Raw genomic sequence first — 57,671 nt, 5'->3', positions numbered from 1 at the left:
TTAACTTTTCAGATTACTTTGCTGATGCCAAAGCAAACAAGGTTTTCAAGCAGCCAGAACTTGCCGCCACATTAAAGCGTATTCGTGACCAAGGTAAAGCAGGCTTTTACGAAGGTGAGACTGCGAACATCATTGCGACGTTTATGAAGCAACATGGTGGCATTATTACTGAGCAAGACTTAAAAGCTTATGAAGCTAAATCGCGTACACCAATTAAGGGTAACTGGCGTGGTTACGAAGTGCTCACATCACCACCGCCAAGTTCAGGTGGTATTGCTATTTTACAGTGGCTAAAAATGTACGACCTTGCAAAGCCAAAAGGAACACTTGAGCACAATTCAACAACCTATGTTCATATTTTGGCTGAAGTAGGTAAACGCGTATTCGCCGACAGAGCTGAATATTTAGGCGACCCAGATTTTTATGAAGTGCCAAAAACTGCATTGCTTGCAGATGATTATCTCGCCAAGCGAGCAAGTACAATTCGTCCAGATGCCATTTCAACTACCGAGAACATCAAACCTGGTTTACACGAAAGTGAACAAACAACGCACTTTTCTATTCTAGATAAGTGGGGCAATGCGGTAGCGAATACCACGACGATAAACTTGAGCTTTGGGAGTGGCGTTGTTGTTTCTGGTGCAGGATTTATTTTAAATGATGAAATGGATGACTTTAGTGCCAAGCCAGGTGTGATGAATGTATTTGGTGCAATTGGTGGTAAAGCTAACGAAATTCAACCACATAAACGCATGCTAAGCTCAATGACACCGACCATTCTACTTCAAGATAACAAAGTTAAAATGGTAACTGGTTCGCCGGGTGGCACCACGATTATTAGCTCTGTGTATGAGTCTATTTTAAATGCCATTGAATTTGATATGACTGCAGAGCAAGTGGTAGACAGCCCACGTTTTCATCACCAGTTATGGCCTAAAAATGTGATTCGATACCACACAGGTCTTGAACCAAAAGTTGTTAAAGCCCTTGAGAAAATGGGTTATACACTTGATGAGCGCCATTTTGGTGATTTACATGTGATCATTAATAAAGACGGTAAATTAGATGCGGCCTCTGAAGCATCTGGCCGCGGTAAGGCGATGGTGTTTTAATTTCACCTTAACCCAGACACAAAAAAAGCACCCTCGGGTGCTTTTTTGATTTGATTAGTTGTTTAACCAATCGCTGGAATAAGCCCCGCCATTTGTAAACCTTGAGCACTAATAATAAGCACACCAAACAGGGCGGCCAGTGCTAAACCAATATTACCGCCTTTAACTTGGTAACCCGCATCAGGTTTGCTGCTTCGTTGCTTATAGACCATAGCAACCGGTAAAAACACCGCTAAAATAACCAGCGCAATGGCGGCGTAGCCAAGTGCCATAATAAACCCTTGCGGGTAGAATAGCGCAAAGCCTAGCGGTGGAATAAAGGTGATCAAGGCTGTTTTGATACGATCTTTACTGCCATCACCTTTTTTAAATGCATCAGCAAAAAAGTCGAATAAGCCTAAACTCACCCCTAAGAAAGACGTGGCTAATGCTAAATCAGCAAAAATGTTCACAGCAGTGGCAACATGTGGGCTGTGAGCAATGCTAGCGACACTGCTTACAAATCCCGGTAACCCTTGGCTTTGTAGTAAATCGCTTTGACTCATCATGCCTTGGCTAAGTAACTGCCAAAAAATGTAAATCACTAAAGGCAGGGCTGCACCTGCCACCATCACTTTACGAAGTGTTTTGATATCTAAACCCACGTATTTCACAATCGACGGAATAGAGCCATGAAAACCAAATGAAGTAAATACCACTGGGATTGCAGATAAAATCAGACCTTGTTCAATCGGCATTTCAAGTAAGTGCTGACCGTGAACATATGGTGTCAGCATATAAAATAAGCTCGCTAGTACGCATACCTTTATAGTGAAAAGTACGCGGTTAAGTTTATCAACTTTACTAGTGCCGAGCGTAACCACCGTACCTATTACCACAGCCAGAATGACTGAACCAACTTGCGGCGCTAAAGACAGAGATAAACCAGAATTAAGCTTTTCTTGTAATTGTGCACCGCCACCTGCGATATACGCCGCGCATAATGCGTAAAACAAAAACATCACTGAAAAGTTAGCCACCCATTGTCCACGTTTACCTAACCATGACTTAGCTAAGGTATTGAGGGTCGCATCTCTGTCGGCATATTGATGTAGCTCTAGCATCAATAATGCTGTGTAGGTCATTAAAATCCATGTTAGTAAGATAAGTGATAACGCTGTTGTGAAACCAAGCCCTGCTGAGGCGATAGGCAATGCCAGCATCCCTGCACCTATGGTGGTGCCAGCAACAATTAACATGCTACCTATTGTTTTATTTTTAAGCACTTTTTGCCCCTTAAACTTCGTGAGAGGCAAGCAAGATATAACTTGTTTAACAAAACTTAAATAGTTTTGTTATAAATCAAAGAAATTAAATGTAACTTATGATTTACATGTGCAAACAGGCCGTTGAAAACGCCTAGATACTTTATGGAAAATTGTCTGAGTTTTAGTGTTGACAAAATCACCATTTGGGTGGATTCTTAAGCTTCTTCAACTTACTTTTTAAATACCATGATGCAGCTAAACCAACGACCAACAAACAATTGTATGCGCCTGACCTCATCAGTCGTATGGTCTGTTATGTGCTGCGGTTAATTAAGTAAGTTTTACTAACCGCGTCCTAAGCGGTTGGTTATTTCTCTTTTAAATTCTCTTCCGCTTTTTTCGCCTTTTTAAAGGAATAAGCTTGTGCCTGTTAAAGCCTCATATTTTTTAATGGTGGTGATTTGGTCAACAACACCACTGGGTATTGTTTGGAGTAGTGAAACGGTAGCGCCGACCCTAGCCGTGTTTTTACGCATGCTGGTGGGACTGGTGTTGGCTGCCTTTGTCGTTGCTGTGGCTAATATCCGAGTGCCTTGGCATCGCCGCGCTTTGTTCCTCTATGGCTATTCGAGCATTGGTATTTTTGGTGGCATGTTATTAAGCTACATGGCCGCTAAAACGGTGCCTTCAGGGTTAATCTCATTGATGTTTGGTTTAGCGCCAATTTTGTCTGGCTTACTTGCGCAAAAGATCTTGAACGAACCTAAGTTCAGTGCGGTTAAGCTTGCGGCTCTTGGTTGCGCCTTAATTGGCTTATTTTTAGTGAGTCAGCGCCATATTCAAGGTGGGGTAGAGCAGCTTAGTGGTCTGCTATATGTATTTATGGCAGTGTGCTTTTTTAGTTTAAGTGGCGTGATGATCAAACGGGTAAGAATTGCTATTCACCCAATGGCCACCACATTTGGTGCTTTGGTATTTGTAACGCCACTGTTTTTTATTACTTGGTTACTGGTAGATGGCCAACTTAATAGCCAGATGTGGAGCGCAAAATCACTGTACTCAATTGTTTACTTAGGCGTGTTTGGTTCATTAATTGGTGCACTGGCTTATTTTCATGTATTGCAAAAATTGAACGCGAGTACAGTAGCATTAACAACCTTGATCACACCGAGCTTTGCAATTGCTATAGGCGGCTTATTAAACGATGAACCAATTGATCAAGAGCTGGTAATTGGTGCAACGGTTATTATGATAAGCCTAGCGTTCTTCCAGTTTGGCGATAAATGGATAAAACGTTTTAAAGGTATCAAGCCATTAGAAATGGGTTAAAGCGAGTAGCCGCAATAGCGGCTACTACATTTTAGCAATTTGAATCACTAAACGGCGGTTTGTGTTCCGGCCAAGAATGTTGTCGTTACTGGCAACATGGCGTTTTTCACCGTATCCTTCAGTATCAATTTTATTTTCATCAATACCTAAGCTAACTATATAGTCTTTAATCGCTTTTGCGCGCTTTTTAGATAATTCGAGGTTATTCCAGCGACCGCCGTAACTATCGGTGTAAGACGAGATTGATATAGAGGCAATACTCGTATCGTACTTTAAGTATTCGGCTATTTTCTCCAAACGCTTTTGTGATGTCTTAGTTAAGTTGCTGCTGTTTGGTTCGTAATTCATTACAGTGAACGAAATATCTTCGAAACTGTAGGGCAACATGGCATCGCGACATTGTAAAAATGCCCAGTAGGCTTGCTTGAAGTTAACACTTGATAAGCCAACGGCAATTTTGTCGGCACTGTTTTGCCAGTCTTGGTAATAAAATGTCGGTTGGTAACCTTTTTCAAGTTCTGTGAGCATCTCCCACGCAGTTTTATTACCCAGTTCGCCGTCAAACTTTCGTAACAGCTTCATATTAGCTAAATCACGGGCTGGGATGCCTGCACGCCAGTGTGGTGGCACTGCTTTTAAGCCAGCAATGCTGTAGTTATCTGGCCTAACAACCATATCAAGATTAAAGTTAACGTCTTTATTTTTACTGGCCGTGGTGCTAAAAATAGCCTCACCATAGTAAGGAACTTCATGATTTAATTGGCATTCTAAGCGAGATGTTTTAACCATATTCCAGTTAGAAGTATCTGCTGTTGCAGTGTACTCACGCATAGCTGCGCTTGTATGTGTGGCAGCAAGTAGCGACATAAGGCTTAAACTTAAAGGGAGTAATGAAAACTTCATCACGGTAAATCTCCAACAAATCATCAATGCCAATTAATTGGCAAGTTTGTGTGCTAAATAGTTAAAACTGCATAGCACAGCGCTAGCTGATTAGTTTAAAGCAAATAATGTGCCTAAAAACTTGTTAAGAATATACGATTTCAGTGTATTACCCCTAGCAGAGCAGCCGTGGTTTTTGACATAATAGCCAGCTTACACTGGCAAACCAAGAAGACTATGGAAAATACTGAACAAACTCTTTTCGCAAAACGCTTTCGTGGCTTTTTTCCTGTTGTGATTGATGTTGAAACTGCAGGCTTTAATAAAGACACCGATGCGCTATTAGAAATTGCCGCATCTGTATTAAAAATGGATGAACACGGTGTGTTAAGTATTGATCACACAGTTCATTTTCATGTTGAGCCATTTGAAGGCGCGAATATCGAGCAAGCGGCTATTGAGTTTAATGGTATTGATCCGTTTTCAGCTTTACGTGGTGCTGTACCAGAAGAAGAAGCGATTAAAGAGATCTGTAAAGTTGTGCGCAAGGCACAAAAAGCAGCAGGTTGTCAGCGTTCAGTGGTTGTAGCACATAACGCAGCGTTTGATCATGGCTTTCTAAATGCAGCGATTGAGCGTTGTAAAATTAAGCGGACACCATTTCATCCATTTGTTAGCTTTGATACCACTTCACTTGCAGGGCTTGCGTTAGGGCAAACCGTTTTAGCCAAAGCATGTAGAGCTGCTGGCATTGAGTTTGATAACAAACAAGCTCACTCAGCGCTTTATGATACCGAACGCACCGCCGAGCTATTTTGTTTGATCGTTAATCGCTGGCAGCAACTTGGTGGTTGGCCACTACCAGAAACCGAAGTAACTGAAGAAGAACAAGACTCAGCCGCTAAAACGACTGAGTAATTTTTCCTTCAACATAGCGCAGCATATTAGGAGGGTAGATACGTGAAAACTGTTTACTCTCTTGCGCAATCTTAAGCTCCACCCCTGGGTGCATCAACTCATTTACTTTAAGCCTACTTGTTGCTAGTAATCGTGAAATTTTTAGTTTGACCAAATGCTTTTTCTTTTTCGTACTGGCCGTTTTTAACTTAATTTGCTGCTCACTTGCAGTAATCTTATTAATGTAATGCGCACGCTGGGCTGGGTCTGGTATTTTACTGGCCTTTTTTCGTGCTTGCTGTAGAGCTGCGGCTTTTGTCGCTAATAATTTTTCAAAGTCATTAATTTGCTGCTGCTTTTGGCGTAAATCATGCCAGTACTGCGCTATAAAAACACGAGTTTTGGTGCCTGATGGCGCACCAAGCTCGCCTGTTTCAATTCGCATAGCATCTAAAATATTGCCACCAATAATTTTACCGCGAGGATTGTTCGCTTTGCCCACACGAATAAGTCGTCTAGCACTTAAATCACAGTGCAATGCTTGGCGCTCTATAAACAGATCTTGCTGTGTTTTAATGTGGCAATATTGAGCATAACCAACAGAAATAGTGCGCTCGGCGGTAATATTGCAAGTAAAGGAATCTGCATTATCACGTTTACGACCAATCGCACCTAGCATAATTGTCACTTCGCTCTTGCTTTCAATTGTCGCTGATTCGACAAAACCTAAGACTGTAATATCGCCCGTTGCTTTAACGAACATACCATCTTTAACATCACCACTGATAATAACACTGCCATCAAACTCAACATGACCTGTACTTACATCAACATGATGAAAACACAATACATCATCAACACGCATACCACGGGGTAGGGCAACAGGCACCCCTTTAGCATCCGCGATCAGCATATTGCTATTAGCTGGGTCAATTCGTGTGCCTTCGAATGGTTCAAGAGGGAGATCTTTTCCGGGTTTAGCGGGTAGAACATCACCAAATACAGTAAAGCCATCTTCTCCACCGGTTGCAGGAACTCGTTGCATTAAAGGCGTCCCAGGCTTAACTGTGATAATGGCACCTAAGTTGCGCATATCCACTTTACCGCCAGTGGTTTCTTGTGGGCTTAATACACGGTCTTGTGCAGTTGAGCATAAACGCACGAATTTAGCATCAGTGCCTTCTTTGGGCATTCTGCCATGTGCAATAATAGCGGAGTAATGGGCGCCGGGGGGCTGTTTAAATTGTTGCCCTAAAAATGTATCAAGCGCTCGGATACTAATACCTTTTACAACACCGGCTTCAGCCAGCATTGCTTTAGCACAGTCCATGCTGATAATTTTTCCACCGCGGGCAGTTGTTATACTTGCTTCAACCACCATGTTTTTTTCATCAATGCTAATTTTTAACTGTGCATCTACAGCTTTAGCAACAATCAAAGACTGAGTTTGGTAATGGCTACTTGGCGTGAATAGCTTGCCGATATTGGCATCTACTAACTCAAAATTAGCATAAGGCGATTGTTCAATCGCTTCTATCAATTGTGCACTATTGATAGGAAAACCCGCATCTCGTGGGTGTTCTTGCAAAGAGACATCACCACTTTGCTTATCGAAGGTAAACATCGACATTTAGTAAGTCCTGTAAAATACGGCTTGTTATTATAGTTATGTGTTGCTACAGGATTTTTATAGTAGAGGTAACAACAACCCCCATTTCAGCACAACTTTTGTACTATGTTAAGATAATGTATGCATTAAATGTAAAAATATGTATAAAAACTGATATTTCCTGTTTGAAATTTCAGCATTCAAAGGGACTTAGCAAAAATAACCTCATTAATGCCTTGAGTAAAAACGACTTACTCAGTTATACTGCTTGCACACTCTGAATGAGATACCAAATTCAGGGGCTGATTAGGATTCGACGGAATTCAAGACGCCCGAGGTGCATGTCGAGGTGCGGTTGGCCTCGTAAAAAAGCCGCAATTTAAAGTAATCGCAAACGACGATAACTACGCTCTAGCGGCATAATAGCCCGCTAGCACTTCTCCGGTGTATGTCTGTGGACCCGGTTCTGAAGTGTCACCCTACACAGACTCGCTGCGGAAACCCTGGCCGGGGTTGAAGGGCTAAAACTAAGCGGCCTCGCCTTTGCAGATCGTGTTCGTCCGAGCTGTAAAGGTTAACTAAAAGACGATACTAAGCATGTAGTACCAAAGGTCGAGGCTTTTCGGACGGGGGTTCAAATCCCCCCAGCTCCACCAAATATGAAAAAGGCTGCTCTCAGAGCAGCCTTTTTTATTGCGTATTTTTTGTTTTGAAACCAGCTAATACGTAGAAGAGTAATGACAATTTCAAAGACTCATACTCTTATTACTACTCGTTCCCCAGATTCATTAGATAATGTAATTAATGTTAAAAACAGTGGTGTTTCTAGTTCAATGGCATCTTCTAAAAGTAGAAATAACAACAGTAATCGGGTATTGATCCCTGCGGTGCCCCAGCCTAACTTTGACCAAAAGTCATCAAATGCATTTTTTAATATCCCATTTACATCAATCCAATAATCTAAGTCTTTTTCCAGTGTGTTAGAGAGAAATAATAACCTATTATTCAAATCTTTTATTGCGTTTTCTTGGACTGAATTAGCTTCAAATAAATTTATTGATTCCCTTATTTTTGAAAGTGTGGCAGGAAACCTTTTTAACGCCATAGCAGCTGCGCCTATCTTTTCAAGTTGGCGTTGAATGCCAAGCCATGATTCAAATTTATGTGCCCCATAACCTACATCTCTTATATCCGCTAAATAAAATTTATAATCATTCAATTTACTTAGTTCGGTTTTTATTTGTTTTATATTGATAGATGTTCCATCCTCACCTTCAAATATATGATTAAATAGGTTATTAAAGTCACCAAAACGCTCATCAACTTGAGGGTAAAGCATCAATATATTTAATATACCGTTGTATACAATCTTATTCGTTTTTATTAAGTAAGCTAGGTAAATTACAGCCTTTTGAAACAGCTTTCGTTCGCTTAACGTCTCAAATTGACGAAATACTTCTTTTCCGGATTGCATCGACATCGAGATTTTGCTTTGCGTGTACGGCCCATTCAACTTTAAAGTATATTTTTCCACCGCCGATGAAATTGCACTTTTCGATACAATAGTTGGAATATTAATAGGTAGGTCTCTAGCCCTTGGGTTATTAGACAAATCTAATGAAGCAAAGAAATCTCTTAGTTCCGATACATCATGAAGTTTGTTATCTACATTCGCATACTCAAGCCCAATAGCACCGCTAAAATTAGGGTCTTGGGTAGCTTGTGCGACTCCCAACAAAATACTTAGATTAGCCTCTCTACACTCGCTTAAACCGCTGGCGGTAGCTTTAACCCTATATTCATGTTTTACATACAAATTACCGTTAGCGTCTACATCAATTACCAGGTCAGAGTTTACATCTTTAATTTTATTTAGATCATAGCCTATGATGCTTAGACCTAATCGTGTATTACTATTCAAAATAGTTTCTAATCTAGTTGTTAGTGCTATGACCTCGATAACTTTCTCTTTTGAGAGTGTTTCTATTAAAACAGAAGCCTTTTTCGAATCACCTACAGCCATACAGCAATACATTTCTTCGACCTGAGGAGTTAGTGTGTTTATAATTATTTTCAATTTATGAAGCTCAGAAGAAAACTGAGCTTTATTTGATTCAAGACTTAATCCAAGCTTGATATTTGCAGCTTTTTCAAGCTTAGAAAGGATATTATTTTTAAACTGCTGATATTTGGTAATGACACGGTCAAAATTGTTTTGTGCATTCTGGTCAAATGAATTTAAAGAGTTAGCTACTTCTTCTCCAAATACTGCTAGCGGGCTAAGCTTTTCTCTGGTGGCAGTTTCTACCATTTTTTCGAATTTCTCTGCGTTTTGCGATAATTTTTTTTGTACTTCTTTAATTTTTATAGAAAGGTAATCCTCAGCTTTTTCTGCGAGTTCTTTGCCCTTACCTGTTGTAGTAATTGTTTCATCTAAATCGAATATTCCTAAAAGTTGCAAAATGATTTTTTGAGCTAATTCATTTGCATCAACTTGAGTAGAGATTATTTTTTTATCGACTTCAGCTTTTAATTGAGTATCAATAAGGCTTTTAGTAACGGTATCTATGTCTTCTTGTCCAAATAGGAGTTTTGCAATTGGCTTATACCACTTATCTTCACTGACTTGTCCTGTGATTATATCAAGTAGGCTTTGTCCTAAGTTGCTATTCTCTTCCAAATACTTTACTAATTCATTGCCTTTGCCGAGTAAAATATCTACATATTGTCTCGCCAATGCATCCATCCCTTTTATTTCAGCATCAATTGCAGCTTTAAAGGAGTTTTGATGTTGGTTTTCTTCAAGTATTGTTAATAGGATTTCTAATTTTTGTTGGGTATTGCGATAAACAATAAATTCTAAGTCACCTCTGAGTTCTTGACTTCGAGTCATAGTAACCCCAGTAGTTGCCTGTATATTAATGAGCTTTCCATCTATATCTGTCGAAGTAGCAAGGGACTTTCCAATACCTAACTCACCTGACAATACCAATCCAGAAGTTGCTTTAATTGAGAAAGCTTTGTAGCCTTCAGTTGCCCCAGATAAGGTTACTCTAGATAGTTTTGTGTCTACATTGGATAAGTTCCAAGGTCTAACTTGTGTTTTCAGCATATTCCAAATAACTTTATGTGTAGGAACAGATTCTTCAACTTGGTAATATGAGTCAAATTCAATACTGGCCGCTTTATCTAAGCCTACACCCAGTTTTATTAAGTTAACCTTACCTGATGCAGATGCCTCTACTTTGTATCCGGCACGAGCATCATGATTGACTACACAATACTTTTCAGGGGTGGGTGCTCCAGGTAATTTTTTTAGTTTATCTTTTTGTACAAGAGAAAGGTAAAATGAAGCAGTTGCATTGACATTCAAACCTATATCGACCCAATTTATCGTAGAACTATGCGCTTTTGAAAATTCGATTTCTTCATTTAAACTTTGAATCTGTTCACCGATAGGTGAGTTTAACTCTTCCCATAAATCAAGCGCATTGATAGCTTTATTGTAAACTTCAGATGCTCTGATCTTATCTGCTTCTTCTGCAGGTATGAGTGCTAGTAGTTGCTTGGTCTTATTTTTTACATTTTCAGTAATTGAAATGTTCTCAGAGTTTGATACCAAATTGCGTATATCTTCTAATTTAGAGGTAATATCTTGTGTTTCAGAGGTAACTGAGTGTATATAATCGATTAACTCATTTATTTGGACAGGAGCTAAAAACCTTTCAGGGACTATTCTATCGAGGGAAGATAAAAGTTTCATATGTAATTCCTCTTGATTTGTTACCAAAGATGTTCCGTATCTAATGCACTGAAAGTACGTACAACAAATAAGAAATCAACTTAAAAAATCGTATAACAATTATTTGTTTTACACTTTCTTAAATCTTATAAGCGTTGAATAAAGTGTTTAATTTATTTTTCGTTTAATTTGTTACTCAAGACTAATAGTTTTTATGGCATATCTAGGTGTTTTAATATCTAGAGCATTCAAGTTTTCACTAACGATAGGGGGAGCTTGTACCTGAATTTTGTATACATCATTTACATATAGGTAGAAGAATAAAAATGACATAAATAAAATCATTAAACCTATCACCGAAGAGCTAAATTCAATGCCAGTTTTACCTATCTTGAAGGTAGCATTACTGGAACTTTCTGGTTGTTGAGTTTTTAATTTAAATTGCAAGTACGAAAGGTAAAAACCACCTAGTACAAGAAGAATAACAATAATGAAAATACCTATAGTCATCCAATACTGTAGTTCATAAGCTTCTTCAGTTACGGTCATTAACTTTTTTTGATGAAGTAATAACTCTCTTTTTAAGCTTACATTAATCGATGGGTTTTCAGTTTCACTCTTGAGCGTTTCATACTGATAATCTAACTCTGCGGCAGCAATCCTTTCGAAAGGATCTGGCGATTCAGAAGCCATTTCCTTACAGGTCTTGAACTTAGGGTATTTTTTACAAAAGTCTTTAAAATTAAATGGCTTTATTGTTGGCGATGGAGACGGAATCAATATAGGCAAGCTAGGAACAATCATCTTATCTGGATCGCAGTCAACACATATATCGGAGTTATTTGTTAGTGATTTAAAATTAAGAGACTTAATTTGGTCGGGCAAAAGTATTGCTTCATTATTTAATTTCCCTTTTGGAATTATTAAAATATTAAATTCTTTATAAAAATCTTGTTCTTTTATTCGTTTTTCGAGCAAGGCACTACTCTCCTGGATATTTTCATTTGCAAAAGAATTGAAAGAAAAAAGGAGAGGTGTTACGAAAAAGAGCAGAACCAATCTTTTGTGTTTAATTAACATATTGACAACCTCCTTGCTAAACTTGAGAGTAAGAGCCTGAAAAATAGTGATTAGTTAACTCTCAAAACTTTCACGGTTATAAAACCAACGTTATTGGCCATTTTTGACTTAATGTCATTAGCAAAAAAAGTGAGCTCACCATCTTTGCTGGCTTTAAACTCGCCATTACAGCCTACAGCTTTTGCTTGATTATCATCTCTTCCTACAGAGCAGCATAAAGTAAACCAGTCAACTGATTTAACTCGCTTTAATCTGCGAGCAAGCTTTATAGGCAGCTCTTTCCAACCAAGCTGGACAGTGTCAGTATTCCAACCATCGGCATTGCATTTAACGCTGCCATCGCTCCAAACATCGTCTGCTTGAGAGGTAATTAAATAGACTTCACCTGTTTCTACTAAAATACCTGAGTGATTAAATAGTTTTGATGAATCAACTTCTATCTCAATTGATTCATTAACCTCCAATGCAAACCATACTGGTCTTGGGTTATTGCAGTAACTTTTAACTCCGAAGCCATTTATTGGCTCGTCCTTAAAGGCAAAAAATACATTGTGCGAGACGTTTGCCAATGACTTAGGGCGGTAATCTTTGTCAAATGCAATTCGTTCGGTAATTGAGTTATGAATAACAGGTTTATGCTTACTCGATAGCTTATCTTTATCTATTACACAACATAAGCGATCTTCAAGAGTGAGCCAGTCAACAATTGGCCAGCGATCTTGTTGATGATTTTTACCAAGAGCAGTAGCTTCTCTTTGGAGATCATCAAGTCCAATCATGTTTTTTAACCTTAATGGTAACGCCTTTTGAAGCGCTTTTTCTGAAGGGATTTTTAATTCAGGATCTAGCAGGTCAAACATTTTAACTTGGTAAGCAATCCAATTGATAAGATAAGAAAGTGTTAAATCTGATAAGCCATCACGATAATAACCTCCACCGACATCACTATGGGCACCTGCAAACCATATCTCAGTGATTCGGGTTTCTTCATAGTTCATTAGTGTTGGTTGAAATGCTTTCCGCTTGTCATCCAAGCTGACGAGGTGAGTTGCTTGTTTGATTATTTTTGAAATAGTATGCCCATTTTCGAAAACAACTTCATAGTCAGGGCGTTCAGCTTTACTTAAATTAGGCAGGCCGATGCTAGCCACGGTGTCAAATGCTGCTAAATAAATAAAAGGTGTTGTTTGTTTATTTAATAAGGGGGATTTTTCAATAATTTTTGAACAAAAGCGACGGGCTAGGGCTGCCCCTCTTGAAAAACCAGTGACAATAACTTGATCGCCTTTTTGATAAACCCGATTAAAGTCATTAATCGCTTTTATCAAAATTGTTCTGACGTCTTTTTTTTCAGGAGATAGCCCCTGATTAATTAACCGAGACCACCAGTTGCCATAGGTACCAACACCTTGGTAATAGAAGCAGTTATCGATATTACTGTGTGTTGATGAGCCTCTATATTCATCATCATGTAAATTACCACCTACCATGAAGTGAAATTTCAAAATATTGGTAATATTATCGTCTTCTTTTTTGCCTTTTTTGACAATTTGTAAGGCGTCTTCAGGCTCGTTGCCAGTGCCATCGAAGTTGAAAATATGAAGTGCCATAACTCCTCCATGAGTAAATGAAACTAGCTAACAGCTTCGAGACTTCATGAATAGCTATGTATTTAAAGGTTGGTTACAAGTGTAGTTTTAATGTTAAACTTTGCAACTCTGAAATTTCCTATTCTGCTTTCTAAACTTTCAATCCCCTGAAAAACAGATGATTTTACTTCTATATTTCATTAGTTGGAACAGCTGGTTGTAAAGAGGCGAAGGTATTTTAAAACCCCTCCAAACTTTGAAGGGGAGGTGGATTTCTAATTTCTCTGGTATCAAACAACCAACTGAACGGCATCAATAATCGGTTTGTTTTCTATATCTATGGTGTCGATGATGTGTTTGTGTAGGCGCTTTTTGTGCTCGGCGAAAATAGCGCGTTTTTTATCGAAGTGGCTGGCAAATTCGAGGGCGGTATTTAACAAGGCATCACTGTTTGGGCAGGCTTGTTCGATAACATGATCAGCGGCAAGTTCGTCTGCAGTAACACGGCGGCCCGTTAGCATCATCTCGTTAAAACTATAGTCTGGAATGGCTTTTTTAATGAAGGAGAGCATGCCCGGTAAAAACGGAATTGATAAGTCCACTTCGGGGAAGCAGAAGAAACCACGGTCGCTTTGCATAAACCTAAAATCACAGGCGCACGATAAAATTGCGCCATTACCAAATGCATGGCCGTTTATCGCTGCGATTACTGGCATTGGGAACAGTAATAGGCGTTTAAATACCGCGTCCATTGAGTGCATAAAGCCACTTACTTCTGCAAATTTCTGTGTTTTTAATGCGGGCATAAGCCAATCAGTGTCTATGCCTAAACTCCATGATTTTTCGCTGCTTGAAGTGATCACCAGTGCTTTGTGTTCAGGGTTACTTTCGATTTCGTCAAGGCAAGTTAAAAAGGCCTCTGCAAAAGCAGGATTGTGGCGATTTTCAGCTGTTGTCATAGTTAATATAGCAACAGATCCTTGTGTACTTACATTCATCAGTGTCATGCTGTGCCTTTAATTTTATTGTGTTGTGGGCATAGTTATATACCATCGGTTTAACAAAATAAACCACAAGTCTGACCAGTTGTGAATTTAGGGGCACTTCTCTTTTGGTTGATATGGTCTTTTAGTCGAAACGATTTTCCAATTTGTCGCTAATAGTGGTGAGTCATGGTAGCGTTAGATCAAACACACTATTTAAAGCATAACAATGGATTTGATCAGTTGGCAGTTTTTGGGTGGAGATTTATTAAGTCCGATCAGCACAATAATGCTCATTGTGGTTGCCGGCTTTACTTCAATGATTTCAGCAGCTTTTGGTGCGGGTGGCGGTTTAATGTTGCTGGTGATCATGGCAACTATGCTTCCTATGAGTGTGGTTATTCCTGTTCATGGCTTAGTGCAGTTAGGCTCTAATGCAAACCGCTTTTTGTTCACGTTTAAACATATTGATGGTGCTATGTTTGTGTACTTCTCTTTAGGGGGAGTCATAGGTGCGCTGGTTGCTTCAACGATTGTCACATCAATTCCGCTTGAATTAATGAAAATAGTGGTAGCCGCCTTTGTGCTTTATTTACTGTGGGGAGTTACGCCAAAGCTTAGAGAAACCTCAAAGTTATGGCGTGTTCTCGCTGGGCTTTGGACCACGTTTATCTCGATGTTTGTAGGGGCAAGTGGGCCTTTGGTTGGCAGCTGCTTATATGTAAATAATTATAATAAGCTTAAATTTACCGCCACATTCTCAAGCTGCATGACAGTGCAACATACCTTAAAAGCGATTTTATATGGGGCTGTCGGGTTTGCATTTTGGCAGTGGTTGCCGCTGGTTATGCTCATGATAGTGAGCGGTGCTTTAGGCACTTGGCTTGGCCTTAAGTTATTGCACCGCATTTCGTCAGATAAATTTAAAAAGATTTTTCGTTTAGTGTTAACGGTGCTTTCCCTGCAACTTGCGTGGCAGGGGATCATGGCTTTTAATATTTAAATAAACCCAGTTTAGCAACGATGCCGCGCTCTAATTCATTGAGTTGGCCTATGGTGTTATCGAGGTGTTGAGCTTCTTGCGATAGGCTCTTAGCGCCTTGGTTAATAAGCTGCATGGTATTTAATATATCAGCGGTCACACTGGTTTGCTCTTCAGAACTTGCTGCAACGCTCTCGTTCATTTGATTAATGGTATTGATTTGTTTAGCAATATCTTTAAACACTGCTTGGCTTTTTTGATTCGCTTGGCTTACTTTATCGCTTAATGATTTACTTTGCTCCGTTGCGGTTACGCAATCAGAGGTATTGTTGTGTAGCGATACAATAATTGATTCAATCTCAGACGTTGAATCATAGGTTTTACTAGCAAGCGCTCTTACTTCATCGGCTACTACAGCAAAGCCACGACCAGATTCACCGGCACGAGCCGCTTCAATAGCAGCATTTAGAGCCAGTAAATTGGTTTGCTCGGCAATACTTTTTATAACATCGAGCACTTGGCTAATTTCATTACTGCTGGCGTTTAGTTGTTTAACTACGTTTGATGTATGGTCAAGTTGTGCAGCTAACTCATCTACCATGTTGCCATTGGCATTCATACTTTGTTCGCCTTGTTGGCATAAGCGATGAACGTCGGTTGTTTGCTGCGCGGTTTGATTAGCTCCTTGGGCAATCTCTTTGGTTGCTTCACTTAACTGACTAAGCGCATTGGTTGCTGAATCAGTGCGGTTGTATTCAAGCTCGGCTTCGTTTTTAGAGCGCACAGATGCTTCGTTTACTGTGCTGGCTATCATTTCAAGCTCGCTGGCTGTGCTGCCTAACTCTGTAATTATTTCTTGTACTTGCGCTATAAAGCGATTGAAACCATCAACTAAATAGCCAATTTCATCATTCGATTGATAGCTAATGCGTTTTGTTAGGTCGCCTTCACCTTTGACAATTTCATCAACAAGGCTATTTACGCTATCGATTGGTTTTATCACTAAAAGCCGCACGATATAAATAATCACCGCACCCAAGGCGATAAAAGAGACAAGTAAAGTAATAAACATGGTACGTGTTGATTCAGCAATGGTGCTATGCAGTGCTTGTTGTGAGTAACCAATTTTTATATGACCTATTAAATTATCTAAATAGTGTAAATCAATAGTTTTGCTAACCGATGCACTATTGCTTTGTTTAGCGATAGCGGCCAGTGGCTTATTGCGATGATCTGTCACTGAAATACTATGTAGATGTTTGTTTTGCGAAAAGGCTTTAATAATCTGATTGATTAACGGCTCATCATAAGAGAATACCGGTTCAGCTAAAATAACCTGCATTTGCTCATTAAGGGCAGTGATGTCATCTTGCCATTGCTGTGTCTGATTCGACTTTGCCAGCAGGTAGTTTGCGCTGATCACGAAGATCACGCTTAGTAAAAGGCACAAAGACAGTGCCAAAGTCATTTTGTATTTTAATGATTTCATTGTGCGCTCATTGAAATGGGTTAAACCACAAAGGGCTATTTTTATTAGGTGTGTTCGACGATAACGTTGGGTTATCTAGCTCAATAACGCGACGCGAGCTTAAATTGGCTTTTGATAAAACCGTTTGTACTTGGCTGTCTGCCAAAAACATGGCGTTAAATGTGCCATCGGCAATCATCTCGTTTAGGGCATCATTTAGCTGTTTATGTAGTGTGTGATTGTTTTTGTTGACGAAAAAGTAAAGTGGTGCGGTGTACTTAATAACTAAGTATGGCTCAACAGTGAGGTTAAGCTCTGAGTGATTGGCAATTTCATCCCAAGGTTCATTCACCCCACGTGGGAAGTAGTCAAAGCGCTCGCCCTCAAGCATTGGAAACAAGTTAGGGTATTTTAATGTGGTAATAACGGGCAGTTGATTCGCTTTTAATATTTTCGTGTCTGGCCAAGTTTTACCTTGCCCAGCGGTGAAGCGTTTTAAATCCTGTAAACTAGTTACCGTGCTAAACAGCTCGCGATTTTGTGCTTTTACAATCGCGACTCGCATGCCAAGTAAGCCACGAAACAAGGGAATATAAACAGCTTGATAATCTTGCTCTAATTGAGTAGATGTCATGCTCCACATCACATCCAGTTGGTTGTTTTTTACATCGTTTAAGATACGTGCATTAGAGATATCTTTATTGGTTTCGTAAGGGTGAACATACTCTAAGCCAGCACGTTCAATGGCGCTGATCAGTAATTTGTGGGGAAGGGAGGTATCGCCACTGTAGCTTTGTACTTTTACCGGTGCAGCGAAACAAGCCGACGTAAAAGCAAAGCAAAAAAGAAAAGCAAAATGACGCATAAAGCACCTTTGTTATTATTATGTAAACAATAAACTAAAGTGCTTTACGCGCTTTCTCAATCTTATTTCTTATGCATACGTATTCAATCGCTCAGAAGGCTGTCGATTGATTTATCACCATTAAACAATTCAAACACTCTTGGCTTTTTCGGTGTATGTTCAGCAAGGTATAGCAGGGTATCGGCCACATCTTCACGGTTGATCACCGCATCTTGGCGGGTTGCAGGGCGTGTGGTAGTTAATAATCCCGTTGCTGCATCATTTAACAGAGTGCCAGGTCTGACTATGCTGTAATTTAATTCGCTACTGATTAAATGCTGGTCAGCCATATGCTTAGCAACTAAATACGGTTTTATACTGCTTTCAATGTTGTCTGGGGCATCAGCACCAATAGAGCTGACCATAATAAAGTGCTTAACCTTGGCATCTGCCGCATAATTAATCGCTTTAACAGCGGCCCATAAATCTATCAGTAAGGTTTTATCTGCACCTGTTGAACCACCAGAACCAGCACTAAAAATTACTTGTTCAACGCCTTCGAAAGCACGGCTAAAATCATTTTCGAGGTCTTGCTCTACAATCGTTAAATTATTACTTTCAAGCGTACTCAGTTTGCTTTTGTCTCGAACTAAAGCGACTACGTCATGACCGCTTGCCAGCATTTTTTCGGTGGTCATTTTACCTATTTGACCTGTGGCGCCAATGATTAAGGTCTTCATATCAAACTCCTTCTAATTACTGTGTAAGTAAAGACCTTGGGGTGAGGAATTATTTTTAAAGGGGAAACTAAAAACGAAATTGTAATCAAGAACAATAATGGGGCTAATTAAAGCCCCATCCAGCCGCTAAATTTTATTGCGAATTAAATCGCGTACAATAAAGCGGGCGGGGTGAATGGCTTGGCTCACACGTTCACTAAATGGTCTTGGTTCATTGTTTAAACAAGCAATTAAATGCTCAGCACATAAAGGGGCACTACACAGGCCTCTTGCGCCAAAGCCCGTAAGCACATGTAATCCTTGCTGAGGTTTCGTTAAAGCTTGGTATTGATAACGCTTACCCAAGCGTAGATTGGCAAACGCGCTTACATAATCACTTTGTTCAGCCCACTCACCAGCCATAGGAAGGTGGTCGATGAAGGTACATCTAACCGCTGCTTTAGCGGCTGTTATCTCGCCTAAGCTATTGGCAAACTCGCAGTTGGGGTAAAAGTTTAGTAATTGCTCGCGATTAGTGTGGTTGTCTTGCTCTTTAACTTCACGGCTTTTTGAGTTTTTTTCAAAGGTCGCGCCCATACAATGATGACCCTGATATTCAGGAGTAAAATAGCCTTTATGGCAAAGCACGGTTTTCAGGCGTTTTGACTGCTCGCTTGCTTGTACATGAGAGACTTGGCCGCGCACACCGACAACGGGGAGTGTGTGAGTTTGGCTAAACTGATCGCTGTGTTCACCAGCACAGTTAATTACATCGCTAAAAGGCCCAAATGTTTGCTCTTTTGTGTGTAACAGCCAGCCGTCAGCGGTTTTTTCGAGTTTTTCAATATGGCAATTAAAGTGGCTATCTATTTTACTATTGTTACTCGTACTTAAGGAGTTTGCTGCTTTAAATAATGCTGTAACAAGTGCTGGTGGATTTACCCAACCGCCTTTTGCAAAGAACACACCTGAGTAACCAGTATCTACACCGGCAATTTTATCACCTTCTTCGGCACTTACATTGCGCATTAACTCAGTTGGCCAAAGTTCTTTATCGGCAAGGTTTTGATGTTTATCAGCTAGGCCTTGTTTAACCGCATGTTGCAATACACCACACCACTGGTGAGGGTAGTCAAAACCATCATCAAGCAATTGCTGGTAAAGACGCATCGCATATAAAAAACTATGGGCAAACATTTCACTGTGCGGTGAATTCTTCGCTTGTAAATGCGGATAAACAGCCCCTTGTACATTGTGCGAAGCGCCCATGGCAAGGGCTTTATCTTGGCAAAAAAGTGTGGCATTCAGGCCTCTTTTAGCCAGTGAATACAGTACACTGCTACTGGCAATACCGCCGCCGATAACAGCTACATTACTCAGTTCACTTTGTTGGTGAGCAAAATACGCGGGTCCTGATTGTTGCTGGTTAGGCTCGGTTAGCTTACCAATCAGCATTTCGCGCTTTTTACCGTAGCCTTTTGCTTTACTCATGCTAAAGCCTGCTTCGATTAGCCCTCTTCTTACAAAGCCAGCTGCAGTGAAAGTGGCGAGTGTGGCTTTTGCTCTTGAAATAGTTCGCATTTTGTTAAACAAACTTTGCTGCCACATATCTGGGTTTTTACTTGGAGCAAAGCCATCTAAATACCAGGCATCGATAACCCCTTCACTTGGGTAGCTCATGGTATCGATGCTGTCTTGTACGTCACCAAAATAAAGGTCGAGTATTAGCTTGCCGCCAGCAAATTCAAGACGATGACAACCGGCCAAATTAATAGGGTATTGAGCAATCAGTTGCTCACTATAATCGCTTAAATTAGGCCAGGCTTTAAGTGCTTGTGTGAGGTCATCACGCTTAATAGGGTATTTCTCGAATGAGATAAAGTGCAGTCTATTTACGCATTTATTGCCACTAAGGTCGTGTTGATTTTGAACTTCTAGCTCTGCATGCTGCCTATCAAGGTGAGCAGCAAAATGTTGCCAGGTATTTAAAAAGTTAAGCCCAGTACCAAAGCCTGTTTCAGCAATGGCAAAGTGGTTACGGTCATGATTTTGTAATCGTTGCGGGATATTGTTTTGTTGGTAAAAAACATAATGTGATTCGGCTAAGCCATCGTCGTTAGAGAAATAAACATCGTCAAACTGATCGGCGACAGGGGTACCAAGGTGATTAAAATGAATATGTGCGTTTTTGATCATGGTTTAACTAATTAACTACAAACTTTTTTTAATTATTTTACGTGTTTTCTTTGAAATAGTCTGGCGTTATTTATAAGCTAGACATTCAGAGTACAAGTGTACGCTAGAAAGCTGACCACTTCGAAAGTAATTTCAGCGTAAAATAGAACACAATTTAGTATAGAGCTAAGGTAATTACCCATGAGAAGAGCCGTTATTACGGGCATCGGTGTTGTTTCAAGCATCGGTAACAACAAAGAAGAAGTATTAGAATCATTAAAACAAGGCCGCAGTGGTATTGCATTCAACCAAGAATTTGCCGACTACAACCTACGTAGTAACGTATCGGGCAAAATCGATATTGATGTTAAAGAGTTTGTTGATCGTAAAGCAATGCGTTTTATGGGCGATGCAGCTGCATACGCTTATATCTCAATGGCACAAGCAATTGAAGATGCAGACCTTAGTGAAGAGCAAGTTTCAAACGAGCGCACTGGTTTATTAGTGGGTTCAGGTGGTGGTTCATCTAAGTGGCAAGTTGAGGCAGCTGACATTTTACGTGAAAAAGGCGTAAAACGTGTTGGTCCTTACATGGTACCACGTACTATGGCGAGCACGACTTCTGCATGTCTTGCAACACCTTTTAAAATTAAAGGTGTTAACTACTCAATCAGTTCTGCGTGTGCGACATCGGCACACTGTATTGGTCATGCGGTTGAGCAAATTCAACTAGGTAAGCAAGACGTTATTTTTGCAGGTGGTGGTGAAGAGCTTCACTGGACACTTGCAATGGAATTCGATGCAATGGGTGCATTGTCTACTAAGTATAATGAAACACCAGAGAAAGCATCACGTACATACGATGCAAACCGTGACGGTTTTGTTATCTCTGGCGGTGGCGGTATCGTTGTTGTTGAAGAATTAGAGCATGCACTTGCTCGTGGTGCGCACATCTATGCAGAAATCACAGGCTACGGTGCAACTTCTGACGGTTACGACATGGTAGCTCCATCAGGTGAGGGCGCTGTACGTTGTATGAAGCAAGCAATGCAAGGCCTTGAAGGTGGTATTGATTACTTAAATACTCATGGTACTTCAACACCAGTTGGCGATGTTAAAGAGCTTGGTGCTATCCAAGAAGTATTTGGTGGTAACTCTCCAATGATCAGTGCAACTAAGGCGATGACAGGTCATGCTTTAGGTGCTGCAGGCGTACACGAAGCAATTTTCTCGCTATTAATGCTTGAGCATAACTTTGTTGCTCCATCAATCAACATTGATGAACTGGATGAGCAAGCACAAGGTCTAAATATCGTAACTGAGCGTAAAGACGTTGAACTAAATACAGTTATGTCTAACAGCTTCGGTTTTGGTGGCACGAACGCCACTCTCGTAATGAGCAAATATAAAGGTTAAACCTCTCCAGTATTTGCTTAAAGCCGAGCAATTGCTCGGCTTTTTCATTATCGCTTTTAATTCCAACTGAAACTCGCACCTTGAGGTGGTTTGGGTATAAATAACCCCAAAATCGTCTTAGTTGTTACCTATCCGAATACCGATAAATTCGCTACAATAGCGCCACTTTCTGCCTCTCGGACACACAAATGAAAATTCTTGCAGATCAAAATATGCCATTGGTTGAGCAGTACTTTGCCGATTTTGGTGATGTTGAGCGATTTGATGGCCGTAATCTACAACCAGAGCAGCTAGTTGGAGTCGACATTTTGTTAACTCGCTCGGTGACCAATGTAGATAAAGCCCTACTAACTCAAGCAGATAAATTAAAATTTGTGGGCACAGCAACCATTGGTGTTGATCACATTGATACCGAATTACTTGCTGAGCGAAATATCGCATTTAGCAGCGCCCCTGGTTGTAATGCCGTGGCGGTAGCTGAATATGTTATTAGTAGCTTATATGCCTTGAGCCAAGAAAATGCCAGCTCATTACAGGGTAAAACCATAGGGATAGTTGGTGTTGGCAGTATAGGAAGCTGCTTACGTGATAAGTTAAGCCTGCTCGGTATGAATGTGTTGCTATGTGACCCACCAAAGCATGAAGCTGGTGAACTTGCAGAACACATTGAGTTAGACACATTACTAGCTCAAGCTGATATTGTGACTTTTCACGTGCCATTAGTTAAGCAGGGGCCACATAAAACCTTGCACATGCTTAATGAAACACGCTTAAAGGCACTTAAGCCTGGAATGACAATTATCAATGCAAGCCGTGGTGATGTAATTGATAACCAAGCATTGCTAGCATTGTTTGAACAAGGTGCCCAATTAGATTGCGTGCTTGATGTTTGGGAAAATGAACCCAATATACTGACTCCTTTGCTTGATTATGTGCGTTATGCCAGTGTGCATATTGCAGGGCATACACTCGAAGGCAAAGCTCGCGGCACACAAATGCTGTATCAGCAAGTGTGTGAGCTTGAAGGCATCGTAGCGCTTAAGTCTCTGGACGATTTTTTACCGGAGCCAATCAGCCATTGTGTCACACTAGGTGAAACCTTTAATCTAGACGATATAGGTCGCTTAGTGCATCTAATTTATGATGTGCGTCGTGACGATGGCATTTTACGAAGTAAATTAGCAAGCGAAGGCTTTGATAGTTTACGCAAGAATTACCCGCCACGACGAGAGTTTAGTACTTTATCGGTGGCTGCCAACAGTGCATGTGAAGGCGCATTAGCTGCACTGGGATTTAGAATTAACGAATAAAGCCATTTGCTTTATTCAACAGAGGAAAACACATGTCGCAAAAATTTAATGTAGCCGTATTAGGTGCCACTGGTTTAGTGGGTCGTCAAATTATCGAAACCCTAGAAGATCGTAAGTTTCCAGTTGACCAATTATTTTTACTCGCAAGCAGCCGCAGTGCTGGTGAAGAAATTCAATTTCGCGGTGAAAGCATTGAAGTAATCGATGTTGAAGAATTTGATTTTAGCCAAGCTCACATTGGTTTATTTTCAGCAGGCGGTAGTGTCTCTGAAAAATACGCACCGATTGCGGCAGATGCTGGCTGTGTGGTAATTGATAATACCTCATACTTTCGTAATGACTTCGATGTGCCATTAATCATTCCTGAAGTGAATGCATCGAGTTTAGCTGATTTCAGAAACCGCAATATTATTGCAAACCCTAACTGCTCAACTATTCAAATGCTGGTGGCGTTAAAGCCAATTTATGATGCTTATGGTATTGACCGCATTAATGTTTCAACTTATCAAGCAGTATCAGGTGCAGGCAAAGAAGCCGTTGATGAACTTGCTAAGCAAACAGCGAACTTAATGAATGCGCGCCCGATGGATAATACTGTTTTCCCTAAACAAATCGCTTTTAACGTGATCCCGCAAATCGACAGCTTTGAAGATAACGGTTATACACGTGAAGAAATGAAAATGGTGAACGAAACACAAAAAATCCTAGGTGATAACAGCGTAGTGGTTAACCCTACCTGTGTTCGTGTACCTGTGTTCTTTGGTCACAGTGAAGCGATTAATATTGAAACGCGTATGCCAGTAGATATCGAACATGTGAAGCAGCTATTAAACGATGCACCAGGTGTTGAGTTTATTGAAGACTTAGCGGATTACCCAACAGCAGTGTCTGACGCTAGCGGCAACGATACTGTGTATGTAGGGCGTTTACGTGCCGATATTTCGCATCCACATGGTTTAAATATGTGGGTTGTTAGTGATAACACACGTAAGGGTGCGGCAACAAATAGTGTGCAGATTGCTGAAGAGCTAATCGCAAATTATTTGTAAATCTGATGATTTTGGCTGAGCTATAAGTGAAAGAGAGCGGCAATTTGCCGCTTTTTTTGTGAATTCACTGCCAAATTATTGCCGCATACGCTGTAAAAGCGTATAAACTTAACAATAACAATAAATAAAACTCTCAGCTGTAGATATTTAAGCTATTTACTTTCAAAGTGTTGCGATGGATATTGCCTAGCATCTGGTTTATAGTCTGCAGCTGGAATAGAGCTTGCAAGAAAGCATAATTAAGAATCAATTCTGCAAGAATTACTTGATGTTTAAGCAACCAAGGTTGCTGCGTTAACATTTAAAACATAAAGGATCAGCATGCGCGGTTTAGCAACACTCTTCATATTAGCGTCTGCATTGGTGGTTACACCGACATACTCTGATGAAGGCTCCACACTTAAAGGCCCTAAAGGGGTCGACTATGGTGAGCAAGGGCGATCAATTGGCCCAATAAAGCCAACTGATACGTTATGGCGTATTGCCGCAAAAATTCGTCCTGATAACTCAGTTTCTATCTATCAAGTCATGCAAGCATTGTATGACAAAAATCCGTCGTCTTTTTTAGACCAAAACCTTAATCATATGCGCGATGGCGCATACCTTAAAATCCCAACAATTGCAGAGATGCGTGCGGTCAATCCCACCTTAGCAAAAGCGCGCTCAGAGCAAGATGATGAATTATGGGAAAAAAAGAAAAACGGCACGTTAACGACTGCTGAAATAAATGAATCACAAAAGAATGTAACGCAGGCTCGTAAAGTCGATGTAGACGAAGCAAAACAAGAGCTTAAACAAGAAATAAATACGATCAAAGCAGAGCAAGGCACTCAGCTTGTTGAGTTGCAAAAGCAATTTAAATCGTCGGTCGAGAATGTAGAAGAAATTTTAGAAGAGAATAACAAACTAAAAAAACAGTTAACGGGTATATCTAAGGAGCTTGAGACTGTTCGTGATCAACTTGGTCAAGACAGTGAAATCCAAAAGCAGCTTAAAGAGCTGATAGCCAAACAAAACGAAATTATAGAGCAGCAAAGAGCAAAAAAGATTGAAGAGGACAGTGGGTTTAATTTTTCGTCTATTCTGAGTAACCCATTTGTTCTCGGTGCTTTAATGTTTCTACCGGCTTTGCTGATAATTGCAGCCGTTGTGATGTTCTTGAAAAAACGCAATAGCAGCGAAACCGATGATATTGATGACGATGAGTTTTTACCGCAAAGCCCTGTCCATACGCCAGATGATGATCTTGATCCAATTGTAGAAACTGATCCACTTGTCCCTGAGCCTTCAGACGATGATGACGAACTAAGTGTCCGATTAGATGACGATCAAGATATGCTGCCAGACGATGATATTATTTTCGACGACAGTATTGATGATAGTTTCGATGACGACGATAGCGTATTAAATCAAGATGAACTAAACGGTTTGCTTAGCGATGATATTGAGTTTGCTGATGAGTCGACAGCGGGCGTTGACGACGATGATTTGGATGCATTTTTACAGCAAGATTTTGACCAAACAGACGATAGTTTAGGTGATGAAATAGATCTGGATAGTGAACAGTCAGATACTGACTTATCGGGCGATATTTTAAGTGCTGACGATATTGATGACTTGTTCGACAATGATGCAGATGATTCACTTGATGATACAAATGAAGATATGGCGGCTCTTAGTGAAGAGCTTGCTGAAGATGATTTTGATATTGATAGTTTAATTGATGAGCAAAATGCGAGTGCAGATGATAATCAAGACGTTGATTTAGATGATATTGATGACTTACTCGATGCTGCCGATGAACAACCTACAACAGGCAATGTTGAAGCAGAACTCATTGATGAAGACGATTTCGATATTGATAGTTTAATTGATGATACACAAGCAGAAGACGACTCTGATGATATTGATTCGTTAATAGAAGAAACTAAAAACGAACAGCCTGCACAGCAAAGTGATATTGATGACTTAATTGACGAAGATGAGTTAGACGAAGACGACCTTGATGCGTCAATAGATGATACTGCGGAGGAAGTTGAGGCTAATGATTTAGCCGATGAGCAAGACGATGATGATACGTTTGATCTCGATGATATTGATTCTTTAATCGACGATGTAGCCGAGCAAGAGGCACCAGCAGAAGAGCCTGTGGTTGATGAGTTAGTCGATGAGCAAGACGATGACGATACGTTTGAAATCGATGATATTGACTCTTTAATCGACGATGTAGCCGAGCAAGAGGCTCCAGCTGAAGAGCTTGCGGTTGATGAGCTAGTCGATGAGCAAGACGATGACGATACCCTTGATAGCGATGACATTGACTCTTTAATTGACGATGTAGCCGAGCAAGATGCAGCAGCTGAAGAGCCTGCGGTTGATGAGCTAGTCGACGAGCAAGACGATGACGATAGCCTTGATAGCGATGACATTGACTCTTTAATCGACGATGTAGCCGAGCAAGAGGCACCAGCTGAAGAGCCTGCGGTTGATGAGCTAGTCGACGAGCAAGACGATGAAGATAGCCTTGATATCGATGACATTGACTCTTTAATCGACGAAGGTGATCTTGAAGAAAGTGATTCAGAAGATGCACTTGAAGAAGACGATATAGATTCTTTACTTGATGAAGTTGAACAAGCACAGCCAAGCAGTTCTGAGGACGAGTTAGCTGACTCTTTAGATATGGGCGATTTAGACTCACTACTGGAAGAAGATGATGATGAAGCTGTTTCAGATGACGAGCTTGAACAGTTAATTCAAGAGGCTAATGAACTTAAAGAAGATACACAAGCTCAGATAGATGACTTAAGTCATGATGATGCCCAAAGCCAAGAACACGATGAGAGTTTACAAGAGTCACTAGAAGATCTAGCTGATGCAGACCAAGCAATAGATGACTTGAATGTTGAGTCAGTGGCTTCTGATTTAGTCGATATTGATGAAGCGCTTAATCACGAGTTTAACGAAGACACCGATGATCTACTAGATGACGAAGATTCACTGGATGAATTTGATGATCCATCACTAAAAAGTGTTGATGAATTATTAAGTGAAATAGGTGAAGACGAAGATGATTATATAGCAGCTCCAGACTGGTCTATTGATGATGAACCTCAAGAAGATATTGAAGAAGTTGAAATAGATTTAGGTGACGATCCTCTTGCCGATGATCAACTAACAGATGAATTTGACCTAGGCGTTGAAGATGAGCCTCTCGTTCAAGACACAGTTACACCGAGTCAAGAACTTGATGAATACCCTGAACTTGAGTTAGATGATGCTGGTTTTGAGTCAGAAGACTCAATTGATGAGTTCCAAGACGATTTATCTTTACAGCCAAGTCAGGCAGAGCAAGATCTTGCAAATTCACTGGCGGGTGGTAATGAACTTAATCAGTTAGAGGATGACTTTGACGATGAGTTGTTGCTAGATAATGAGTTTACTGAGCAAGATGCTCTAGAATCTGAAGATGACTTAACAGAGTCAAATGATGCAGTGGTTACAAGTGCAGAGTCTGAGCTGCCGACAGCTGCAGATAATAGCGATAATCTTGAGAGCGAAGCGGAGTTTGAGCTAGACCTTGACGATATTGAACATGAAGACGAAGCTGACACCATCGCAGACATTGAATCAGAAATTGTGGGCAGTGATGACTTAACTACGTTATCTGATGATGAAATCGACGATGATTTCATGGCTGATTTAACTCAAACAGACTTTGATGCGCTGCTAAATGAGCTAGCAGAGCCAGATGAAGCCGACATTGCAGATGCCAGTGAGTTTGATGTTGATTTTAACGCACTGTTAAATGAAGACTTGCAGATTGAAAACGACGCACAGCCAGAGCCTGAGGATAATGTATCAGCAGCTCAAGAGCCTGAGTCTACAGGCGATGAGTTTGTTGATATTGACTCGTTACTTGAGCAAAGCGACGATGAAGCATTAGACCATGAACCTTACGATGAGGTTGATATGGATGTAGGGCTTAGTGATTTTAATGAATTACTCGCAGGTGACAACCCAACAGATGTTGATGCCGAAAGTGGCGGATACTCAGCAAAACTAGACCTTGCAAGGGCATATATTGAAATCGACGACTTTGATGCTGCATTACAAGCCATTGAAGATGTAATCGAAAATGGCCCAGAAGAAGTTCAAGAAGAAGCACTTTCGTTAAAGGCTAAGATTAAAGAGTAATACTATCCAATAATAAACCGAGCCAACGAGCTCGGTTTTTTTATGTCTGCTGCACAGCATTCTGTACTCAAGCCATGTAATAATCTGTAATACACAAGTGAATTTCTCCATCTTACTATTTAACTGAACCATGAGGGTTTAGCTAAAAATTTACTAGGAGAAGGAAAATGAGTTCACTTTATGTATCAATCGATGGAAGACCTGTATCCGATGTATTTACTCAATTAGCCGATACAGCGTTTGAAATACTAAAAAATGAAGGGAATGCCTCAACGCAGATAGTGCCTGAAATTGTGAATAACACCAACAAAACATGGCGTTATAAAACAAGTGGTACTATGCAAGGGACAATGCAATACCCTCAAAGTGGAGGCATTGAGCCACATTTTGCTCGTGCATGGACTCAGCGTTCAATGGGGACAGACGGCTCATTTGGTTGGGTTATTTATACTGATGATGATAATAATCAATTATTTGTAGGGTATTGCGTATATTATATCGGTGCACAAGCTAAGTATCTTGTTAAGTACGAGAATACTAACTTTGCAGGTAAAGACAATAACGCCCTATTAGCTATGATAGATTCAGAAGGCAAAACGGGGGGTTATGCATTTGAATTTAGCGGTGTAAATGTGGATTATTCTGGATTTGAGCATCGGCAGGAAGGGGTTGCTCAATCAAGAGAGCTGCGGGTAACGTTAGAATAATTAAGTTGGTTTAATCAATTAGCAAGTTGGCATATTGTACATAAAAAACCGAGCAATGAAGCTCGGTTTTGTATCTAAGCGAAGGTTATTGCTTGTCTTGCAAACGACGCGCTTTGAAATCAGACTCAGCTTTCCATTTTGGCCAGTCACCGTTATTAGCAAGTTTGGCTGCAATATCAACGATCAGTTCGATATCTTGCTTAACACCACCCATAGACCATTGGGGTGAATAGTCGTCAGCTTCTTTGTGATATTTATGGGCTATATAATCAGGATCAGTATCACCTAAGCTCATAAATAATAAACTTGGCACGCCTTGTTTAGCCAATGAGAAGTGATCAGAGCGGAAGAACAATCCATTTTGAGGACGAGGGTCCATTTTTACATGACGCCCTTGAGCTTTAGCTGCATCTGCAAGGTAGTCTTCCATTTCAGACATGCCTTTGCCGTATTGCAATATGTAGTCAACGCCATCTAGCACGTTCATACCGTCAATATTAAGCAACGCGACCATTTGTTTGGTTGGTACAATTTCGCCAGTAGCGAATTGCTCAGAACCAATAAGCCCAGTTTCTTCAGCCGTAAAGTTGGCAAAGATAATAGAGCGTTTAAATGGCTTTTTCTTATGCATTTCAGTAAGGATACGGGCTATTTCAACTGTTGCTGCGGTACCAGAAGCATTATCAACAGCACCATTGTAGATTTTCACACCATCATCAGTTTGCTTCGTACCAAAGTGATCCCAGTGTGCACCAATTACAATGTACTCATCTGGAGTTTCGCTGCCTTTTAGTGTTGCCACAACGTTATGTGATTGTGCTTGAGAGATATCACTTTTTAGAGTCAGCGCTGCTTTTGCTTTTAAGTCGACAGGTTTGAAATCGGCTTTTAGTGCATTTGCTTTCTCTGTTTGATAATCAAGCCCCGCTTGAGCAAAGATCTCATTTGCAGCTTGCTCATCAATCCAACCCATTACAGGGATGTCAGAAGCATTTTTATCTTGGTCGATTAAGGTATATTTACTACCCGTGTTCGAGCTTTCTACTACACTCCAAGGATAAGCAGCAGGGGCTGTTTCGTGAACGATAAATACCGCTTTTGCACCTTGTCGTGCACCTTCTTCATATTTGTAAGTCCAACGACCGTAATAGGTCATAGCGTTACCAGTGAAAAGCGCATCATCTTGCGTGGCAAAACCTGGATCATTAACAAGTACAATGATTGTTTTGTCTTTTACATCAATATCTGCAAAGTCATCCCAGTTATATTCAGGTGCATTAATGCCATAGCCAACAAACACAACATCAGAGCCATCAATGTTGATTTCAGGGTTAATTTGTTGGGTACGGGCGGTAAAATCACTGCCAGCATTAAAGCTTAAATCACCCACTTTTAGGGTCATGTTTTGATCTGGAGTGAGTTTTGCCATGGTAACTGGCTGTAAAAACTCGCCATTAAAACTACCGCTTAAGCCGAGTTTTTTATACTCGTCGGCTAAATAATTAATGGTTAGTGTTTCGCCTTCAGTTAAAGGACCGCGACCTAAGAATTCATCTGAGGCGAGGGTTTTAATATGTGAGCGTACATTCTCAATATTAACGGCTTCAAGGTTTTTTTCGCTTGGCTCATCAGCGCTTGATGTTGCTTGCTCGGAGCAACCGAATAAACCAATGGCAAGCGCTAAACTTGCGTATTTTAAGTGAGTTGTCATAGTTTTTCTGGTTGATTGCACAGAGTTCCACTATATGGGACGAGAAGGGGGCTGTCTAGAAAGAGTCTATAAGTAACTAATTATTCAGGATGAAAGGATAATAATGCACCTTTCATCCTGTCAATTTTACCACCACGCTTTATCAACTGCGTTATCTTGAATTTTAAATACCTCACCAACAAGTGGGGTACTTAGCGATACGTGCTCCTGTTGTGCTTTTTTGGTGACACGCTTGAGCGGGTCATACCAAGCATGAAATGCTAAATCGAAAGTACCATTATGCACTGGCACCATGATATCACCTTGTAAATTGAGATGAGCTTGTACAGATTGCTCTGGTGTCATGTGAATATCAGCCCAATCTTTGTCATAAGCACCGGTTTCTATAAAAGTAATATCAAACGGCCCATAACGATTACCAATTTCTTTAAAGCCAGCAAAATATCCCGAGTCACCGCTAAAATAAAAGCGCTTGTCGTTTATTTTAATAGCCCATGAACCCCAAAGGGTTTTATTGCCGTCTGTTAAACCTCGACCAGAGAAGTGCTGGGTTGGTGTAAATACAATTTGGCTATTTGCCATATTTTGCTCTTGCCACCAATCAAAACTATGGACTTTTTGTTCATCAACGCCCCATTTTTTAAGGTCGTTTTCGACTCCCAATGGCACATAAAAAGAGGCTGTTTTATCAACAAGCTGTTTAATTGCCGCTTTATCTAAGTGATCATAATGGTTGTGTGAGATAAACACTTTCGCGATGCTTGGTAATTCTTCAATACTAATTGGTGTTGGTTGAAAGCGTTTTGGACCCATGAATGAAAAAGGCGAAGCGCGCTCTGAAAATACCGGATCAAATAGCCAGTATTCGCCATACACTTTCGCTAAAATAGAGGAGTGACCTAGCTTTACAAAATGCACTGTGTCATTTGATAAACGCTCAAGCTGAGCATGAGAAACAGAATGCATAGGCAGCTCGCCCTTTGGCTCTGCATCAATTTTCTTTTCAGTAATGAAGCGTTTGAAGATAGCTAACGTTTTCTTGAAGCTGGGTCTTTCTACTTCAGCACTATTGTGGAACTTGCCATCAGCCAGTTGCGCAGAGTGGCTGTTATCACTCACGCCTTCAGCAGCTAATTGATTATTCATAACAAACACTCCTATCACGATGCATAGAGTGGCGATTGCGAGCCATTTTAGAAATTTCATATCGTCACCATAAGTAAACTGCACGGTGTAGTTTTTCATGATTTGCTATAAAAGTAAACTATCTAGTGCATTTTTTATTTTTGCGTTACACTAGTAGCCCTTATCGGAGGGGTCCATGAAATTATCACAGAGAAAACGATTAGATATTTTGAATGCAGCTGAAACATTGTTTTTTCAGCAGGGTGTTGAGCATACAAGTATGGATCAGGTTGCAAGCTTAGCGGGTGCCTCAAAGCGTACCGTATACAATCACTTTGAAAATAAAGATGTGTTGTTTCAAGCCATTCTAGTGTTTATGTTTGAAAAAGTTCGCCAAGAGCAAGCGGTTGTATTTGATGCTACTTTACCAATTGCAGAGCAGTTAACACGTATTGCCGAGCAAGAAGTGGCACTTTTGACCTCTGAAGAGTTTTTAAAAGTAGCGAAAGTCGCCTTTATGCAAATGTTACAGCAGCCCGATTTAGCAAAATCATTAGCGAGTAACAACATGGGCTGTATGCACGACCTAGTGACGTTTTTAGAAGCAGGTGTGCAAGCACAGGTTTTAGCTATTGATGATGTTGAGTTTGCAGCAAAACAGTTTGTGTATCAGTTAAAGTCTCTGATCTTTTTCCCGTTGCTGTATGGCTTTGAGCGCCAAGAAGGCGACTCAGATAACAAAGTAATAAGCGAAACAGTAAAAATGTTCTTAGCGCGTTATGGGCGCTGATATTTTGGAATATAAAAAAGCCCGCTTAATGCGGGCTTTTAAATAGTTGTAAAACTATTATTTTACTTCTTTACCAGCTGCTTGTTGGTCAGCATGGTAGCTTGAGCGAACAAATGGGCCACAGGCTGCATGTGTAAAGCCAATTTCGTCTGCATAGTCTTTTAATGCATCAAACTCGGCTGGCGGCACGTAGCGTTTAACAGGTAAGTGGTGCTTTGAAGGTTGTAAGTATTGGCCTACTGTTAGCATATCAACGTTATGCTCGCGTAAGTCACGTAACACTTCTTCGATTTCGCTAATTTCTTCACCTAGACCTACCATCAAGCCAGACTTCGTTTTCACATTCGGATGTGCTTCTTTAAAGCGACGTAATAGCTCAAGTGACCACTTATAGTCAGCACCTGGACGCGCTAATTTGTATAAACGCGGTGCTGTTTCTAGGTTGTGGTTAAATACATCTGGCGGTGTCTCGATTAAGATATCAAGGGCTCTATCCATGCGACCACGGAAGTCAGGTACTAGAATTTCAATCGTGATCTCTGGGTTGTGCTTACGAATTTCACGAATACAGTCAGCAAAGTGTTGTGCACCACCATCACGTAAATCATCACGGTCTACAGAGGTGATTACAACATAGCTTAGCTTCATGTCTTTAATAGTAAGCGCTAGCTTTTCAGGTTCAGCTGCATCAGGCTTTAATGGACGACCGTGAGCAACATCACAGAACGGACAACGACGAGTACAAATAGCCCCTAAGATCATGAAGGTTGCTGTACCGTGATTGAAACATTCAGATAGGTTAGGGCACGAAGCCTCTTCACAAACTGAGTGCAAACCATGTTTACGCATCGCTTGTTTAATACCATCAATACGTTCAGTTGATTTAGGTAAGCGAATTTTTAGCCACTCTGGCTTACGCAACATTTCGTTTTTTTCAGTCGGTAAAACTTTAACTGGGATCAGTGCCATTTTTTCTGCATCACGCAGTTTTACGCCTGGTTCCATTTTGACTGGTTTATTCATTCGTTTCAAACCCTTCAGTGTGCTTAACCACAGTAGCATTAAGCTTTTTAATCATGTGTTTTACAAGCCCTGCACCTGCTTGCTCGAGGTTTTGCGGACCATTAAGGTCAGTTGTTTGCACCATGTTCATGCCTGCATAGCCGCATGGGTTGATACGTAAAAACGGACTCAAGTCCATATTTACATTCAGTGCTAAACCATGGAATGAGCAGCCGCGACGAACTCGTAAGCCCAATGAGGCAACTTTACTATCGTTAACATAGACACCCGGTGCATCCGCTTTGGCGTAAGCATCAATGTCGTAGTCTTTTAACGTGTCGATAATGCACTCTTCAAGCCAAGTTACCAGCTCTCTTACACCAATGTTTAAACGACGTAAGTTGAACAGTACATACATCATTTGCTGACCTGGCCCGTGGTAGGTTACTTGACCACCGCGGTCTACTTGGATCACTTCGATATCACCGGTATTTAATAAGTGCTCAGCTTTACCAGCTTGACCTTGAGTAAATACAGGCTCGTGCTCTACAAGCCAAATTTCATCGGCTGTGTGCTCATCACGGGTGTCGGTAAAAGATTGCATTTTTTGCCAAATTGGCATGTAACGCTGACGACCTAATTGACGAACGATTAATTCTCTTTCGCTCACGACTTACTCCGTAATCAGCCTATAGCATGTGACGTACGTCATCGATGTTGCTGATCACGTTATAGATTTCTTCAATGTGCTCTTTACTTGTAACGGTTGCCACAAGCGTGACTGACTCGTAATTACCTTTGCTGCTTGGTTTTACCTTTGGCGCATAATCGCCTGGTGCAATTGGTTGCAGCTTTTCTAGGATCTGGTCTGTTAGATTTACGTTTGCTAAGCCCATGATTTTAAAAGTAAATGGGCAAGGGAAATCTAAATACTCATCAAACTTAGTATCTTTTACAGGTTGAACCACGACGGTGACTCCTCAAAACAGTGAGTGTGCTTAATCGAGACTTTCTCGGCCAGTTCTTGGCAGTAAGCAGACTTAAATTACGACGCACTCGACCCAGCGCGACTGATATGGGGCGCATTCTATCATTTTTCAGACAAAAAAAAACGCCTTGCAGTGCAAGGCGTTTATAAACTTTTATCTGAGATTACATGATCTGTAAACGTAAGTAATCGTAGATCTTGCTGAAGAAGCTGCCTTCTTCTACTTCTTCAAGTGTAACTAACGGATATTGAGCGATTTCTTCACCATCCAGTTGCAAGAATAAGGTGCCAACTTTACTACCTTTAGCAAGTGGAGCTTCTAGAGTTTTATCAAGCTCAAAGTTCGCTTTTAAGTTTTTACGCTGACCACGTGGGATGGTGATTGGCGTATCTTCTAAAATACCCAGTGAAACATTTTCTTTGTTACCCATCCAAATGCGTTGCTCTGCAAAGCTGTCACCCGCTTGATATGGTGTAATCGTTTCAAAGAAACGGAAACCGTAGTTTAGTAATTTTTTACTTTCAACTTTACGAGCACGCTCGCTTTCGGCGCCCATTACAACAGCGATTAAACGCATATCGTCTTTAGTTGCTGAGCTCACTAGACTATAACCCGCCTCTGACGTGTGACCGGTTTTAATACCGTCTACGTTCATGCTTTCATCCCATAATAGAGAGTTGCGGTTATATTGTTTAATACCGTTAAAAGTGAATGACTTTTTAGCGTATACTTCGTATTCATCTGGTACATCGCGAATAAGTGCAGCACCAAGAGTGGCCATATCACGTGGCGTTGTGAAGTGCTCGTTAGTATCTAATCCGTGACTGTTTACGAAATGGCTGTTTGTCATGCCTAACTTTTCAGCGTGAGCATTCATTAAATCAGCAAATGCACTTTCGCTACCAGCAATGTGTTCAGCCATTGCTACGCACGCATCATTGCCTGATTGAATAATGATACCGTGGTTAAGGTCGTCAACACTGATTTGCTTACCCACTTCGATGAACATTTTTGATGATTCAGGAAAGTTTTTTGCCCACGCTTTTTCACTCACGGTGACCATATCTGTTGGTGAGATATTGCCGGCTTTAATTTCAGTACCGATGACGTAACTGGTCATCATCTTGGTTAGACTGGCAGGTGCCAGCTTAGTATCGGCTTCGCCTTCAGCAATGACCTTACCTGTGGTGAAATCAACCAAGAAATAACCTTTCGCATTAACTTGTGGTGGGGCAGGAATGATTTGGGCTGTTGCTGAAAATACACTCGCTGTGCAAACAAGGCCACAAACGCCACTTAAGATTTTATATTTTATAGATTTCATCGTACTCATTAATGGTTAAAGTTAAACATGTCGCGTTAACCTATTCTAAAGGTCTTACTCACTGTAAAGCAAGAACGCGTTCTGAAATTGGTTTTGTTTTAGCTTTTCTAAAACAGTTTGTGCTTCTGCGGCATCTTTTATTGGACCAAGACGTAATCGATAGATTCCATCTTTTTCAACAATGTTTGTTGGCACATGATATTGCTGACGAAGTTGAAACGCGAGCGCTTCAACATTGGCAAGAGTACTTCCCGCTGCAACCTGTATGTAACTTAAACGAGGGGCAGAATTGCTAAGGGTAATGGCTTCAACCTTAACACGCGCTGTACCTTGGCGATAATAATCTAGTTTATAGGCCGCAGAATAAGATAAATCGATGATACGGTCGTCATGGAATGGGCCGCGGTCATTAACGCGAACAATGACAGATTTACCGTTATCTAAATTAGTGACTCGTGCAAAGCTGGGTAATGGCAAAGTTTTATGCGCTGCAGTCATCGCGAACATGTCATATATTTCACCATTAGATGTATGATAGTTATGAAATTTTCTACCGTACCATGAGGCAATACCTTCTTCAGAGTAGCCTGTTTCATCTAACATGGGAGTGTAGCGTTTTCCACGAACTTCATAAGGTCGACTCGCACTGGCACTCTTAACTACAGCTGTTACTACTGCATCTTGCATTTCAAGTTCGGTAGGCTTTCGAAGCGGGGCTGCATCATGCTCCATAGCATAACGACCTTGCTGCGACGAGCTACAAGCAGTGAGCATTACAGAAAATAATGCAACAAATAGAAAACTAACGCGATGTGTCATTATTTTAAAAGCATCCTTTTATCTGTGGCGATAGACATAATAATGCCAAATCCTGCCATCAAGGTCACCATAGAGGTGCCGCCATAACTGATCAAGGGTAAAGGGACACCGACCACAGGCAGTAAACCTGACACCATGCCAATATTTACAAATACATAAACGAAAAACGTTAAAGTTAATGCGCCAGCAAGCAGTTTACCAAAGGCATCTTGGGCATTGACCGCTATGTATAAACCACGACCAATGATGAATAAATACATACACAGTAATAAACACACTCCAAATAAGCCAAACTCTTCGCTTAAAACAGAGAAGATAAAGTCAGTGTGTCGCTCGGGTAAAAACTCAAGTTGTGATTGCGTACCTTGCAGCCAGCCTTTTCCTTCAATTCCGCCTGAGCCAATTGCTATTTTCGATTGAATAATGTGATAACCAGAGCCAAGAGGATCACTTTCAGGGTCTAAAAATGTTAATACGCGTTGTTTTTGATAGTCGAGCATAACGTAATGCCAAAATGGCCAAGCTGCAATGGCTACTGTAGCGGTAAAAAAGCCGATTAATCGCCAACTTAGGCCTGACAAAAACAATACAAAAATACCTGAACTGGCGATCAATATTGATGTTCCTAAGTCAGGCTGCTCTTTGATTAGGATGGTAGGCACCATCACAATCGCAAAACCAATGATTAGATGGATAATGCGGGGTGGTAAATGGTTGCGGCCGATATACCATGCGACCATCATAGGTACGGCAATTTTCATTAATTCAGATGGCTGAAATCGAGTAATACCAAGATCTAGCCAACGTTGCGCACCTTTAGAGCTAACACCAAATAGCAGTACCCCGATGAGCATTAATAGGCCCACGCAATAAAGTGGAATAACCATTCTTTTTAGCGTGTTTGGCGAAAATTGCGCAAGAATAAACATGCCTAGTATCGCCCCAAACATCCGTGTGGCATGGCGGATCATCATAGCCGGGTCTTGACCACTGGCACTGTAAACAATGGTTAGGCTGCCTACCATCATGAGCATTAACGCTATCAGGAGCGGTAAATCAAGGTGAAGGCGTTGCCAGATAGAGCGTTTTTTATTTAATGGGATCATGGCGCATCACTTTGTGCAACAGGCAGAGGGTTAGCTGAAAAATAATAATCCATCAATTGACGAGCAATAGGCGCACCTACGGTACTGCCGCCACCGGTATTTTCTACAACCACAGAAACCACAATTTGTGGGTCATTATAAGGTGCAAAGCCAACATAAATTGCGTTATCGCGTTGACGCTCTTTAAGTGATTTAGCGTCATAACGTTCACCTTGAGCAATGCTAACTACTTGCGCGGTACCGGTTTTACCAGCAGGGTCATAATTGGCACCTTTAAATGCTTTATGGGCGGTGCCAGTGACTTTGTGTACTGTGTTGTGCATTGCATCAAGCGCTATTTGCCAATGGTGAGGGTTTTTTAGCACCACGGGTGGCTTTTCATCGTTGTTTATTTGAGTGACTTCATTTTCTTTTTTAGCCACTTGCACTAAGTGGGGTGGGTGATCAATCCCGCGATTAACTAAAATATTCGTCGCATTGGCTATTTGCATCGGTGTTGCGGTCCAATAACCTTGGCCAATACCCACTGAAATTGTATCACCACGCCACCACGATTCTCTAAAGCGGCCTTCTTTCCATTCTTTTGATGGCATAATCGCAGAGGTTTCTTCATGAATATCAATACCTGAAAGTTCGCCAAAACCAAATTGAGACATAAAATCACTGATTTTAGTAATGCCTAAGCGATACGCCACGTCATAAAAATAAGTATCGCATGACTCTTCAATAGCACGATAAACGTCAACATGGCCATGACCCCAACGTTTCCAGTCACGCCATTTATGTTCAACGTTTGGAATTTGAAAAAAGCCCGGATCCCACATTTGTGTTTGCTCGGTTACAAGTCCTTCCTCTAGCGCTAAAATGGCCATATGTGGTTTGACCGTAGAAGCTGGTGCGTAACGACCTTGTGTGGTTCTATTTATAAGAGGGCGATCTGGGTTCAATAACTTTTTGTAGTCGCTACTACTGATGCCATGAACAAATAAGTTTGGGTCGTAACTTGGGTTAGAGTAAAGAGCCAGCACGCCACCATCTTTTGCGTCGAGCACAACGACAGCGCCGCGCATATCTTTTAAAGCATGCTGTGCAATTTGTTGTAAGCCTATATCCAGAGTAAGTACCAAGTCATGGCCTGGCTCTGGTGGGGTCATGCTTAAAGTGCGAATGATACGACCCCTGTTGTTAACTTCTACACTTTGTGAGCCAACTACACCATGAAGTAATTGCTCATAGTATTTCTCGATACCTAGCTTACCTATATCATGTGTAGCACGGTAATTTGTTGCTTGGTCATCGGCTTCTAATTTTGCCAGCTCTTTTTTATTGAGTTTGGCAACATAACCTAATGCGTGAGTTAAAGTATCACCATAAGGGTAGTAACGAGCTAGTCGTGCTTCAATACTAAAACCAGGGAATTTGTGCTGATTAACTGAAAATTTGGCAACTTCAGTTTCGTTTAATCGTGCTTTAAGGACTTGGCTCTTAAAACGGCGATTATGTTTGATATCATCTAAAAACTCTTCTTTTTGTTGTTCACTGATATCGATAATTTGTTGAACATCTTCTAATGCTTGATCTAGGTTATCTGTTTCTTCTGGAATGACTTCAAGGTTATATACAGGTTTGTTTTCAGCAAGTAAAACGCCATTTCTGTCATAAATTAGACCCCGATTCGGGGCAATTGGAATAACCTTGATCCGATTATCATTAGAGCGTGTTTGGTAGTCTTGGTGGTCGATAACTTGAATGTTATATAAGTTTGATAATAAGACACCAATTAATAAGGTAACAAACACAAAGCCCACAAACGCACGGCGAGCAAATAAATTAGCTTCAGCCGAGTGGTCTCGAATTGTGGGTCTGTGTTTTCGCATTGACTAACTACTCGCGGTGGTATGGGTGATTATTATTTAAGCTCCAGCCACGATAAAGGCTTTCGGCAACAATAATACGCACTAAAGGATGCGGTAGTGTTAGATTTGATAAAGACCACTTTTGCTCAGAAGCTGCAATGCATTCTGGTGCAAGGCCTTCAGGACCACCAATGAGTAAGCTAACATCACGGCCATCAAGCTGCCATTTTTCCATGCTTTTAGCCAGTTGATGAGTATCCATTGGCTTACCTGTTACTTCTAAAGTAACAATGCGATTGCCTTTGGGTATTGCTGCTAAGGTTTTTTCGCCTTCAAGTTGCAAAATACGTTTTATATCCGCATTTTTTCCGCGTTTACCGGCAGGAATTTCAATAAGCTCAAGCGGCATATCACGCGGGAAACGGCGCTGATATTCTGTGAATCCAGTTTCAACCCATGCTGGCATCTTAGTACCAACGGCAATCAATTGTATCTTCAAAATGGTTTACCTATGTCCTTGCAAGGGTTAACCCCAAAGTTTCTCTAGATCATAGAAGTCGCGAGTTTGGTCTTGCATGACATGTACTACTACATCACCTAGGTCAACAAGCACCCATTCGCCTTCATCTTGACCTTCGTAACCAAGGGGTTCTTCACCAGCGTGGCGTGCTTCTTTTGCAACGTGATCAGCAATCGATTGAACATGGCGTTTAGAGTTACCAGAGCATACTAACATATAGTCGGTAATATCTGACTTTCCACGAACATCAAGTTGCACCACATCACGGGCTTTCATGTCGTCGACTTTATCAAGGGCAAATGCGAGTAGTTGTTTAGAATCCAAAGTGTTTTCTCAAAAATAAATAATCTTAATTGTTATTTTATCACGCAGGCAGCATTTATTCATCTGTTTGATAAAGATGATGCTGTGCGATGTATTGACTGACTGAAGTCGGTAAAAGTTCCGTTATTTCACTATTTGAATGCAGTTTTTTTCTGATTTCTCTTGATGCGGCATCTATTTGTAAGCCATTTAAAAAGAATAACTTACCTGCAGGTTGTTGCTTTAGTTCAGCAAGGTTATCAGTGTATGCCTGTTCCTTGTAATGAGCCAATTCACCAGCGACATTACAGGTTTGCCCCGGTCTTTGATACACGACTATGTGGCAAAGTGTGACAATTTCTTGCCATTTAAACCATTTGTCGAGGCTAATGAATGAGTCCATACCGATTAAAAAAATAATGGGCGTAGTCGGGTGCTCAGCTCTTAATTCTTGCAAGCTAAGTAATGAATAAGAGGCACCTGAACGATTAAGTTCTCTGTAATCAATCGTGAAATAAGGGATGTCTTCAATTGCAAGTTTGAGCATGTTGATACGGTGCTCATCACTGATCCCCGGTTTAGCTTTATGTGCAGGAATAGCGCAGGGCATAAAATACAGCGTATCAAGCTGACACTGTTTAACGCATTGCTCGGCCATATTGATGTGGCCTAAGTGAATTGGGTCAAATGTTCCACCAAATATAGCAATCATTATACAACTCTAATCTAAAACAGGGTGGCAAGGTAATGGCATTGCCAGTGGTTGGCAAAATACTAAGCAAAGGTGTGTTAAGGCTTGATAAGGCGCAACAAGGTTGCCTTGTTTGTAGGCAGCATCAAACTCGGCTAATTGTTTGATGATTTGCTCAAGAGTACTAATTTGCAGGCGGTTTAATGCCTGCTGTACTGTTGCTTGTTGGTTTTTCCAAATATTAAACTGCCGATATAAGTCAGTCATATTGGCACCGTTTAGGCGAGCGTGTTGCATTGCAAGTAAGTTAGTGGCTTCTTTATTAATGGCCCAAAAGATACTCATTGCTTCTGTGTTATCAGTAGCGAGTTTACTCATTACTTTGACTGCTTGACCTGCATTGCCGGTTAATAAAGCATCACTCAAATCGAAGATATCAAATTTTGATTGATTAAGAAGACCTTGCATTACGGCCTGCTGGTCTACTAACTCACTGCCATATAATAGAGATAATTTTTCAAGTTCTTGGTGGCATGCAAGTAAGTTACCTTCAGTGGCATCAATCAGGCTTTGTTTTGCATTATTGTGCAAGTTTAAATTTAAACGGTAACATTGCTCGTCTAGCCAACGGCTTAAATGGTTACCTGTTAGGGGATAACAAGGTACAAATAAGCCTTGCTTATCTAAAGCTTTAAACCATGCACTGCGTTGAACATCTTGACCAGCTTTAGCACCTTTCAATACCAAAATAGTGTCAGGATTAGTAAGTTCAACAAGTTGTTTAAATATTTGGCTACCTTGAGTACCTGGTTTTTGCTCGTTTAAGTCAAATTCAATTAAGGTACGAGCGCTAAACAGTGACATACTTTGGTATTGAGCTACAATTTCTTGCCAATCAAACCCTGGCATTAGGGTAAATTTGATTACCTCGTCAAAACCTTGCTGTTTGGCGGCTTGACGAATTTGCATGACACATTGTGTAATTTGATAGGGCTCTTCACCAAACACCATGTAAAAAGGCGCAAGGCCTTTTTTCAATTGGCTAGGTAGTTGATTTGCATAACAACGCATTACAGTTGTGATAGCTCACGAACAATTCGACGACTGGCTTGCTTACGAATTTCGCTTAATAGCAGCTCAAGCTCTTTTGCTTTTGCAAGAGCATTATCTGGGTCGTCTTGATAGTTACGATACAATTCAAAGCGCTGGTTAATGGCTTTTTGTCCAGGGCGCTTAAGGGTATAGCTTACACTGTAGGCAAGTTCATACTCGGCAACCTGACCATTATCAAATAATGATAAGATTTGACGCTCTAAACGGTCTTTGTGGATCGTTAACTCTGGGTGTTTACCACCTTGGCTAAGCTCAACTTTACTCGCAATAAGCTCTTTTTCGACTAACTCGAATAATGCTGACTTTTCATCATCCCCGACCAGGGTGATCACTTTCAAGTCGTCAGGCAAGTTTGAGGCTTTCTTTAAATGAAAGCCACAACTTGTTAGCAGTAAACAGACTAGCGCAAGGGCTAGTCCGTTTTTCAGTGCTTGAAGCGCTGCCATCTTAGTTAGCAACCACGTTAAGTAGTTTGCCAGGTACGTAAATCACTTTACGGATGGTTGCACCATCAGTGAACTTAGTTACGTTTTCTTCAGCAAATGCTAATGCTTCAACTTGCTCTTTAGTTGCATCAGCAGGCACTGTTAACTTAGCACGAAGCTTACCATTAACTTGTACGATGATTAGCTTCTCATCTTCAACAAGTGCTGATTCGTCAACTTTTGGCCATGCTGCATCTAAGATGTCGCCTTCTTTGCCAAGGTCTTGCCATAATTGATGACACATATGCGGCGTGATAGGCGCAAGCATGATAAGTAATGCTTCAAGCGCTTCGTTAGCAATTGCCACATCTTGTTTATCGGCAAGCGGTGCTTTAAGTAACTTGTTCGAGATTTCCATAATTGCAGCGATTGCAGTGTTGAATGTTTGACGACGTTCTACGTCATCAGTCACTTTTGCAATTGCTTTATGAAGTTCACGACGAAGTACTTTTTGGTCGTTATTTAATGCTGACTTATCAAGCGCTTGATAGCCTACTGTTTCTACATCAACAGCGTATTTCCAAATACGTTTTAAGAAACGCATTGCACCTTCAACACCTGAATCAGACCATTCAAGGGTTTGCTCTGGTGGCGCCGTGAACATCATGAATAAACGCACTGTATCTGCACCGTACTGGGCGATAACTTGTTGTGGGTCGATACCGTTATTTTTCGATTTCGACATTTTGCTCATGCCTGCAGAGAATACCGGCTCGCCATCTTCTTTGTGCCACGCTTTAACAACACGGCCTTTGTCGTCTGTTTCAGTTTGTACGTCTGTTGGCGAAATCCAGATATCACCGCCTTTCTCATCTTTACGGTAGAAAGTATCTGCTAATACCATGCCTTGACATAGTAAGCGCTCAAATGGCTCATCTGAAGTTACTAAGCCAAAGTCACGTAATAATTTGTGGAAGAAACGCGAGTAAAGTAAGTGCAAGATCGCATGCTCAATACCACCGATATATTGGTTTACTGGTAACCAGTAATTTGCAGCACCTGGCTCAATCATGCCTTCGTCAAAACGAGGGCTACAGTAACGCGCGTAGTACCATGATGATTCCATGAAGGTATCGAAAGTATCTGTTTCGTGGAATGCAGGTGCGCCATTTACCGTTGTTTTAGCCCACTCTGGATCAGCTTTGATTGGTGAAGTTACACCATTCATTACCACGTCTTCTGGTAAGCGAACAGGTAGCATGTCTTCAGTTGCAGCAAGCTCGTTACCGTTCTCGTCGCTTAACATAGGAATTGGAGAGCCCCAGTAACGCTGACGGCTAACACCCCAGTCACGTAGACGGAAGTTCACTTTACGCTCACCTACACCCAGTGCTTCTAGTTTATCTGCAACAGCATTAAACGCCGCTTCAAACTCAAGACCGTCGAACTCACCTGAGTTAACTAACACGCCTTTTTCAGTGTAAGCTTGGTTGTCTAAATCAACTGTTTCTTCAGAGTCAGCTGCTGGTGCAATAACTTGAGCAATCTCAAGGCCATATGCTGTTGCGAACTCGTAGTCACGTTGGTCGTGTGCAGGTACTGCCATTACAGCGCCTGAGCCGTAATCCATTAATACAAAGTTAGCGACCCAAATTGGTACTTGTTTACCTGTTAATGGGTGAATTGCGTAAAAACCAGTGGCAATACCTTTTTTGTCCATGGTTGCCATGTCTGCTTCAGCGATTTTCGTGTTTTTACACTCATCAACAAACATAGCTACAGCGTCGCTGTTTTTAGCTGCTTCTTGTGCAATTGGGTGACCAGCTGCAACAGCAACGTACGTCACACCCATGAAGGTATCTGGGCGCGTTGTATAAACACTGAATGTATCGTCGTTATCAGCACGCTTAAATTCGATTTCTAAACCTTCAGAGCGACCAATCCAGTTGCGCTGCATGGTTTTAACTTGCTCAGGCCAGTGATCAAGTTTATCTAAATCATCTAATAGCTCTTGTGCGTAATCAGTGATTTTGATGAACCATTGTGGAATCTCTTTTTGTTCAACAATGGCACCTGAACGCCAACCACGACCATCAATAACTTGCTCGTTGGCAAGTACTGTTTGGTCAACTGGATCCCAGTTAACTGTTGACATCTTTTTGTAAACTAAGCCTTTTTCATAAAGCTTAGTGAAGAACCACTGTTCCCATTTGTAATATTCTGGATGACATGTCGCAATTTCACGATCCCAGTCGTAACCAAAACCCAGTTGCTTTAACTGGTTGCGCATGTAATCGATGTTTTCGTATGTCCACTTAGCAGGTGCAGTGTTGTTTTTGATTGCTGCATTTTCCGCAGGTAGACCAAACGCATCCCAACCCATAGGTTGCATTACGTTTTTGCCTTGCAAGCGTTGGAAGCGTGATACTACGTCACCAATGGTGTAGTTACGAACGTGACCCATGTGGAGTCGGCCGCTTGGGTATGGGAACATAGAAAGGCAGTAATACTTTTCTTTGCTCTCATCTTCAGTGACTTTAAATACTTGGTTTTCTTCCCAGTAGGCTTGTACTTTTGACTCTATGTCTTGCGGGTTATATTGCTCTTGCATCTACGATTCCAGACTTCTTGCAAATTAATAAAAAATTGTCGATAAGGATAACTCAAAATACACGCTAATCACAGCGGCAAATAGGCGCTTTTATTAATTTTGTCTGGAAATATATTTTCAGGGCAGGTTAACCTATACTCAACTAGAATAACGATTGATTTTTCATCATTTTTGAAGGAGTAACCGATGGCAGACTATAAATCTTGGCTCACTGATTTAACTAAATGGATCAAAGATGTAAAAGACAATGAATTAAAGGATGCAATAGATAAATTTGTTGAATCAGAGCAAGCACTTAAAGATTTAGGACAAGAAAAGCTTAGCCAATATCGAGAGTATCTTAAGCGCGATATTGATCACATCAAAGAAAATGATGAGCATTATGACTCGTTGGCTTGGCTTGAACTTAAGGAATCGCTTTGGTACGAGTTATCGCATATTGAAGATAAAACCCAGTTAGAGTGGCATGCCCTTAATCAAGATTTTAAACACGATGGTGTCTATCAAGAAGGAGAATGGATAGCCATGGGCACATTAGTATGTAAAAATTGCCAACATAGTTACGATGTTTACCATGCTACGCAAATTACTCCTTGTACTGAATGTGGCGGTATTTATTTTCGCCGTAAGGCATTACAACCTTAAATCAGTGACGCAGGCTTTTGCTGGGCGTTACCTATAATGCCCAGTCAAGACTGGGAAATAAGAAGTTAGAATGACAAAAAAACTAATCCCATTACCTGTTTCTGCGCTAGCGCCAGAGATTTCTGCAAGCCATGTTGCCACTTGCATGCAAAACCCGTATCCAGAAGCACTCCCTTTTATCGGCCAGCAACGAGCACAAAGCGCTCTCGACTTTTCTCTGGGAATGGAACTTCCGGGTTATAATGTTTATGTGATGGGTGAAGCGGCACACGGTCGCTACACGTTAGTGAAAGATAAACTCACAGCCCATTCTAAAGGCCGCCCAACTCCCAACGAATGGTTGTATGTAAATAACTACGACGATCACCGTGAGCCAATTGCGCTGTTTATGCAAGCAGGGCAATCGAAGCAGCTTGCCGATGATATCGACTCGTTTATTGATGAAGTGCTTGATACTTTTCCTGCGGCATTTGATAACCCTGGGTATCAGCGTAAGAAAAAATCAATTGATCGCGAGTTTACCGACACCTACGATGCAGCTATAACTGCAGTAGAAATTGCTGCTCTTGAGCAAAGCGTGGCTCTCATTGAAGAAAATGGTGTGGTTGGCTTTGCTCCACTTATTGACGGTAAGCAACTGAGTGATAGTGAATTTGCAGCTCTTGAAGAGCCGCTTCGTATAGAGTTTTATGAAGTCATTGAAAAGCTTGAAGATGCGTTAATCGAAGCGCTGATTGAGCTACCACGTTGGAAGCGTGAATCATCAGAAAAACTGCGTAACCTTAAAAAATCAACAGCAGAACTTGCTACTAAACCACTTCTTAAAGCGCTTGAGCATAAATATGCAACACATATTGGGGTTCTTCGTTATCTAAAAGATATTCGTGAAGAAATCATTGATGCGGTACTAGAGTGGCTCGACGATGATGACAACGACGAAAATAAAGAAGATTTTGACCGCAAAGGTATGCTCACAGATTTCTTTGCGCCAAATATTTTAGTGGAATACAAAGAAGGCGATGCTGCGCCTGTAGTCTATGAGCCGAACCCAACCTTTGGCAATATCTTTGGCAAGATTGAATATGCAACGTCGCAAGGGTCACTCATCACCAGCTATCGCTCAATTCAACCAGGTGCATTACACCGTGCTAATGGTGGTTATTTGATCATGGATGCAGAGAAAGTTATGTCTAACCCGCAAGTGTGGGATGGCTTAAAACTGTCTTTGAAAACCCATCAAATCAAAAACGACTTACCCTACCAAGACAGCTCAGTAGGAAGTAGCTTTACATTACGCCCGCAGCTTATTCCACTTGATGTAAAAATAGTACTTTTAGGGTCGCGAGAGCTTTATTACACCATAGGTGAATATGACGAAGAGTTTGCTGAGTTATTTCGTGTACTCGCTGACTTTGATTACTACTTACCAAGTAGTGATAAGCTGCAGTATCAGTTTATTACCAAGGTAACTGAATATTGTCAGCAAACACTTAATTGTACTGTGAATGAAGCGGCGATGGCGAGATTATTAAAGTTTAGTTATCGCCAAGCTGAGCATCATAATAAACTCTCAGCTCGTTTTGCTGATGTATTAGAGTTAGTGGCAGAAGCTAGTTTTTATGCCAAACAAGATGAGCAAACAGTGATTGATGCTCATCACATAGACGAGGCCATTGTTGGTAAGCAGTATCGAACAGGGCAAATATCTGAAACCATGCTCAGTGATATCAAAGAGGGGCAAATTTTAATTGCTACTGAAGGTCACGCAGTGGGTAAAGTGAATGGCTTAACCGTGCTGCACATTGGCGATACCTCATTTGGTACACCGGCACGCATTACTGCCACTGTGTACGCGGGTGCTGATGGCGTTATTGACGTTGAACGTGAAGCTGAGCTGGGTAAAGCCATTCACTCAAAAGGGGTGATGCTATTAACCGGTTACTTGGGTAACAAGTACGCTCAGCAATTTAGCCTGACACTCAGTGCGAATATCGCAATTGAACAAAGCTATGGCTATATCGATGGTGATAGCGCCTCACTAGCTGAGTTGTGTGCACTTATATCAGCCATTACTAACTTACCTATTAGCCAGTCTATCGCACTGACAGGGTCAATTAACCAGCATGGTGATGTGCAATCAATTGGTGGTGTAAACGAGAAAATAGAGGGCTTCTTTAAGCTTTGTAAAATGCGTGGCTTAACCGGTGAGCAAGGGGTGATTATTCCTAAATCTAATCAAGTGAACTTGGTGCTTGATGATGAAGTACTCGATGCCGTTGAAAAAGGACGCTTTAACATTTATGCCGTTGAAACCGTTGATCAAGCATTGAGCTTATTAATGGATAAAGACGCAGGTGAAATGACCCCACAAGGCTACCCTGATGGTTCTATTAACGCGCTAGCCTTAGCAAGGCTTGCCAATATTGCTGATATCGTAAATGGCGACAATGATGATGAGAAGGACGCAGAATGATTAATTTATTACTTTTACTGATCATCGGTATTTTTTGCTTTTTAATTTTTAAAAATAGCAAAAAGGCGAAGCTACAAGCCCTTGAAAATGAAAAACTAGCGGCGGATTTTTTAGCGAACAATAGTAAAGCCGACGATGTTCATGAAACAGCATCTGGGCTGCAGTACAAAATTGAGCATCGCGGCGACAATGAGGCAAAACCAAGTGCCACCAGTAAAGTCAAGGTTCACTATCATGGTACGCTGTTAGACGGCAGCGTATTTGATAGTTCAGTGGTCAGAAACTCGCCAATCAGCTTTGGTTTAAATCAAGTCATTGCTGGTTGGACCGAAGGCTTACAACTAATGAGTGAAGGGGATAAGTTTACCTTTTATATCCCACCGCAGCTTGCATACGGCAGTAAACGGGTAGGCAGCATTCCAGCAGGTTCATTGCTAATATTTGATGTCGAATTGATAAAGATAGAATCTTAAAATTTTAAAAGGCTTCATATTGAAGCCTTTTTTATTTGTTATTTCTTAACCCTGATAAACACAGCCACAGCACTGAGTAATATCACCACAATCCATACCGGCCAATTACCATATTGACTATAAAGACTATCGCCTTTGATTAAGGTGATATTGGCTTCAAGTACATCAGCTTTAAATTGCGGCATGCTCAACTGTGATTTAGCAATAGGGTCGTAAACGGCGCTGATACCATTATTCGTTACGCGAATTAGCGGGCGCTGTAATTCTAGAGCACGCATACGGGCTATTTGCATATGCTGATGCGGGCCATGGGAGTCGCCAAACCACGCATCATTACTAACGGTGAATAAAATGTCTGAATCACTGCGATAATTACCACGCACTAAATCAGCAAAAGCAATTTCATAACAAATAGCGGGTAAAATATGTAAGCCGTTCGCCTGAAGATTGTTTTGAACTTCATCGCCTCGAGTAAATGACGACATAGGTAAATCAAACAGTGGGGCGATTGGACGCAGTAATTCTTGAAATGGCACGAACTCACCGATAGGCAATAATTGGTGCTTTTGATAGCGATTTTTACCTAAATACTGATAATGACCTTCGCTATCATCTTGCTCTTTTTTACCTAAGACGATGAGGGTATTAAAAATATTACGGGTGTCGTATTGATAATCCACGATACCGGTGATCAGGGCTGTGTTGTTAAAAGCTGCTGCACTATCAAGACCGGTTAGGTATTGTGTTGATAGGGCTTCAAGCTCAGGGACAGCAGCTTCTGGCCAAACAATGAGGTCAGCATTCCAGTGTAGGCGCGTCATGTCTTGGTATTTACTCATAGTATTCCAAAACTCTGACGGTTCAAATCGTAAATGCTGTTTAATGTTCCCTTGTACTAAAACTGTTTTAATTGTTTTATCTTGATACTGTAAAGCACTATTACTCGCAATTACGTATAAGCCTGCCAACAAGGTCACAGAGCCGATTAACGGCTTTATGTCTTTACCTAGCAAACGAAAGAGTGAAAACGCGATGAGCACGCAAACAAGTGTTATACCAAACTCGCCAATCACAGGGGCTAAAAAGTTCAGTGGGCTGTCGGTTTGTGTATAACCAAAGCTCAACCAAGGAAAGCCTGTTAGCAAAGTGCCACGTAAGTACTCTGTAACCGCAAAGTTGGCAAGCAACAAGCAGATAAAGCTATAGGGCCCTTTAGCAAGGCGGGTTGTCAACCAAGCTGCTAGTGCAGGATACAAGGCTAAGTAAGCGCAAAGTAGCACCATCAATGAAATCGATGCAATTAATGGCATACCGCCAAAGGTGGCTATTGATACATGCACCCAACTAATACCTGCACCAAACCAGCCTAAACCAAAGATAAAGCCATACTTAGCACTTTGCTTAGTGGCCGATTTACCATTTGCCTGCGGATTAATGCAATAGATAAGTATGCCAAGAGAGAGAAAGGCAATATACCAAAGATTATAAGGGGCGTAGCTTAAGGTTAAAAAGAGGCCCGCAATGAGTGCGAGCCAGGCTTTTTTATCTTTTGCAATAAGGCTTAGCTTAGTTAGCAGTTTCTTCACTGTCGTTATCATCAGCCTTAGGAATGGTGACTTGCAATTGTAAGATGCGACGGTTATCTGAGTTGGTGACTTTAAATTGCAGGCCATCAATATCAATTGTTTCACCGCGACTTGGCATATGACCAAATGCGTGTAAAACAATACCACCTATGGTGTCAGCATCAGAGGTGCTGTAACCGGTTTTAAAATACTCGTTAAAGTCATCAACTTCAGTCAGTGCTTGTACTGCATAAACGTGTTTAGCTACTTGACGAATATCTTGTTGGTCTTCGCTTTCGTCGTGCTCATCTTCGATTTCACCAACGATGATTTCAAGAATATCTTCAATGGTTACTAGACCCGACACGCCGCCGTATTCATCGATGACGATTGCCATATGGTATCGCTGTTGACGGAATTCGTTAAGCAGTGTGTCAACACGTTTGCTTTCTGGTACGACTACTGCTGGGCGTAAATAATCACGCAAAGAAGGTAACTGCTCATCTTTGTTTAAGATAAGTGGTAATAGATCTTTTGCTAATAAAATACCTTCTACATGGTCTTTATCTTCACACACCACTGGGAAACGTGAATGTGTTGAGTCAACCATCATAGGTAACAGTTCTTCAAGTGGTGTATCAACCTCTAAGGTAACCATTTGCGAGCGAGGGATCATGATGTCACGAACTTTAAGCTCAGATACACCAAGTACTCCTTCGATCATTTCTTTGGTTTCAGGGTCGATAAGGTCGCGTTCTTGCGCATCGGCAATTACTTCAACCAGCTCTTCTTTATTCTGGGGTTCCCCTTGCAACATTTGGGTTATTCTGCCCAACCAAGTTTTGCCAGAAGAACCCTGGCTAGATTGCGAGTTGTCGTCGCTCATTGCGTCTAATTGCTCCGTAAATTTAAATATCGTCTCGATATGGGTCTGCGATGTTCAGATCAGCAAGTAATTGCTTTTCTATGCTTTCCATTTCGAGTGCATCTTCGTCCTTTATATGGTCAAATCCAAGTAAATGCAAGCATCCATGGATCACCATATGGGCAAAATGGTCATGAAAGGTCTTTTCTTGCTCAATAGATTCGGCCAAAACAATGGCCGGACAAATGATCAAATCACCCACTAAAGGTAACTCAATACCCGGTGGTGCTTCAAATGGAAACGATAAGACATTAGTCGGTTTATCTTTTCCACGGTAATCATTATTGAGCTGCTGGCTTTGTGCTTCGTCGCTTATGACGATAGTAAGCTCAGCGTCTTCACGGTAGTTACTAAGGGCTTTATCAGCCCATAGTTGGAATTGTTCAAAGCTAGGTAAGTCGTCAAACTCACAGGCTATTTGTAAATCTAATTCGGTCACGAGTTTGCTTCTTGTTGGTTTGCTTGTGCTTCTTTTGCACGTTGCTTTTCTGCGCGCTTTAAACGCTCAGCTTCATCATTTCGCTCATAGGCTTCTACGATACGTGCAACAACAGGGTGGCGCACGACATCGTGTGATTGGAAGAAATTAAAACTAATTTCATCTACGCCGTTTAATACCTCAATAGCATGACGAAGCCCAGAGCGAGCACCACGTGGTAAGTCAACTTGTGTGATATCACCTGTGATCACTGCTTTTGAATTAAAACCAATACGGGTTAAGAACATTTTCATTTGTTCTGCTGTGGTATTTTGGCTTTCATCAAGAATAATAAAGGCATCATTTAATGTACGACCACGCATGTAAGCAAGTGGGGCCACTTCAATGATGTTTTTCTCAATTAGCTTTTCTACACGCTCAAAGCCCAGCATTTCGAATAAAGCATCGTAAAGTGGGCGTAAGTACGGGTCGATTTTTTGGCTTAAGTCACCCGGTAAAAAGCCTAGTTTCTCACCAGCTTCAACTGCAGGGCGCGTTAATAAAATACGGCGAATCTCTTGACGCTCGAGGGCATCAACAGCAGCTGCAACGGCTAGATAAGTTTTACCTGTACCAGCGGGACCGATACCAAAGGTAATATCGTGATGCAGGATGTTAGCAACATACACGCCTTGGTTATCGTTGCGTGGTTTAATAACGCCACGGCGTGTTTTAATCACCATGTCTTTACCGTACACGCTCGGGTTTTCATCTTGCTCTAGGGCATTCGATTCGCTAATTGCTAAATGCACTGCATCAGGTTCAATTTCGCCTATTTGACCACGAATAGGTTGAGTGTCAATGTAAAGGTTTTTTAAGATTTCAACGCTGGCTGCGGCGCAATGAAGTTTACCCGTGACTCTGAAAAAATTATCACGGTGGGCAATTTCAACACCTAGGCGGCGTTCAATTTGTTTAATGTTTTCGTCAAACGGACCACATAAAGAAGAGAGTCGTTTGTTGTCGGCAGGTTCTAAATAAATCTCTAATGTTTTTAATTGATTACTCAAAATTACTTCCTATTCATGGGTGCTGGCAGTGCCAGCACCAGTGTCTCCCTAAGGTACGAAAGTAGCAACGCCAATTTCGTTAGGGGCAGCTGCGGCTTCAGCTTCGGCAGCTTTATTTAAAATTGCTGATGGCGCCACATCACGACGTAAATTCATCTCTGATTCTGTACGAATTAATTCACCACGTAAAGAGTTTGGCAACGCTTCAGTAATACGTACATCAACGAATTGACCGATCACTGAGTGAGGGCCTTCGAAGTTCACTACACGATTGTTTTCTGTACGGCCACGTAATTCCATCGGGTTCTTCTTAGAAGGACCTTCAACCAGGATACGTTGTTCAGTACCAAACATTTGGCGGCTAATTTGCTGCGCCATTTGCGTGATGCGGTTTTGTAATAGGTATAAACGCTCTTTTTTCTCTTGCTCAGTCACATCGTCTGGTAAATCGGCAGCAGGTGTGCCAGGGCGCGCACTGTAGATGAAGCTAAAGCTCATATCAAAACCGATATCATTGATAAGGTTCATAGTTGCTTCAAAATCAGCTTTACTTTCACCAGGGAAACCAATGATGAAGTCTGATGACATGCTTAGGTTAGGGCGAATTTTACGTAATTTACGAATCGTCGATTTATACTCAAGCGCTGTATGACCACGTTTCATCAGGTTAAGAATACGGTCAGAGCCACTTTGTACTGGTAAATGTAAGTGATCAACAAGCTCTGGCACATCAGCGTAAGCATCGATGATGTCTGGTGTAAACTCTACCGGGTGCGAGGTGGTGTAACGAATACGGTCAATGCCGTCAATCGCTGCAACATAACGTAGTAGGTCAGAGAAGTAACAAATCTCACCGTCGTGTGTTTCACCGCGATACGCATTTACGTTTTGACCTAAAAGGTTTACTTCACGCACGCCTTGCTCTGCAAGTTGCGCAACTTCAAGGAGCACATCATCTAAAGGACGACTTACTTCTTCACCACGCGTGTAAGGTACTACACAGAAAGTACAGTACTTAGAGCAACCTTCCATGATTGATACAAATGCAGTAGGACCTTCTGCTTTTGGCTCAGGTAAGCGGTCAAATTTTTCAATTTCAGGGAATGAAACGTCAACCACAGATGTGCTGTCGCCACTTTGCACTTGCTTAATCATTTCTGGCAAGCGGTGTAATGTTTGCGGGCCAAAGATCACATCAACAAATGGCGCGCGTTGGCGAATTGAGTCACCTTCTTGCGATGCAACACAACCACCAACACCAATGATTAAGTCTGGCTTGTCATCTTTTAATAACTTCCAACGGCCAAGCTGATGGAACACTTTTTCTTGTGCCTTTTCACGGATTGAACAGGTATTGAGTAAGATCACGTCAGCGTCTTCAGCTTCTTCAGTTAACTGATAGCCGTTTGTCGCATCTAGTAGATCAGCCATTTTCTGAGAGTCGTACTCGTTCATCTGACAACCCCAGGTTTTAATATGCAGCTTTTTACTCATTGAAATATAGCCTCGTTTTCAATTCGGTAGTGACACAAAAATGTGTTAGAAACAGGATTAAGTGGCAATTATGCCGACTTAAAGGACGCGTATTTTAGCTGGATACCCGCACAGATCCAAGTATAGTTTTAATCTTTGTGGTGTGAAATCAAACAAGTCCCTGATTTGAAATTCTTAAGTATTAAATGCACTGACACTGTTTATTGAATTACGTTACAATTTGCCGGGTATTTAAATAGCCAAATGAGCGAATATTAAATGAATAAAAATAAGATAATTGTTGTTGGAGGTGGCATGGTAGGTTCTGCTACAGCCATAAAATTGGCGCAGCAGGGGAGTGATGTCACGATTATTGAAAAGCACCTTATTGATGCGGATAGTATTCTTAGCTCAGATAAAGTGGATATTCGTATTTCGGCTATTAATCGTTTTTCAGAGCACCTACTTGATGAGCTTGGGGCAATGCCATTATTGCGTAAAAACCGAATCGCACCTTATCAACAACTAGAAGCGTATCAACAGCAAGACGAGAGCTTATTATTTGATTGTAAAGATATTGGCGAGACACATTTAGGCCATTTAATTGAAAATAGCTTAATTCAGGCGAGTCTATGGCAACAATTTGCTGATTACAATATTGAGGTTATCGAGCAAAAGACTCCTGTAACCGATATAAATCAAACTGACGATTCAATCACTCTGCATTATGGTGATACACACTATACGGCAGATTTAGTCATTGCGGCTGATGGTGGTCAATCACAATTGCGCACCAAAGCTGGATTAGGTGTAACTGGTTGGCAGTATGCTCAACATTGTATGGGTGTATTAATAAAACTGGATGCTCCTCAACAAGTAAAAACGTGGCAGCAATTTACTCCAACCGGACCTGTCGCGTTTTTACCTATGCAAGCACCTTATGCAAATTTAATTTGTTACCACGACGCAGCAGTTTTAAAGCAATGGCAAAAACTTTCTAATGAAGAACTTAAAGCAAAGCTCATTGCACATTTCCCTGAACTACCGGGTGACTTTGAATTACTTGAGCATGCTGTCTTCCCTCTTGCCAGACAACACGCCAATGACTACTCACAAGGGCGTTTAGTACTTGTGGGTGATTCAGCGCACACAATTAATCCTCTTGCAGGTCAAGGCGTAAACTTAGGCTTTCAAGATGTGGTTGCATTGGCGGATATTTTGGAAGATCAAGAAGACGTGGGTCAACATCAATTATTAAAACAATATGAGAAAAAACGTCGTCATGCGAATTTACTCATGATGAGTATGATGGATGCATGCTATTTTGGTTTTTCAAATGAAATAAAACCACTCAGTTGGGCGCGGAGCAAGTTCTTGAAATTAGCCAATAATAAAGGCCCTGCAAAAAATTGGGTATTGAAATATGCGATAAGCGGGACATTAAGTTAGAACGCCATATTGATATTTTTTAATTTTGAAGTACAAGTGCCTTGGTAGCACTTGTACTTTACGAGCTATCTTAATTCCAAGTGCCACTTCTAGAGTACATATACTCTGCATCAGCACACCAATTTACATCAGCCCAAGTGTAGTCGGTGTAATAAATCTTATCTACACATCCCCTTACTGAGCTTTCAACCTTGAATACATCGACTATACAAGTAGTGCCAGTACAATCAGCAACGCTTGCACTATTATAAGTACCACTAAATACCCACTCAACGCGTGAAACATCTTTTGAGGTATTAACTTTGAAAGCAACCTTTGGTGCCCAGTTAGGATTAGTCTCACCACCAAAACAACGATTCTGGGTGTAGTTATCGTAGGCCATTGTATCTACGTAGCATGATACAGAGTTTGCAAAAGCATTAGCAGTGAATAGACCACTTATTAGAGTTAAAATTGTAAATAACTTTTTCATATAACTTTCCTTATTAGAGTGTTAGCTCGTTTTTTGAGCACATTTAGAGTATCAATAAGGGTACTTTTGTCATTAAAAAGTTGCAGAAAAGTTAATTTTTGTGGTTCTTTATTATTGAAGCCTATTTTTTCAGTTGGAAATTAGGTATTTGAAGTTAGCTATATGAAGTTAGCTATATGAAGTTAGCTATATGAAGTTAAGTATATGAAGTTAAGTATATGAAGTTAAGTATATGAAGTTAGGTATATGAAATCAGGAACTAGAAATTAGAAAGGGAAGTAAGTTGGCTGGGATACCAGGATTTGAACCTGGGAATGGCAGGATCAAAACCTGCTGCCTTACCGCTTGGCGATATCCCAACAAAGAATAATTTGATAGTTTGAGTTCTTATCAAGAACATGGTGCGGAAGGAGAGACTTGAACTCTCACAACCGAAGTTACTGGAACCTAAATCCAGCGCGTCTACCAATTCCGCCACTCCCGCACATAGTGTGATGCAAGTGTATAGTAATGGAACCTAAATCCAGCGTCTAATCAAGACACCAGCCAATTCCGCCACTCCCGCATCATAGGGTTTGCTAATTTAAACTCTTAGCTTGAGTTTTCTTATTCACTCTCTTGGTAGAGAAAGTGGCTGGGATACCAGGATTTGAACCTGGGAATGGCAGGATCAAAACCTGCTGCCTTACCGCTTGGCGATATCCCAACAAAGAATAATTTGATAGTTTGAGTTCTTATCAAGAACATGGTGCGGAAGGAGAGACTTGAACTCTCACAACCGAAGTTACTGGAACCTAAATCCAGCGCGTCTACCAATTCCGCCACTCCCGCATCATTCGTACTAAAAGTACTGGTAGTTATTTTAAACTCTTCATTGAGTGCAGCTTAAACTCCTGCAGAGCCATTCTAAAGAAAGAATGGTGGCTAAGACGGGATTTGAACCTGTGACCCCATCATTATGAGTGATGTGCTCTAACCAACTGAGC

46 protein-coding genes, 4 tRNA genes and 1 other RNA gene (1 of these 51 running past the window's edge) are annotated in these 57,671 nt (G+C 41.1%); 15 read left to right on the top strand and 36 right to left on the bottom strand.

All coding sequences use genetic code 11. The annotated features are described in order from the left end of the window. On the top strand, positions 1–1,112 hold the 3' portion of the coding sequence (gene ggt, locus QL229_RS01725; RefSeq protein WP_138556967.1) for a gamma-glutamyltransferase. Its footprint begins 547 nt before the window's first position; the window shows 1,112 of its 1,659 coding nt (coding positions 548–1,659); the start codon falls outside the window, past its left edge; it ends in the stop codon at positions 1,110–1,112. A gap of 62 nt (positions 1,113–1,174) precedes the next feature. Here ggt and QL229_RS01720 read toward each other — a convergent pair whose 3' ends face one another. Continuing rightward, the gene (locus QL229_RS01720) at positions 1,175–2,377 is read right to left on the bottom strand and encodes an aromatic amino acid transport family protein (protein ID WP_138556966.1); all 1,203 of its coding nucleotides are present in this window, start codon (positions 2,375–2,377) and stop codon (positions 1,175–1,177) included. Positions 2,378–2,782: 405 nt separating this feature from the next. On the opposite strand from QL229_RS01720, the gene QL229_RS01715 reads away from it, so the two are divergent. Next, positions 2,783–3,688: a DMT family transporter gene (locus tag QL229_RS01715; protein WP_135924091.1), complete on the top strand. Its 906-nt coding sequence runs from the start codon at positions 2,783–2,785 to the stop codon at positions 3,686–3,688. Between the two features lie 24 nt (positions 3,689–3,712). Here the strand turns inward: QL229_RS01715 and QL229_RS01710 are convergent, their stop codons facing one another. Beyond that, positions 3,713–4,591, bottom strand: a complete 879-nt coding sequence (locus QL229_RS01710; RefSeq protein ID WP_138557000.1) for an OmpA family protein — start codon at positions 4,589–4,591, stop codon at positions 3,713–3,715. A 216-nt stretch (positions 4,592–4,807) separates the two neighbouring features. Between QL229_RS01710 and rnt the strand changes: the two genes are divergently transcribed. Continuing rightward, positions 4,808–5,488, top strand: a complete 681-nt coding sequence (gene rnt, locus QL229_RS01705; protein ID WP_135924092.1) for a ribonuclease T — start codon at positions 4,808–4,810, stop codon at positions 5,486–5,488. On the opposite strand, the gene QL229_RS01700 is transcribed toward rnt, so the two are convergent. Continuing rightward, positions 5,472–7,097, bottom strand: coding sequence for a FapA family protein (locus QL229_RS01700; RefSeq protein ID WP_138556965.1), 1,626 nt, complete (start codon positions 7,095–7,097; stop codon positions 5,472–5,474). The two genes, rnt and QL229_RS01700, sit on opposite strands and share 17 nt — an antisense overlap. Before the next feature lie 277 nt (positions 7,098–7,374). On the opposite strand from QL229_RS01700, the gene ssrA reads away from it, so the two are divergent. Next, positions 7,375–7,732, top strand: a transfer-messenger RNA (tmRNA) gene (gene ssrA, locus QL229_RS01695). Between the two features lie 98 nt (positions 7,733–7,830). Here the strand turns inward: ssrA and QL229_RS01690 are convergent. From QL229_RS01690 to QL229_RS01675, 4 genes are all read right to left on the bottom strand, one after another. After that, on the bottom strand, positions 7,831–10,839 hold the full coding sequence (locus QL229_RS01690) for a hypothetical protein (RefSeq protein WP_135924101.1): 3,009 nt from the start codon (positions 10,837–10,839) through the stop codon (positions 7,831–7,833). 171 nt (positions 10,840–11,010) lie between these two features. After that, entirely contained in the window at positions 11,011–11,898 is an 888-nt protein-coding gene (locus tag QL229_RS01685) for a hypothetical protein (protein WP_135924102.1), read from the bottom strand. A gap of 50 nt (positions 11,899–11,948) precedes the next feature. Further along, positions 11,949–13,508, bottom strand: coding sequence for a DUF2235 domain-containing protein (locus QL229_RS01680; RefSeq protein ID WP_135924103.1), 1,560 nt, complete (start codon positions 13,506–13,508; stop codon positions 11,949–11,951). A 269-nt stretch (positions 13,509–13,777) separates the two neighbouring features. Further along, the gene (locus tag QL229_RS01675) at positions 13,778–14,494 is read right to left on the bottom strand and encodes an enoyl-CoA hydratase/isomerase family protein (protein ID WP_138556961.1); all 717 of its coding nucleotides are present in this window, start codon (positions 14,492–14,494) and stop codon (positions 13,778–13,780) included. 205 nt (positions 14,495–14,699) lie between these two features. Here QL229_RS01675 and QL229_RS01670 point away from each other — a divergent pair, with 205 nt between their 5' ends. Beyond that, complete coding sequence (locus QL229_RS01670) at positions 14,700–15,473, top strand: sulfite exporter TauE/SafE family protein (RefSeq protein ID WP_281546438.1); 774 nt, start codon at positions 14,700–14,702, stop codon at positions 15,471–15,473. Here QL229_RS01670 and QL229_RS01665 read toward each other — a convergent pair. The 4 genes from QL229_RS01665 to mnmC form a co-directional block, all read right to left on the bottom strand. Next, positions 15,463–16,941 carry a methyl-accepting chemotaxis protein gene (locus QL229_RS01665; RefSeq protein WP_281546437.1) on the bottom strand — a complete coding sequence of 493 codons (1,479 nt, stop codon included), beginning with the start codon at positions 16,939–16,941 and terminating at the stop codon, positions 15,463–15,465. The two genes, QL229_RS01670 and QL229_RS01665, sit on opposite strands and share 11 nt — an antisense overlap. Before the next feature lie 7 nt (positions 16,942–16,948). Continuing rightward, positions 16,949–17,785, bottom strand: coding sequence for a transporter substrate-binding domain-containing protein (locus tag QL229_RS01660; protein ID WP_138556958.1), 837 nt, complete (start codon positions 17,783–17,785; stop codon positions 16,949–16,951). Positions 17,786–17,868: 83 nt separating this feature from the next. Beyond that, complete coding sequence (locus tag QL229_RS01655) at positions 17,869–18,504, bottom strand: SDR family oxidoreductase (RefSeq protein WP_138556957.1); 636 nt, start codon at positions 18,502–18,504, stop codon at positions 17,869–17,871. A 126-nt stretch (positions 18,505–18,630) separates the two neighbouring features. Further along, positions 18,631–20,679, bottom strand: coding sequence for a bifunctional tRNA (5-methylaminomethyl-2-thiouridine)(34)-methyltransferase MnmD/FAD-dependent 5-carboxymethylaminomethyl-2-thiouridine(34) oxidoreductase MnmC (gene mnmC, locus QL229_RS01650; protein ID WP_138556956.1), 2,049 nt, complete (start codon positions 20,677–20,679; stop codon positions 18,631–18,633). A 180-nt stretch (positions 20,680–20,859) separates the two neighbouring features. On the opposite strand from mnmC, the gene fabB reads away from it, so the two are divergent. The 5 genes from fabB (at position 20,860) to QL229_RS01625 (ending at position 29,337) form a co-directional block, all read left to right on the top strand. Further along, positions 20,860–22,074 carry a beta-ketoacyl-ACP synthase I gene (gene fabB, locus QL229_RS01645; RefSeq protein WP_138556955.1) on the top strand — a complete coding sequence of 405 codons (1,215 nt, stop codon included), beginning with the start codon at positions 20,860–20,862 and terminating at the stop codon, positions 22,072–22,074. Positions 22,075–22,262: 188 nt separating this feature from the next. Further along, positions 22,263–23,384: a 4-phosphoerythronate dehydrogenase gene (locus tag QL229_RS01640; protein WP_138556954.1), complete on the top strand. Its 1,122-nt coding sequence runs from the start codon at positions 22,263–22,265 to the stop codon at positions 23,382–23,384. Positions 23,385–23,416: 32 nt separating this feature from the next. After that, on the top strand, positions 23,417–24,433 hold the full coding sequence (locus tag QL229_RS01635) for an aspartate-semialdehyde dehydrogenase (protein ID WP_138556953.1): 1,017 nt from the start codon (positions 23,417–23,419) through the stop codon (positions 24,431–24,433). 321 nt (positions 24,434–24,754) lie between these two features. Then, on the top strand, positions 24,755–28,630 hold the full coding sequence (locus QL229_RS01630) for a FimV/HubP family polar landmark protein (RefSeq protein WP_281546436.1): 3,876 nt from the start codon (positions 24,755–24,757) through the stop codon (positions 28,628–28,630). A gap of 167 nt (positions 28,631–28,797) precedes the next feature. Continuing rightward, entirely contained in the window at positions 28,798–29,337 is a 540-nt protein-coding gene (locus QL229_RS01625) for a hypothetical protein (protein WP_138558620.1), read from the top strand. 85 nt (positions 29,338–29,422) lie between these two features. Here QL229_RS01625 and QL229_RS01620 read toward each other — a convergent pair whose 3' ends face one another. Together QL229_RS01620 and QL229_RS01615 are read right to left on the bottom strand one after the other, a co-directional pair. Continuing rightward, complete coding sequence (locus tag QL229_RS01620; protein ID WP_138558632.1) at positions 29,423–31,048, bottom strand: M28 family metallopeptidase; 1,626 nt, start codon at positions 31,046–31,048, stop codon at positions 29,423–29,425. A gap of 126 nt (positions 31,049–31,174) precedes the next feature. Then, positions 31,175–32,194 (bottom strand): MBL fold metallo-hydrolase, encoded by a 1,020-nt coding sequence (locus tag QL229_RS01615; RefSeq protein ID WP_281546435.1) that lies wholly within the window; start codon positions 32,192–32,194, stop codon positions 31,175–31,177. A 175-nt stretch (positions 32,195–32,369) separates the two neighbouring features. On the opposite strand from QL229_RS01615, the gene QL229_RS01610 reads away from it, so the two are divergent. Then, on the top strand, positions 32,370–32,963 hold the full coding sequence (locus QL229_RS01610; RefSeq protein WP_138558622.1) for a TetR/AcrR family transcriptional regulator: 594 nt from the start codon (positions 32,370–32,372) through the stop codon (positions 32,961–32,963). Positions 32,964–33,020: 57 nt separating this feature from the next. On the opposite strand, the gene lipA is transcribed toward QL229_RS01610, so the two are convergent. The 13 genes from lipA to leuS form a co-directional block, all read right to left on the bottom strand. Then, the gene (lipA, locus tag QL229_RS01605) at positions 33,021–33,986 is read right to left on the bottom strand and encodes a lipoyl synthase (protein WP_130051157.1); all 966 of its coding nucleotides are present in this window, start codon (positions 33,984–33,986) and stop codon (positions 33,021–33,023) included. Then, a complete protein-coding gene (lipB, locus tag QL229_RS01600) occupies positions 33,979–34,635 on the bottom strand; it encodes a lipoyl(octanoyl) transferase LipB (protein ID WP_135924117.1) in 657 nt (218 codons plus the stop codon). The genes lipA and lipB overlap by 8 nt, the downstream gene beginning before the upstream one ends. A 19-nt stretch (positions 34,636–34,654) precedes the next feature. Continuing rightward, a complete protein-coding gene (gene ybeD, locus QL229_RS01595; RefSeq protein ID WP_135924118.1) occupies positions 34,655–34,933 on the bottom strand; it encodes a DUF493 family protein YbeD in 279 nt (92 codons plus the stop codon). 184 nt (positions 34,934–35,117) lie between these two features. Continuing rightward, the gene (locus QL229_RS01590) at positions 35,118–36,278 is read right to left on the bottom strand and encodes a serine hydrolase (RefSeq protein ID WP_199527570.1); all 1,161 of its coding nucleotides are present in this window, start codon (positions 36,276–36,278) and stop codon (positions 35,118–35,120) included. Between the two features lie 54 nt (positions 36,279–36,332). Then, on the bottom strand, positions 36,333–37,097 hold the full coding sequence (locus QL229_RS01585) for a septal ring lytic transglycosylase RlpA family protein (protein WP_135924120.1): 765 nt from the start codon (positions 37,095–37,097) through the stop codon (positions 36,333–36,335). Next, on the bottom strand, positions 37,097–38,203 hold the full coding sequence (rodA, locus tag QL229_RS01580) for a rod shape-determining protein RodA (RefSeq protein ID WP_135924121.1): 1,107 nt from the start codon (positions 38,201–38,203) through the stop codon (positions 37,097–37,099). The genes QL229_RS01585 and rodA overlap by 1 nt, the downstream gene beginning before the upstream one ends. Beyond that, entirely contained in the window at positions 38,200–40,080 is a 1,881-nt protein-coding gene (gene mrdA / locus QL229_RS01575) for a penicillin-binding protein 2 (RefSeq protein WP_135924122.1), read from the bottom strand. Before mrdA ends, rodA begins: the two co-directional genes overlap by 4 nt. Before the next feature lie 7 nt (positions 40,081–40,087). Then, on the bottom strand, positions 40,088–40,558 hold the full coding sequence (gene rlmH, locus QL229_RS01570) for a 23S rRNA (pseudouridine(1915)-N(3))-methyltransferase RlmH (protein ID WP_036967350.1): 471 nt from the start codon (positions 40,556–40,558) through the stop codon (positions 40,088–40,090). Between the two features lie 27 nt (positions 40,559–40,585). After that, on the bottom strand, positions 40,586–40,903 hold the full coding sequence (gene rsfS / locus QL229_RS01565; protein WP_138558624.1) for a ribosome silencing factor: 318 nt from the start codon (positions 40,901–40,903) through the stop codon (positions 40,586–40,588). 55 nt (positions 40,904–40,958) lie between these two features. Next, positions 40,959–41,594 (bottom strand): nicotinate-nucleotide adenylyltransferase, encoded by a 636-nt coding sequence (nadD, locus tag QL229_RS01560; RefSeq protein WP_135924123.1) that lies wholly within the window; start codon positions 41,592–41,594, stop codon positions 40,959–40,961. Positions 41,595–41,603: 9 nt separating this feature from the next. Further along, positions 41,604–42,644 (bottom strand): DNA polymerase III subunit delta, encoded by a 1,041-nt coding sequence (gene holA, locus QL229_RS01555; protein WP_138558625.1) that lies wholly within the window; start codon positions 42,642–42,644, stop codon positions 41,604–41,606. Then, positions 42,644–43,132, bottom strand: coding sequence for an LPS assembly lipoprotein LptE (lptE, locus tag QL229_RS01550; protein ID WP_138558626.1), 489 nt, complete (start codon positions 43,130–43,132; stop codon positions 42,644–42,646). The genes holA and lptE overlap by 1 nt, the downstream gene beginning before the upstream one ends. Position 43,133: 1 nt before the next feature. After that, positions 43,134–45,722 carry a leucine--tRNA ligase gene (leuS, locus tag QL229_RS01545; RefSeq protein ID WP_138558627.1) on the bottom strand — a complete coding sequence of 863 codons (2,589 nt, stop codon included), beginning with the start codon at positions 45,720–45,722 and terminating at the stop codon, positions 43,134–43,136. Between the two features lie 186 nt (positions 45,723–45,908). On the opposite strand from leuS, the gene QL229_RS01540 reads away from it, so the two are divergent. From QL229_RS01540 to QL229_RS01530, 3 genes are all read left to right on the top strand, one after another. Continuing rightward, positions 45,909–46,367 (top strand): zinc ribbon-containing protein, encoded by a 459-nt coding sequence (locus QL229_RS01540; RefSeq protein WP_135924127.1) that lies wholly within the window; start codon positions 45,909–45,911, stop codon positions 46,365–46,367. 70 nt (positions 46,368–46,437) lie between these two features. Continuing rightward, on the top strand, positions 46,438–48,840 hold the full coding sequence (locus tag QL229_RS01535; protein WP_135924128.1) for an ATP-binding protein: 2,403 nt from the start codon (positions 46,438–46,440) through the stop codon (positions 48,838–48,840). Beyond that, on the top strand, positions 48,837–49,313 hold the full coding sequence (locus QL229_RS01530; RefSeq protein ID WP_138558628.1) for an FKBP-type peptidyl-prolyl cis-trans isomerase: 477 nt from the start codon (positions 48,837–48,839) through the stop codon (positions 49,311–49,313). The genes QL229_RS01535 and QL229_RS01530 overlap by 4 nt, the downstream gene beginning before the upstream one ends. 38 nt (positions 49,314–49,351) lie before the next feature. On the opposite strand, the gene lnt is transcribed toward QL229_RS01530, so the two are convergent. From lnt to miaB, 5 genes are read right to left on the bottom strand one after another with little or no spacing between them, the layout of a single operon-like run. Further along, on the bottom strand, positions 49,352–50,899 hold the full coding sequence (gene lnt, locus QL229_RS01525; protein ID WP_171040462.1) for an apolipoprotein N-acyltransferase: 1,548 nt from the start codon (positions 50,897–50,899) through the stop codon (positions 49,352–49,354). Next, on the bottom strand, positions 50,880–51,764 hold the full coding sequence (gene corC, locus QL229_RS01520; protein ID WP_135924131.1) for a CNNM family magnesium/cobalt transport protein CorC: 885 nt from the start codon (positions 51,762–51,764) through the stop codon (positions 50,880–50,882). The genes lnt and corC overlap by 20 nt, the downstream gene beginning before the upstream one ends. Before the next feature lie 22 nt (positions 51,765–51,786). After that, complete coding sequence (ybeY, locus tag QL229_RS01515; protein ID WP_054551659.1) at positions 51,787–52,242, bottom strand: rRNA maturation RNase YbeY; 456 nt, start codon at positions 52,240–52,242, stop codon at positions 51,787–51,789. Further along, positions 52,239–53,291: a PhoH family protein gene (locus QL229_RS01510; RefSeq protein WP_138558629.1), complete on the bottom strand. Its 1,053-nt coding sequence runs from the start codon at positions 53,289–53,291 to the stop codon at positions 52,239–52,241. Before QL229_RS01510 ends, ybeY begins: the two co-directional genes overlap by 4 nt. Positions 53,292–53,339: 48 nt before the next feature. Then, positions 53,340–54,785 (bottom strand): tRNA (N6-isopentenyl adenosine(37)-C2)-methylthiotransferase MiaB, encoded by a 1,446-nt coding sequence (gene miaB, locus QL229_RS01505; protein WP_135924133.1) that lies wholly within the window; start codon positions 54,783–54,785, stop codon positions 53,340–53,342. A gap of 258 nt (positions 54,786–55,043) precedes the next feature. On the opposite strand from miaB, the gene QL229_RS01500 reads away from it, so the two are divergent. Beyond that, positions 55,044–56,213: an FAD-dependent oxidoreductase gene (locus tag QL229_RS01500; protein ID WP_138558630.1), complete on the top strand. Its 1,170-nt coding sequence runs from the start codon at positions 55,044–55,046 to the stop codon at positions 56,211–56,213. 70 nt (positions 56,214–56,283) lie between these two features. Here QL229_RS01500 and QL229_RS01495 read toward each other — a convergent pair whose 3' ends face one another. From QL229_RS01495 to QL229_RS01475, 5 genes are all read right to left on the bottom strand, one after another. Beyond that, the gene (locus QL229_RS01495) at positions 56,284–56,685 is read right to left on the bottom strand and encodes a hypothetical protein (protein ID WP_138558631.1); all 402 of its coding nucleotides are present in this window, start codon (positions 56,683–56,685) and stop codon (positions 56,284–56,286) included. A gap of 284 nt (positions 56,686–56,969) precedes the next feature. Beyond that, positions 56,970–57,044: transfer RNA gene (locus QL229_RS01490), tRNA-Gln, on the bottom strand. Positions 57,045–57,084: 40 nt separating this feature from the next. Then, positions 57,085–57,169 (bottom strand) — tRNA-Leu (locus QL229_RS01485). A 147-nt stretch (positions 57,170–57,316) separates the two neighbouring features. Further along, positions 57,317–57,391 (bottom strand) — tRNA-Gln (locus QL229_RS01480). Positions 57,392–57,431: 40 nt separating this feature from the next. After that, a tRNA-Leu gene (locus tag QL229_RS01475) sits at positions 57,432–57,516 on the bottom strand. Positions 57,517–57,671 lie beyond the last annotated feature (155 nt).

This window comes from Pseudoalteromonas sp. PAR1 (genome assembly GCF_947311895.1).
Lineage (GTDB): Bacteria > Pseudomonadota > Gammaproteobacteria > Enterobacterales > Alteromonadaceae > Pseudoalteromonas > Pseudoalteromonas lipolytica_C.
Note: the sequence above shows the minus strand (reverse complement) of the source record. Positions and strands in the feature narration are given on the sequence as shown.

Excerpts from the sequence above, each read along its gene's own strand:
- QL229_RS01710 (WP_138557000.1), bottom strand. The coding sequence starts at position 4,591 with ATGAAGTTTTCATTACTCCCTTTAAGTTTAAGCCTTATGTCGCTACTT.
- rnt (WP_135924092.1), top strand. The coding sequence starts at position 4,808 with ATGGAAAATACTGAACAAACTCTTTTCGCAAAACGCTTTCGTGGCTTT.
- QL229_RS01700 (WP_138556965.1), bottom strand. The coding sequence starts at position 7,097 with ATGTCGATGTTTACCTTCGATAAGCAAAGTGGTGATGTCTCTTTGCAA.
- QL229_RS01690 (WP_135924101.1), bottom strand. The coding sequence starts at position 10,839 with ATGAAACTTTTATCTTCCCTCGATAGAATAGTCCCTGAAAGGTTTTTA.
- QL229_RS01685 (WP_135924102.1), bottom strand. The coding sequence starts at position 11,898 with ATGTTAATTAAACACAAAAGATTGGTTCTGCTCTTTTTCGTAACACCT.
- QL229_RS01680 (WP_135924103.1), bottom strand. The coding sequence starts at position 13,508 with ATGGCACTTCATATTTTCAACTTCGATGGCACTGGCAACGAGCCTGAA.
- QL229_RS01675 (WP_138556961.1), bottom strand. The coding sequence starts at position 14,494 with ATGACACTGATGAATGTAAGTACACAAGGATCTGTTGCTATATTAACT.
- QL229_RS01670 (WP_281546438.1), top strand. The coding sequence starts at position 14,700 with ATGGATTTGATCAGTTGGCAGTTTTTGGGTGGAGATTTATTAAGTCCG.
- QL229_RS01665 (WP_281546437.1), bottom strand. The coding sequence starts at position 16,941 with ATGAAATCATTAAAATACAAAATGACTTTGGCACTGTCTTTGTGCCTT.
- QL229_RS01660 (WP_138556958.1), bottom strand. The coding sequence starts at position 17,785 with ATGCGTCATTTTGCTTTTCTTTTTTGCTTTGCTTTTACGTCGGCTTGT.
- QL229_RS01655 (WP_138556957.1), bottom strand. The coding sequence starts at position 18,504 with ATGAAGACCTTAATCATTGGCGCCACAGGTCAAATAGGTAAAATGACC.
- mnmC (WP_138556956.1), bottom strand. The coding sequence starts at position 20,679 with ATGATCAAAAACGCACATATTCATTTTAATCACCTTGGTACCCCTGTC.
- fabB (WP_138556955.1), top strand. The coding sequence starts at position 20,860 with ATGAGAAGAGCCGTTATTACGGGCATCGGTGTTGTTTCAAGCATCGGT.
- QL229_RS01640 (WP_138556954.1), top strand. The coding sequence starts at position 22,263 with ATGAAAATTCTTGCAGATCAAAATATGCCATTGGTTGAGCAGTACTTT.
- QL229_RS01635 (WP_138556953.1), top strand. The coding sequence starts at position 23,417 with ATGTCGCAAAAATTTAATGTAGCCGTATTAGGTGCCACTGGTTTAGTG.
- QL229_RS01630 (WP_281546436.1), top strand. The coding sequence starts at position 24,755 with ATGCGCGGTTTAGCAACACTCTTCATATTAGCGTCTGCATTGGTGGTT.
- QL229_RS01625 (WP_138558620.1), top strand. The coding sequence starts at position 28,798 with ATGAGTTCACTTTATGTATCAATCGATGGAAGACCTGTATCCGATGTA.
- QL229_RS01620 (WP_138558632.1), bottom strand. The coding sequence starts at position 31,048 with ATGACAACTCACTTAAAATACGCAAGTTTAGCGCTTGCCATTGGTTTA.
- QL229_RS01615 (WP_281546435.1), bottom strand. The coding sequence starts at position 32,194 with ATGAATAATCAATTAGCTGCTGAAGGCGTGAGTGATAACAGCCACTCT.
- QL229_RS01610 (WP_138558622.1), top strand. The coding sequence starts at position 32,370 with ATGAAATTATCACAGAGAAAACGATTAGATATTTTGAATGCAGCTGAA.
- lipA (WP_130051157.1), bottom strand. The coding sequence starts at position 33,986 with ATGAATAAACCAGTCAAAATGGAACCAGGCGTAAAACTGCGTGATGCA.
- QL229_RS01590 (WP_199527570.1), bottom strand. The coding sequence starts at position 36,278 with ATGAAATCTATAAAATATAAAATCTTAAGTGGCGTTTGTGGCCTTGTT.
- QL229_RS01585 (WP_135924120.1), bottom strand. The coding sequence starts at position 37,097 with ATGACACATCGCGTTAGTTTTCTATTTGTTGCATTATTTTCTGTAATG.
- rodA (WP_135924121.1), bottom strand. The coding sequence starts at position 38,203 with ATGATCCCATTAAATAAAAAACGCTCTATCTGGCAACGCCTTCACCTT.
- mrdA (WP_135924122.1), bottom strand. The coding sequence starts at position 40,080 with ATGCGAAAACACAGACCCACAATTCGAGACCACTCGGCTGAAGCTAAT.
- nadD (WP_135924123.1), bottom strand. The coding sequence starts at position 41,594 with ATGATTGCTATATTTGGTGGAACATTTGACCCAATTCACTTAGGCCAC.
- holA (WP_138558625.1), bottom strand. The coding sequence starts at position 42,644 with ATGCGTTGTTATGCAAATCAACTACCTAGCCAATTGAAAAAAGGCCTT.
- lptE (WP_138558626.1), bottom strand. The coding sequence starts at position 43,132 with ATGGCAGCGCTTCAAGCACTGAAAAACGGACTAGCCCTTGCGCTAGTC.
- leuS (WP_138558627.1), bottom strand. The coding sequence starts at position 45,722 with ATGCAAGAGCAATATAACCCGCAAGACATAGAGTCAAAAGTACAAGCC.
- QL229_RS01540 (WP_135924127.1), top strand. The coding sequence starts at position 45,909 with ATGGCAGACTATAAATCTTGGCTCACTGATTTAACTAAATGGATCAAA.
- QL229_RS01535 (WP_135924128.1), top strand. The coding sequence starts at position 46,438 with ATGACAAAAAAACTAATCCCATTACCTGTTTCTGCGCTAGCGCCAGAG.
- QL229_RS01530 (WP_138558628.1), top strand. The coding sequence starts at position 48,837 with ATGATTAATTTATTACTTTTACTGATCATCGGTATTTTTTGCTTTTTA.
- corC (WP_135924131.1), bottom strand. The coding sequence starts at position 51,764 with ATGAGCGACGACAACTCGCAATCTAGCCAGGGTTCTTCTGGCAAAACT.
- miaB (WP_135924133.1), bottom strand. The coding sequence starts at position 54,785 with ATGAGTAAAAAGCTGCATATTAAAACCTGGGGTTGTCAGATGAACGAG.
- QL229_RS01500 (WP_138558630.1), top strand. The coding sequence starts at position 55,044 with ATGAATAAAAATAAGATAATTGTTGTTGGAGGTGGCATGGTAGGTTCT.
- QL229_RS01495 (WP_138558631.1), bottom strand. The coding sequence starts at position 56,685 with ATGAAAAAGTTATTTACAATTTTAACTCTAATAAGTGGTCTATTCACT.